This window comes from Bradyrhizobium sp. B039, assembly GCF_038965675.1.
Classification (GTDB): domain Bacteria; phylum Pseudomonadota; class Alphaproteobacteria; order Rhizobiales; family Xanthobacteraceae; genus Bradyrhizobium; species Bradyrhizobium diazoefficiens.
In genome coordinates this window covers 3,122,141-3,177,427 of record NZ_CP152416.1, presented here as the reverse complement: position 1 = coordinate 3,177,427, position 55,287 = coordinate 3,122,141, and the positions used below count along the sequence as shown (strand labels likewise).

Annotated in this window: 55 protein-coding genes (2 of these 55 only partly in view); 20 read left to right on the top strand and 35 right to left on the bottom strand. The window is 65.0% G+C overall.

The annotated features are described in order from the left end of the window. The 9 genes from yjfF to AAFG50_RS14810 form a co-directional block, all read right to left on the bottom strand. Positions 1-795, bottom strand: the 5' portion of a protein-coding gene (gene yjfF / locus AAFG50_RS14850) for a galactofuranose ABC transporter, permease protein YjfF (protein WP_028172173.1). The gene continues 186 nt to the left of window position 1, outside the view; only the first 795 of its 981 coding nucleotides appear in the window; it begins with the start codon at positions 793-795; its stop codon lies off the left edge, out of view. Then, positions 792-1,784, bottom strand: a complete 993-nt coding sequence (locus tag AAFG50_RS14845; RefSeq protein ID WP_028172174.1) for an ABC transporter permease — start codon at positions 1,782-1,784, stop codon at positions 792-794. Before AAFG50_RS14845 ends, yjfF begins: the two co-directional genes overlap by 4 nt. After that, entirely contained in the window at positions 1,781-3,325 is a 1,545-nt protein-coding gene (locus AAFG50_RS14840) for a sugar ABC transporter ATP-binding protein (protein ID WP_028172175.1), read from the bottom strand. Before AAFG50_RS14840 ends, AAFG50_RS14845 begins: the two co-directional genes overlap by 4 nt. Positions 3,326-3,442: 117 nt before the next feature. After that, the gene (gene ytfQ / locus AAFG50_RS14835; protein WP_028172176.1) at positions 3,443-4,408 is read right to left on the bottom strand and encodes a galactofuranose ABC transporter, galactofuranose-binding protein YtfQ; all 966 of its coding nucleotides are present in this window, start codon (positions 4,406-4,408) and stop codon (positions 3,443-3,445) included. Positions 4,409-4,814: 406 nt separating this feature from the next. Continuing rightward, the gene (locus AAFG50_RS14830) at positions 4,815-5,987 is read right to left on the bottom strand and encodes a fumarylacetoacetate hydrolase family protein (protein WP_028172177.1); all 1,173 of its coding nucleotides are present in this window, start codon (positions 5,985-5,987) and stop codon (positions 4,815-4,817) included. A 114-nt stretch (positions 5,988-6,101) separates the two neighbouring features. Beyond that, positions 6,102-7,079, bottom strand: coding sequence for a HEAT repeat domain-containing protein (locus AAFG50_RS14825; protein ID WP_028172178.1), 978 nt, complete (start codon positions 7,077-7,079; stop codon positions 6,102-6,104). A 2-nt stretch (positions 7,080-7,081) separates the two neighbouring features. Further along, a complete protein-coding gene (locus AAFG50_RS14820; RefSeq protein ID WP_011085981.1) occupies positions 7,082-7,315 on the bottom strand; it encodes a ferredoxin family protein in 234 nt (77 codons plus the stop codon). A gap of 31 nt (positions 7,316-7,346) precedes the next feature. Then, positions 7,347-9,089 carry a fumarate reductase/succinate dehydrogenase flavoprotein subunit gene (locus tag AAFG50_RS14815; protein ID WP_028172179.1) on the bottom strand — a complete coding sequence of 581 codons (1,743 nt, stop codon included), beginning with the start codon at positions 9,087-9,089 and terminating at the stop codon, positions 7,347-7,349. Positions 9,090-9,191: 102 nt separating this feature from the next. Continuing rightward, positions 9,192-9,965, bottom strand: a complete 774-nt coding sequence (locus AAFG50_RS14810; protein WP_342714189.1) for a ferredoxin--NADP reductase — start codon at positions 9,963-9,965, stop codon at positions 9,192-9,194. Positions 9,966-10,180: 215 nt separating this feature from the next. On the opposite strand from AAFG50_RS14810, the gene AAFG50_RS14805 reads away from it, so the two are divergent. The 5 genes from AAFG50_RS14805 (at position 10,181) to AAFG50_RS14785 (ending at position 14,989) form a co-directional block, all read left to right on the top strand. Further along, positions 10,181-10,477: a gamma-butyrobetaine hydroxylase-like domain-containing protein gene (locus tag AAFG50_RS14805; protein WP_028172181.1), complete on the top strand. Its 297-nt coding sequence runs from the start codon at positions 10,181-10,183 to the stop codon at positions 10,475-10,477. 358 nt (positions 10,478-10,835) lie between these two features. Next, positions 10,836-11,609 (top strand): Crp/Fnr family transcriptional regulator, encoded by a 774-nt coding sequence (locus tag AAFG50_RS14800; RefSeq protein ID WP_186363047.1) that lies wholly within the window; start codon positions 10,836-10,838, stop codon positions 11,607-11,609. A gap of 181 nt (positions 11,610-11,790) precedes the next feature. After that, positions 11,791-13,212 (top strand): ABC transporter substrate-binding protein, encoded by a 1,422-nt coding sequence (locus AAFG50_RS14795; protein WP_028172183.1) that lies wholly within the window; start codon positions 11,791-11,793, stop codon positions 13,210-13,212. After that, entirely contained in the window at positions 13,209-14,120 is a 912-nt protein-coding gene (locus AAFG50_RS14790; protein WP_028172184.1) for an ABC transporter permease, read from the top strand. The genes AAFG50_RS14795 and AAFG50_RS14790 overlap by 4 nt, the downstream gene beginning before the upstream one ends. After that, the gene (locus tag AAFG50_RS14785) at positions 14,117-14,989 is read left to right on the top strand and encodes an ABC transporter ATP-binding protein (protein WP_028172185.1); all 873 of its coding nucleotides are present in this window, start codon (positions 14,117-14,119) and stop codon (positions 14,987-14,989) included. Before AAFG50_RS14790 ends, AAFG50_RS14785 begins: the two co-directional genes overlap by 4 nt. A gap of 195 nt (positions 14,990-15,184) precedes the next feature. On the opposite strand, the gene AAFG50_RS14780 is transcribed toward AAFG50_RS14785, so the two are convergent. From AAFG50_RS14780 to AAFG50_RS14750, 7 genes are all read right to left on the bottom strand, one after another. Continuing rightward, positions 15,185-16,243 (bottom strand): putative sulfate exporter family transporter, encoded by a 1,059-nt coding sequence (locus AAFG50_RS14780; RefSeq protein WP_011085973.1) that lies wholly within the window; start codon positions 16,241-16,243, stop codon positions 15,185-15,187. 111 nt (positions 16,244-16,354) lie between these two features. Then, entirely contained in the window at positions 16,355-16,573 is a 219-nt protein-coding gene (locus tag AAFG50_RS14775) for a hypothetical protein (protein WP_028172186.1), read from the bottom strand. 166 nt (positions 16,574-16,739) lie between these two features. Then, positions 16,740-17,453 carry an ABC transporter ATP-binding protein gene (locus AAFG50_RS14770; protein ID WP_011085971.1) on the bottom strand — a complete coding sequence of 238 codons (714 nt, stop codon included), beginning with the start codon at positions 17,451-17,453 and terminating at the stop codon, positions 16,740-16,742. Further along, positions 17,450-18,205, bottom strand: a complete 756-nt coding sequence (locus AAFG50_RS14765; protein WP_028172187.1) for an ABC transporter ATP-binding protein — start codon at positions 18,203-18,205, stop codon at positions 17,450-17,452. The genes AAFG50_RS14770 and AAFG50_RS14765 overlap by 4 nt, the downstream gene beginning before the upstream one ends. Before the next feature lie 145 nt (positions 18,206-18,350). Continuing rightward, positions 18,351-19,370, bottom strand: coding sequence for a branched-chain amino acid ABC transporter permease (locus AAFG50_RS14760; RefSeq protein ID WP_028172188.1), 1,020 nt, complete (start codon positions 19,368-19,370; stop codon positions 18,351-18,353). Continuing rightward, positions 19,367-20,269, bottom strand: a complete 903-nt coding sequence (locus tag AAFG50_RS14755) for a branched-chain amino acid ABC transporter permease (RefSeq protein WP_011085968.1) — start codon at positions 20,267-20,269, stop codon at positions 19,367-19,369. Before AAFG50_RS14755 ends, AAFG50_RS14760 begins: the two co-directional genes overlap by 4 nt. A gap of 90 nt (positions 20,270-20,359) precedes the next feature. Beyond that, entirely contained in the window at positions 20,360-21,619 is a 1,260-nt protein-coding gene (locus tag AAFG50_RS14750) for an ABC transporter substrate-binding protein (protein ID WP_028172189.1), read from the bottom strand. Positions 21,620-21,790: 171 nt separating this feature from the next. Here AAFG50_RS14750 and AAFG50_RS14745 point away from each other — a divergent pair, with 171 nt between their 5' ends. The 3 genes from AAFG50_RS14745 to AAFG50_RS14735 are packed head-to-tail and all read left to right on the top strand — an operon-like array spanning position 21,791 to position 25,829. Further along, positions 21,791-23,284 carry an AMP-binding protein gene (locus AAFG50_RS14745; protein ID WP_028172190.1) on the top strand — a complete coding sequence of 498 codons (1,494 nt, stop codon included), beginning with the start codon at positions 21,791-21,793 and terminating at the stop codon, positions 23,282-23,284. Beyond that, entirely contained in the window at positions 23,281-23,922 is a 642-nt protein-coding gene (locus tag AAFG50_RS14740) for a TetR/AcrR family transcriptional regulator (RefSeq protein ID WP_028172191.1), read from the top strand. The genes AAFG50_RS14745 and AAFG50_RS14740 overlap by 4 nt, the downstream gene beginning before the upstream one ends. Further along, complete coding sequence (locus tag AAFG50_RS14735; RefSeq protein ID WP_028172192.1) at positions 23,919-25,829, top strand: NAD(P)/FAD-dependent oxidoreductase; 1,911 nt, start codon at positions 23,919-23,921, stop codon at positions 25,827-25,829. The genes AAFG50_RS14740 and AAFG50_RS14735 overlap by 4 nt, the downstream gene beginning before the upstream one ends. Positions 25,830-25,966: 137 nt before the next feature. Here the strand turns inward: AAFG50_RS14735 and ald are convergent, their stop codons facing one another. Continuing rightward, positions 25,967-27,082 carry an alanine dehydrogenase gene (gene ald / locus AAFG50_RS14730; RefSeq protein WP_028172193.1) on the bottom strand — a complete coding sequence of 372 codons (1,116 nt, stop codon included), beginning with the start codon at positions 27,080-27,082 and terminating at the stop codon, positions 25,967-25,969. A 141-nt stretch (positions 27,083-27,223) separates the two neighbouring features. On the opposite strand from ald, the gene AAFG50_RS14725 reads away from it, so the two are divergent. From AAFG50_RS14725 to AAFG50_RS14715, 3 genes are all read left to right on the top strand, one after another. Next, positions 27,224-27,703: an Lrp/AsnC family transcriptional regulator gene (locus AAFG50_RS14725; RefSeq protein ID WP_028172194.1), complete on the top strand. Its 480-nt coding sequence runs from the start codon at positions 27,224-27,226 to the stop codon at positions 27,701-27,703. 251 nt (positions 27,704-27,954) lie between these two features. After that, on the top strand, positions 27,955-30,312 hold the full coding sequence (locus tag AAFG50_RS14720) for an Orn/Lys/Arg decarboxylase N-terminal domain-containing protein (protein WP_028172195.1): 2,358 nt from the start codon (positions 27,955-27,957) through the stop codon (positions 30,310-30,312). A gap of 6 nt (positions 30,313-30,318) precedes the next feature. Continuing rightward, a complete protein-coding gene (locus AAFG50_RS14715; protein WP_028172196.1) occupies positions 30,319-30,897 on the top strand; it encodes a GNAT family N-acetyltransferase in 579 nt (192 codons plus the stop codon). A gap of 3 nt (positions 30,898-30,900) precedes the next feature. On the opposite strand, the gene AAFG50_RS14710 is transcribed toward AAFG50_RS14715, so the two are convergent. The 3 genes from AAFG50_RS14710 to AAFG50_RS14700 form a co-directional block, all read right to left on the bottom strand. Further along, on the bottom strand, positions 30,901-31,113 hold the full coding sequence (locus AAFG50_RS14710) for a hypothetical protein (protein ID WP_028172197.1): 213 nt from the start codon (positions 31,111-31,113) through the stop codon (positions 30,901-30,903). A gap of 195 nt (positions 31,114-31,308) precedes the next feature. Then, on the bottom strand, positions 31,309-31,749 hold the full coding sequence (locus tag AAFG50_RS14705) for a flagellar basal body protein (RefSeq protein ID WP_028172198.1): 441 nt from the start codon (positions 31,747-31,749) through the stop codon (positions 31,309-31,311). A gap of 119 nt (positions 31,750-31,868) precedes the next feature. Further along, a complete protein-coding gene (locus tag AAFG50_RS14700; RefSeq protein ID WP_028172199.1) occupies positions 31,869-32,918 on the bottom strand; it encodes a hydroxyacid dehydrogenase in 1,050 nt (349 codons plus the stop codon). A gap of 267 nt (positions 32,919-33,185) precedes the next feature. Between AAFG50_RS14700 and AAFG50_RS14695 the strand changes: the two genes are divergently transcribed. The 3 genes from AAFG50_RS14695 to AAFG50_RS14685 all read left to right on the top strand — a co-directional run bounded on the left by AAFG50_RS14695 (position 33,186) and on the right by AAFG50_RS14685 (position 34,815). Beyond that, the gene (locus tag AAFG50_RS14695) at positions 33,186-33,743 is read left to right on the top strand and encodes a thiamine pyrophosphate-binding protein (protein ID WP_028172200.1); all 558 of its coding nucleotides are present in this window, start codon (positions 33,186-33,188) and stop codon (positions 33,741-33,743) included. 10 nt (positions 33,744-33,753) lie between these two features. Beyond that, positions 33,754-34,362: a thiamine pyrophosphate-dependent enzyme gene (locus AAFG50_RS14690; RefSeq protein ID WP_028172201.1), complete on the top strand. Its 609-nt coding sequence runs from the start codon at positions 33,754-33,756 to the stop codon at positions 34,360-34,362. A 75-nt stretch (positions 34,363-34,437) separates the two neighbouring features. Then, a complete protein-coding gene (locus AAFG50_RS14685) occupies positions 34,438-34,815 on the top strand; it encodes a VanZ family protein (protein ID WP_028172202.1) in 378 nt (125 codons plus the stop codon). A 39-nt stretch (positions 34,816-34,854) separates the two neighbouring features. Here the strand turns inward: AAFG50_RS14685 and AAFG50_RS14680 are convergent, their stop codons facing one another. From AAFG50_RS14680 to AAFG50_RS14630, 11 genes are all read right to left on the bottom strand, one after another. After that, complete coding sequence (locus tag AAFG50_RS14680; RefSeq protein ID WP_028172203.1) at positions 34,855-35,238, bottom strand: DUF1236 domain-containing protein; 384 nt, start codon at positions 35,236-35,238, stop codon at positions 34,855-34,857. Between the two features lie 114 nt (positions 35,239-35,352). Continuing rightward, entirely contained in the window at positions 35,353-36,240 is an 888-nt protein-coding gene (locus AAFG50_RS14675) for a 2-hydroxy-3-oxopropionate reductase (protein WP_028172204.1), read from the bottom strand. 210 nt (positions 36,241-36,450) lie between these two features. After that, positions 36,451-37,236: a hydroxypyruvate isomerase gene (gene hyi, locus AAFG50_RS14670; RefSeq protein ID WP_028172205.1), complete on the bottom strand. Its 786-nt coding sequence runs from the start codon at positions 37,234-37,236 to the stop codon at positions 36,451-36,453. A gap of 11 nt (positions 37,237-37,247) precedes the next feature. Further along, complete coding sequence (gene gcl / locus AAFG50_RS14665) at positions 37,248-39,038, bottom strand: glyoxylate carboligase (RefSeq protein ID WP_028172206.1); 1,791 nt, start codon at positions 39,036-39,038, stop codon at positions 37,248-37,250. A gap of 152 nt (positions 39,039-39,190) precedes the next feature. Continuing rightward, entirely contained in the window at positions 39,191-40,993 is a 1,803-nt protein-coding gene (locus AAFG50_RS14660) for an adenine deaminase C-terminal domain-containing protein (RefSeq protein WP_028172207.1), read from the bottom strand. Positions 40,994-41,078: 85 nt separating this feature from the next. After that, positions 41,079-41,876 carry an NYN domain-containing protein gene (locus AAFG50_RS14655; RefSeq protein ID WP_028172208.1) on the bottom strand — a complete coding sequence of 266 codons (798 nt, stop codon included), beginning with the start codon at positions 41,874-41,876 and terminating at the stop codon, positions 41,079-41,081. Positions 41,877-41,930: 54 nt separating this feature from the next. Then, positions 41,931-43,430 (bottom strand): tripartite tricarboxylate transporter permease, encoded by a 1,500-nt coding sequence (locus AAFG50_RS14650; RefSeq protein WP_028172209.1) that lies wholly within the window; start codon positions 43,428-43,430, stop codon positions 41,931-41,933. Further along, entirely contained in the window at positions 43,430-43,915 is a 486-nt protein-coding gene (locus AAFG50_RS14645) for a tripartite tricarboxylate transporter TctB family protein (RefSeq protein ID WP_028172210.1), read from the bottom strand. The genes AAFG50_RS14650 and AAFG50_RS14645 overlap by 1 nt, the downstream gene beginning before the upstream one ends. Next, positions 43,912-44,880 carry a tripartite tricarboxylate transporter substrate binding protein gene (locus tag AAFG50_RS14640; protein ID WP_028172211.1) on the bottom strand — a complete coding sequence of 323 codons (969 nt, stop codon included), beginning with the start codon at positions 44,878-44,880 and terminating at the stop codon, positions 43,912-43,914. Before AAFG50_RS14640 ends, AAFG50_RS14645 begins: the two co-directional genes overlap by 4 nt. A gap of 113 nt (positions 44,881-44,993) precedes the next feature. Then, positions 44,994-45,836: an IclR family transcriptional regulator C-terminal domain-containing protein gene (locus tag AAFG50_RS14635; RefSeq protein WP_028172212.1), complete on the bottom strand. Its 843-nt coding sequence runs from the start codon at positions 45,834-45,836 to the stop codon at positions 44,994-44,996. Between the two features lie 164 nt (positions 45,837-46,000). Then, entirely contained in the window at positions 46,001-48,130 is a 2,130-nt protein-coding gene (locus AAFG50_RS14630; protein ID WP_028172213.1) for an acetate--CoA ligase family protein, read from the bottom strand. A 346-nt stretch (positions 48,131-48,476) separates the two neighbouring features. On the opposite strand from AAFG50_RS14630, the gene AAFG50_RS14625 reads away from it, so the two are divergent. From AAFG50_RS14625 to AAFG50_RS14610, 4 genes are all read left to right on the top strand, one after another. Further along, on the top strand, positions 48,477-49,172 hold the full coding sequence (locus tag AAFG50_RS14625) for a GntR family transcriptional regulator (RefSeq protein WP_161537124.1): 696 nt from the start codon (positions 48,477-48,479) through the stop codon (positions 49,170-49,172). Between the two features lie 60 nt (positions 49,173-49,232). Then, on the top strand, positions 49,233-50,966 hold the full coding sequence (gene oxc, locus AAFG50_RS14620) for an oxalyl-CoA decarboxylase (RefSeq protein WP_028172215.1): 1,734 nt from the start codon (positions 49,233-49,235) through the stop codon (positions 50,964-50,966). A gap of 65 nt (positions 50,967-51,031) precedes the next feature. Further along, positions 51,032-52,309 carry a formyl-CoA transferase gene (gene frc, locus AAFG50_RS14615; protein ID WP_011085940.1) on the top strand — a complete coding sequence of 426 codons (1,278 nt, stop codon included), beginning with the start codon at positions 51,032-51,034 and terminating at the stop codon, positions 52,307-52,309. Positions 52,310-52,670: 361 nt separating this feature from the next. Continuing rightward, a complete protein-coding gene (locus AAFG50_RS14610; RefSeq protein ID WP_028172216.1) occupies positions 52,671-52,853 on the top strand; it encodes a hypothetical protein in 183 nt (60 codons plus the stop codon). A gap of 42 nt (positions 52,854-52,895) precedes the next feature. Here AAFG50_RS14610 and AAFG50_RS14605 read toward each other — a convergent pair whose 3' ends face one another. The 3 genes from AAFG50_RS14605 to AAFG50_RS14595 form a co-directional block, all read right to left on the bottom strand. Further along, the gene (locus AAFG50_RS14605; RefSeq protein ID WP_011085939.1) at positions 52,896-53,120 is read right to left on the bottom strand and encodes a hypothetical protein; all 225 of its coding nucleotides are present in this window, start codon (positions 53,118-53,120) and stop codon (positions 52,896-52,898) included. Positions 53,121-53,277: 157 nt separating this feature from the next. Next, positions 53,278-53,520: a hypothetical protein gene (locus AAFG50_RS14600; protein ID WP_028172217.1), complete on the bottom strand. Its 243-nt coding sequence runs from the start codon at positions 53,518-53,520 to the stop codon at positions 53,278-53,280. A gap of 98 nt (positions 53,521-53,618) precedes the next feature. Next, complete coding sequence (locus AAFG50_RS14595; protein WP_011085938.1) at positions 53,619-53,828, bottom strand: cold-shock protein; 210 nt, start codon at positions 53,826-53,828, stop codon at positions 53,619-53,621. A gap of 366 nt (positions 53,829-54,194) precedes the next feature. Here AAFG50_RS14595 and AAFG50_RS14590 point away from each other — a divergent pair, with 366 nt between their 5' ends. Both AAFG50_RS14590 and AAFG50_RS14585 read left to right on the top strand, forming a co-directional pair. Next, positions 54,195-54,392: a hypothetical protein gene (locus AAFG50_RS14590; RefSeq protein ID WP_028172218.1), complete on the top strand. Its 198-nt coding sequence runs from the start codon at positions 54,195-54,197 to the stop codon at positions 54,390-54,392. Positions 54,393-54,661: 269 nt separating this feature from the next. Continuing rightward, entirely contained in the window at positions 54,662-55,105 is a 444-nt protein-coding gene (locus AAFG50_RS14585) for an SRPBCC family protein (RefSeq protein WP_028172219.1), read from the top strand. Between the two features lie 155 nt (positions 55,106-55,260). Here AAFG50_RS14585 and AAFG50_RS14580 read toward each other — a convergent pair whose 3' ends face one another. Next, positions 55,261-55,287 carry the 3' end of an Hsp70 family protein gene (locus AAFG50_RS14580; protein ID WP_028172220.1) on the bottom strand. The gene runs 1,305 nt beyond the window's last position, so the window shows 27 of its 1,332 coding nt (coding positions 1,306-1,332); its start codon lies beyond the right edge, outside the window — the gene reads right to left on this strand; it ends in the stop codon at positions 55,261-55,263.

Sequence of the window (55,287 nt, the reverse complement as noted above, 5' to 3'; positions counted from 1 at the left end):
GATCACCGAGCCCTGCCCGCCCGTGAGCAGCGTGCCGCCGATCACGACGGCGGCGATGGTGTCGAGCTCGACGCCGACGGCGGACAGCGAGTAGCCGGCGCTGGTGTAGAAGGAGAAGACGATGCCGGCGATGCCTGCAAGCAGGCTCGACAGCATGTAGATCTTCACCGTCATCTTGCCGACCGCAACGCCCATCAGGCTTGCAGTGGTCCGGCTGCCGCCGAGCGCATAGACATTGGCGCCGAACCTCGTGAGATGCAGCAGCAAGGCGCCCCCGATCACGATCACGAGCATGATGATCGCAATCGCGGTCAGCCGCCCGCCGCCGGGCATCCGCAGGGCGAAGTCCGACACGGTGGAATAGACCGGCGCGGTGATCGGGACCGACTCCGTCGAGAGCAGGAAGCTCGCGCCGCGGGCCAGGAACATCCCCGCCAGCGTCACGATGAAAGGCGGCAGATCGAAGACATGGATGACCGCGCCCATCGCCGCACCGAACGCCGCCGAGAGCGCGAGGATGGCGACGAAGGCGACCAGCGGCGGCACGCCCCAGCGCTCGATCGCCAGCGCGACGAAGACGGTGGTGAAGCCGATCACCGAGCCGACCGACAGATCGATGCCGCCGGAGATGATGACGAAGGTCATGCCGGTCGCGACGATGCCGAGAAAGGCATTGTCGGTGAGGAGATTGCCGACCACGCGGGTGGAGGCGATGTTGGGGAATTGCACGGCGCAGAGCGCGAAGCCCGCGACGAGCACGATGGCCGTGATCAGGACGGGCGGCAGGCCTTTCATGCTTTCGCCCTCCGCAGCCGCGCCGCGATACCGGCAAGCCCCGAGAATTTCGGCGATTGCAGCAGCAGAACCGCGAGCACGACCACCGCCTTGACCAGCAGATTGAACTCCGGCGGATAGCCGGACAGCAGGATCCCGGTGTTCATGGTCTGGATGATCAGCGCGCCGAGTACGGCCAGAACGAGGCTGAAGCGGCCGCCGAACAGCGAGGTGCCGCCGATCACCACGGCCAGGATCGCGTCGAGCTCGAGCCAGAGGCCGGCATTGTTGGCATCGGCGCCCATGATGTCGGCGGCCGCAATCACGCCGGCCAGCGCGGCGCAGACGCCGCACCAGACATAGACCGACAGGATCATCGCGCGGGTGCCGACGCCGGCAAGCTCGCTCGCCCGCGCATTGCCGCCGGTCGCCTCGATCAGAAGCCCGAGCGCCGAACCGCGCACCACCGCGCCGGTGAGGATCAGCATGCCCAAGGCGATCGCGACCGGAACCGGCAGGCCGAGGATGGCACCATTGCCGAGCCAGACCAGGTCGGGCGAGGAAAACGTCACGATACGTCCCTCGGTGATGAGCTGGGCGATGCCCCGCCCCGCCACCATCAGGATCAGCGTCGCCACGATCGGCTGCATGCCGAGCACCGCGACGAGAAAGCCGTTCCACAATCCGCAGACGAGGCCGGCGCCAAGCGCGGCCGCCAGCACGATCGGAAGCCCGTGGCTGTCGGCGAGGCTCGCCGCAATCGCGCCCGAGATCGCCATGATCGCGCCGACCGAGAGGTCGATGCCGCGCGTCGCGATCACCAGGACCATGCCGAGCGAGAGCAGCGCCACCGGCGTGCCGCGGTTGAGCACGTCGATCAGGCTGCCGAACAGACGGCCGTCCTGGAGGCGCAGGTCGAAGAATTGCGGCGACACCACGCGGTCGACCGCGAGGATGACGATCAGCGCCAGGATCTGGGCAAGGCCGCGGCGCGGCAACAGCGCTATCATGCCCGCCCCTCATGCGCTGTGGCGGCGCCGTCGGCCGCGATGGCCGCGAGAATGTTGCCGACGTCGATCGCCTCGCCCGCGAGCTGCTCGATATGGGCGCGGTCGCGCAGCACCACGACCCGATCCGAATAGGTCACGATCTCGTCCAGCTCCGAGGAGATCACGAGCAGAGAGAGCCCTTCGTCGCAGAGGTCGCGGATCAGGCGGATGATCTCGGCATGCGCGCCGACGTCGATGCCGCGGGTCGGCTCGTCCAGCACCAGCAGCCGCGGCGAGGTCGCGAGCCAGCGCGCCAGCAGCACTTTTTGCTGATTGCCGCCGGAGAGCAGGCCCACCGGGCGCTCCGGATCGGACGGACGGATGTCCAGCATCCTGACGTAGCGGCGCGCGATCTCGTCCTGCTCGCGGCGCGACAGCGGCCGATGCAGCCCGCGTTTGGCCTGGAGCGCCAGCACGATGTTCTCGCGCACGCTGAGCTCGGCGACGATGCCGTCGGTCTTGCGTTCCTCCGGGCAATAGCCAAAGCCGTGGCGCACGCCGTCGCGCGGCGAGTGCAGCCGCACGGGCGCGCCTTCAACCTTCGCCTGCCCGCGATCGGCGCGCTCGGCGCCGAACACCAGCCGCGCCGTCTCGGTGCGGCCCGAGCCGAGCAGGCCGGCGAGGCCGACGACCTCGCCATGGCGCAGCTCGAGATTGAACGGCGCGACATAGCCGGATTTGCCGTAATTCTCGAAGCTCGCGCAGATCTCGCGCGCCTGATGCTCGCGTGTCGCCGCCCGCGCGCCGGTGGTCTCGGCCAGTTCGCGGCCGAGCATCATGCGGATCAGCTCGATCCGCGGCAGCGAGGCGGTCTCGCGCTCACCGACCAGGCGGCCGTTGCGCAAGACGGTGATGCGGTCGGAGATCTCGTAGACCTGATCGAGAAAATGACTGACGAAGACGATGCCGATGCCGCGTTTCGCCAGTTGGCGCATGATGCCGAAGAGGATCTCGACCTCGTGACGGTCGAGACTCGCGGTCGGCTCGTCTAGGATCAGCACGCGCGCGGACAGATCCACGGCGCGCGCAATCGCGGTGACATGCTGCACGGCGACGGAATAGCTGCCGAGCGGCGCTGATACGTCGATGTCGAGGCCGAAGTCGGCGAGCAGCGCTTTGGCGCGGCGGCGCATCTCGCCGTCGCGCACGATGCCGAAGCGCATCGGCTGGCGGTCGAGAAACAGGTTCTGCGCCACCGAGAGATTCGGCAGCAGATTGACCTCCTGGTAGACCGTGGCGATGCCGGCCTGAAGCGCGGCCTTGGCCGAGCGCGGCGCGACCTCCTCGCCGCCGAGCCTGACGATGCCGGCGTCGCGCGGAAATACGCCCGTGACGACCTTGATCAGCGTGGACTTGCCGGCGCCGTTCTCGCCGAGCAGCGCATGGATCTCGCCGGCGCGAAGCGTGAAGTCGACCTCCTGCAACGCACGCACAGCGCCGAAGCTCTTGCTGATCCCGCGCACGTCCAGAAGGGGCGGAGCAGGATCGGGGCTGTTCTCCATAACGACGTCACTCCCACCGGCGTCCGCTGATGCTGCGGACACCCAGCCTATTCGTTCGCGCAGCGGTGCCGAAGGGTGTGCCGGACCACAAATGGGCGGTCCGGCACGGCGCCCGCCTCAGTAACCGAGGCCCTTCTTGCTGTCGTAGATCTTCTGCGGATCATCGGCCGCGGTATAGAGCTTGGACTCGGTCTGGATCCACTTGGGCGGAACGGTGCCCTTGTCCTTGAAGGACGCGATGGCATCGAGTGCGGGGCCCGCCATGTTCGGCGTCAGCTCGACCGTGGCATTGGCTTCGCCGGCGGCCATGGCCTTGAAGATATCGGGAACCGCGTCGATCGAGACGGTGAGGATCTCCTTGCCGGGCTTGAGGCCGGCTTCCTTCATCGCCTGGATCGCGCCGACCATCATGTCGTCGTTGTGCGCGTAGACCGCGCAGATCGACTTGCCGCCGCCTTCGGCCTTGATGAAGCTCTCCATCACCTCCTTGCCCTTGGCGCGGGTGAAGTCGCCGGTCTGGCTGCGCACCACCTTCAGGTTCGCGTGCTTGGCGATGGCGGTGTCAAAACCCTTCTTGCGGTTGGCAGCGACGCTGGCGCCGACTGTGCCCTGCAATTCGACGATGTTGCAGGCCTTGCCGCCGATGGTCTTGGCCAGCCAGTCGCCGGCGACTTCGCCTTCGTGCACGCTGTCCGACGTGACGGCGGTGAGATAGAGTTCCTTGCCGGAGGGATCGATGTCGCGGTCGAGCAGCACGACCGGGATCTTGGCCTCCTTGGCTTCCTTCAGCACCGAGTCCCAGCCGGTCGAGACGACGGGCGCGAGGAATATCGCATCGACGTTCTGCGCGATGAAGGAGCGGATCGCCTTGATCTGGTTCTCCTGCTTCTGCTGGGCGTCGGCGATCTTGAGATTGACCTTGCGCTTGGCGGCCTCCTGCTTGGAGACCGAGGTCTCGGCCGCGCGCCAGCCGGATTCCGATCCGATCTGCGAGAAGCCGATGGTGGGCTCGGCGGCATTCGCCGGCAGCGCGAGCAGCAACGCGGCCGTGGCGCTGGCTGCAAAGAGGGCTTTGAGGATCATCAGGCGTGTCTCCCAAGAAGTGATCTTGTGTTTATCTCAGGCGCCGATTGGTAGCATGGCACCTGCGGACCGTCCTTTGCGGGCGGCGGGAGGCACTATTTCACGGAAGATCGGTTCCGACTAGTCATATTATCTGACTATTTGGAGGAAACCGCGCGTTGGCGGACTGGGTGGCTCTATGACACGCCTAGCGCGATTTTGTTCCAGCGATGCAACGAGGAGATGAAGGTGCGCTCCCTCGCCCCGCTTGCGGGGAGAGGGTTGGGGTGAGGGCGCTCGCAATGACGATGTGTGGAGCTCGGCGTAGGTCGACCAAATCGACTCGCGGAGACTCCCCCTCACCCGGAATTCGCGCTTCGCGCAAATTCCGGCCTCTCCCCGCAAGCGGGGAGAGGCGAAAAAGAAGCTAGATCAGCTTCCGCTGCGCGAGGTTCTTCATCAGCGCACTGAAGCCGAAGGTCCATGGCTCGCACTCGTCGCTGGTGCGCATGCGGTTGACCAGCTTGCCGAGCTGGGGCGCGGCGATGGTGACGATGTCGTCGCGCTTGTGGGTGAAGCCCTGCCCCGGCGCATCGCGGTCCTTGACCGGCGCGAACATGGTGCCGAGGAACAGCACGAAGCCGTCAGGGTATTGATGGACCTTGCCGATGGTCTGCTCGACGAGGTCGGTCGGATCGCGGCTGATCTTGCTGATCGAGGAATGGCCGTCGAGGACGAAACCGTCGGTCCCCTTCACGTTCAGGCTGATGTCGAGCTTGCGCGCGTCGTCGAGCGAGAACGTCTCGTCGAACAGGCGCAGCAGCGGGCCGATCGCGCAGGAGGCGTTGTTGTCCTTGGCCTTCGACAGCAAGAGCGCCGAGCGCCCTTCGAAGTCGCGCAGATTGACGTCGTTGCCGAGCGAGCCGCCGACGATCTTGCCGCGGCTCGACACGAACAGCACGAGCTCTGGCTCGGGGTTGTTCCAGGTGGACTTCGGATGCAGGCCGGCGTCCATGCCGGTGCCGACCGAGGACAGGGTCGGTGCCTTGGTGAAGACCTCGGCATCGGGACCGATGCCGACCTCGAGATACTGGCTCCAGGCGTTCTGATCGATCAGCACCTGCTTCAGGTGCATCGCCTGGTCCGAGCCCGGCTTGAGCTTTGACAGATCGTCGCCGATCAGCCGCGTCACCTCTTTCCGGATCGCTTCGGCCGAGGCCGGATTGCCCTTGGCGCGCTCCTCGATGACGCGCTCCAGCATCGAGATCGCGAAGGTGACGCCGGCCGCCTTCAGGGTCTGGAGATCGACCGGCGCGAGCAGCCACGGCTTCTTGGGGTCACGTCCATCGGGGGCCGTATTGGCCACGATGGCGTCGAGATCGCCGATGCGCTCACCCCTGGTCGCGGCGAGCGCCTTGGCCGGATTGTCCTCTTCGCAAAGCGCGCTGACGGTCGGAAATTTGGCGGTGACGTCGAAGACACCGTCGCCGCGCACGGCGACCACGGCCGGACCATTGACCTGCGGCAGCCAGACGCGGCCGACCAGCGTCCCCTTCGTTCCATCTTCGGGGAGAAGGTCTTTAACGGACAGTGTCGTCATGGCCGGCGTCCTCGCTGTTTTTCGGACCGGCCGCGTTCGAACGGCAGGCCGATCCCATTGGCGAAGACCAATAAACGTCTGGCAGGGGAAGTCCAGACCGGCAGCGAAGAGCCGCTATGCCCCTGCGCGCGCCTTGCGGGCCGCGATCTGCTGGAGTGCCCAGCGCGCGTTCTTGCGGACATCAGGGTCGGCATCGTCGGCGATGACGGCGAGGAACGCCTCGCCGTCGGGATGGGCGATCTCGCCGAGCGCGGCGGCCGCCTCCTTCCGCAAATTGGCCTGGTCGTGATTGATGCAATTGCCGATCGGGCGCACCGCGCGCTCGATCTTCATCCTACCGAGGCTGCGGATCGCCTTCAGCCGCACCTGCCAGAATTCGTCGCCAAGCGAAGCCACGAGCTGGTCTGCGGCGAGCGAGCCGTTGACGTTGAGGCCCACCGTTTCGGCCGCCATCTCGCGCACCATCCAATCGCTGTCCTTCAGCGCGCGCGTGATCGTCTCGGCGGCCGGCTTCATCTGCGAGAACGCCAGCGCACTCACGGCGGCGCGGCGCACATGGGCATCAGGGTCGTTGATCAGCGCGGTCAGCGCCGGGATGGATTCTTCCAGCTTGAGGAAGCCGATCACGCCGATCGCCTGCACGCGCACGGCGGCGTCCGTGTCCTGGAGCGCTTCCAGCGCCGGCTTCAGCGTGTCCTTGCAGCGCAATTCCTTCAGCGCGCGCAGCGCGCCCATGCGGACGAAGGCGTGGGCGTGCTTGACCAGCGGCAGGATGATTCCGGCACAGGCCGGATCCTTGAACTCGGCCATGCTGTCGGCCGCAGCCGATGCCACGATCCTTTCAGGGTCGACAAGCAATTTCACCAACGCGCTCGCGGCTTCCGGCCCGTCGAACTCGCCGAGCGCCATGGCGACCTGCTGGCGCACGCCGGCATCAGGGTCGGCCACCATGTTGGCGAGATGCGCAACGGCCGCGGGATCGCCGGAATGGCCGAGCGCGATGATGGCGACGCGGCGCTCGGCGGGATCGGCGGCCTGAAGCCGCTCGTCGGCGTCTTCGAGATCGTCGTAGGATTCGAACGGGCTCGACATGATCACCTCAACAGATAGGGAATGTTGACGGTGACGGCGCCGGTCGGGCAATCGGCCTCGCAGGGCATGCAGTACCAGCACTCGTCATAGGCCATGTAGGCCTTGTTGGTCATCTCGCTGATGCGGAGCACGTCGAGCGGGCAGACGTCGACGCAAACGGTGCAGCCCTTGTCGGCGATGCATTTGGCATCGTCCACGACCACCGGAACCGATGTTTGATAGGACGCGAGAGGCATTTTATGTCTCCTGTTGCTATGGTCTGGTGGATCAGGCGGAGGCGCGGATGCGCTGCTTGTCGTAGAGGTCCTTCTCGTCGTCGGCGATCGGCACGACGTACGGCTCCACGGCACGTTTCTCGCTGGTCATCTTGCCGTTCTGCTTGGAGAGCAGCGTGTGGCAGAACCAGTTCTCGTTGTCCTTCTCCGGGAAATCGGTGCGCCAGTGATAGAGACCCCAGCGGCTCTCCTCGCGATACAGCGAGGCGTGCACCGCCATGTCGGCGCAGTCCATGATCGACTGCACCTCTAGGGCGCGGAGCAATTCGTGGGCGTTGCGCGCGATCATGTGCTCCTGCATGTCCTGCCGCGTCTCGGCGAGGCGGCGCATGCCGAGCTCGTACTTGCGCGTCACCTTTGGCGGCTGGAGATAGTCGTTGACGAGGCGGCGGGTCTTGTACTCGACCTGGTTCGGCGGAATGCCGTCCTCCCGCCTGGTCGGCGCCATCACGCGGTCGCGCTCCAGCGCGACATCGGCGGCGTCGAACTCCGCAAAGTCGTGGCTGTCGGCGAACTCCATCGCGTCGATGCCGGCGACCGAGCCGTTGGTGAAGGCGCCGAGCATGTAGTTGTGCGGCACGCTCGCCATGTCGCCGGCGGCGTAGAGGCCGGGCACGGTGGTGCGGGCATTGTCGTCGACGAACACGCCGGAGGCGCTGTGGCCGGAGCAGAAGCCGATCTCGGAGATGTGCATCTCGATCGATTCGCTGCGGTAGTCGACGCCGCGTCCCTGCTGGAACAGGCCGCGCGTCGGACGCTCGACCTTGTGCAGCGTGGATTCGATCTCCGAGATGGTGTCGGGGTGAAGATGCTTGAGCTGGAGGAACACCGGCCCCTTGCCGGACAAGAGCTCATTGTAGAACTCCAGCATCATCTGGCCGGACCAGTAGTCGCATTCGATGAAACGCGAGCCTTCGTTGTTGGCGGTGAAGGCGCCGAAGGGACCGGCGACATAGGCGCAGGCCGGGCCGTTATAGTCCTTGATCAGCGGATTGATCTGGTAGCATTCGAGGTTCGCGAGCGCTGCGCCGGCGTGATAGGCCATGGAGTAGCCGTCGCCGGAATTGGCGGCGTTCTCATAGGTGCCGAACATGTAGCCGGAGGTCGGCAGACCGAGGCGGCCGGCGGCGCCCATGCACAGGATCACCGCCTTGGCCTTGATCACCAGCATCTCGGCCGTTCGCGTGTTGACGGAGATCGCGCCGGCGATGCGGCCATCAGACGATTTCAGCAGCCGCGTCGCCATGTAGCGGTTGGAGATCAGGATGCGGGCGCGGCGGAGCTGACGGTACAGCGCCTTCTTCACGGTCTCGCCGTTCGGCATCGGCAGCACATAGGTGCCGATGTGATGCACCTTCTTGACGGCATAGTCGCCGTTCTCGTTCTTCAGGAAGCGGATGCCGAAGCTGTCGAGCTCCTCGATGATCTTGTAGCAGTTCTGCGCGTATTTATAGACCGCCTTCTGGTCGACGATGCCGTCATTGGCGATGGTGATTTCCTTGGTGTACTGCTCGGGCGTCGCGTAACCGGGGATGACCGCGTTGTTGAGCCCGTCCATGCCCATGGAGATCGCGCCGGAGCGCTTGACGTTCGCCTTCTCGAGCAGGACGACATTGGCCTTCGGATTCTTCAGCTTCGCCTTGAGCGCCGCCATCGGGCCGGCCGTGCCGCCGCCGATGACCAGTACATCGCAGGAAACCTCCGAAAGTCCGTCGACGATCTGATCTAGTGCCATCGCTTGCTCCTGGTTCGCCGATAGCCGGCGCCTTTGCATCAGATTTGTTCAGGTGACGTTCCGGCGATAGCAATTAGTTGTCGCCGGGCCGCGATTTGCGCCTCAGCGCTCGACAAAGGCCTTTTCGATCACGAAATGGCCGGGCTGGCTGTGATTGCCCTCGACAAAGCCGCGCGCGGAAAACATCGCAGGGAGCTCCTCCAGCATCGCCGGGCTGCCGCACAGCATGATGCGGTCGGTCTCGATATCGAGGCCCGGCAGCCCGATGTCGTCGAACAGCTGGTTCGAGGCGATCAGATCGGTGATGCGGCCGCGGTTCCTGAATGGCTCGCGGGTCACGGTCGGGTAGTAGACGAGCTTGTCGCGGATCAGGGGACCGAAGAATTCGTGGCTGCGCAGGCCTTCGACGAGGTGCTCGCCATAGGCGAGCTCGGAGACCTGGCGGCAGCCATGGGCGAGCACGATGGTCTCGTAATTCTCGTAGACGTCAGGATCCTTGATCAGGCTGGCGAACGGCGCGAGTCCCGTGCCGGTCGAGAGCAGCAGCAGGCGTTTCCCCGGAATGAGGTTGCCGGTGATCAGCGTGCCCGTCGCCTTGCGGCCGACCAGGATGATGTCGCCTTCCCTGATCTTCTGGAGGCGCGAGGTCAGCGGGCCGTCCTGAACCTTGATCGAGAAGAACTCGAGCGCCTCCTCCTGATTGGCGCTCGCCATGCTGTAGGCCCGCATCAACGGCTTGCCCTCGACCTCGAGGCCGATCATGGCGAACTGGCCGTTCTGGAAGCGGAAGCCCGGATCGCGTGTCGCGGTGAAGCTGAACAGGGACTCGGTCCAGTGCCTGACCGACAAAACCGTTTCCCTCTGAAATGCGCTCATGGTCTCTCCTTGGCCATCGACGACGCCCAAGGTTTCGGAGCGAGGAGAGTCCGGCAATTCGTAAGTGAAATTTCCGGTCGATTAGTTTCACATTTCGCGGGCGGTGACTGAAGAGCAGGCAGCGAAGGTCAGGCGAGCGCACGCGCGCTGGCAATTAGTTGCTATCGCAGTGGCGTCACAACGACGTAGAGAGGAGTCGGAGGTTCGTCATGACCATGACTTTGGTGGCACCGACCGTAGCCGACTACGAAGCCAGCGCCGATCTCGCCGCGCTCCTCGTCCGCACCACGCAGGACGATGCGTTGAGCCTGCCCGCCGAACAGCTTCGCCTCTCCTGCAAGTGCGCCCATTGCACCCGCGCCCGCTTCGACGGCCGCTTCCCCGACCGCTTTCCGGGCATCGCCATCACCGAGATCGGCGATCTCGGCTATGGGCTGAACATCTCATTTTCGGATGGGCACAACCGGGGGATTTACCCCAAGCCGTATCTGCTGAGCCTGGCGGGGCGCTAACCCATCGATGTCGTCCTGGCGAAAGCCAGGACCCATTACCCCAAGAGCAAGTTGCAAAAGCGGGCTGTGGCAACATGGCCGCGCAACAACGCACACGTGTGGTAATGGGTCCTGGATCAGCGCTCCGCTTCGCTCGCTTGTCCAAGACGACGATGTTGGTGAGGCACGCTAGCCAAGCCACAAATTCCGCTGTCATTCCCAGCGAAGGCGGGGAATCCAGTACGCCGCGGCCTCTCGATAACCCATTGACGCCTCTGGAATACTGGATCGCCCGGTCAAGCCGGGCGATGACAGCGGAGTGAATCTGGCACGGACATTGCTCCTCATTAGAACGACTTGAACGTTCCGGAGGCAGGTGATGTTGCAGGCGGCCAATGTGGTTCGCGGGGCTGTTCCCCCGGCAGTCCGGCCTGCCGGAAGCTCCTCGCTGCTGCTCACCGAGAACCAGCAATGGATCGGCGGACCGCCGGCGCTGATGGACAAGCTGACGCCGCGCGAGCGGGAGCTGGTGCTGAAGCAGGGTCGCCGCAAGGTGCTCAACCGCGGCCAGACGCTGTTCAGCCAGGGCGGCAAGCATGACGGCATCTGGCTGATCGAGAGCGGCCGCATCCGCGTGTTCTACACCTCCCCGCTCGGACGTGAGATCACGCTGGCCTATTGGCATGTCGGCAATTTCGTCGGCGGGCCGGAGGTGTTCGAAGGCACCGTGCATCAATGGTCCGGCGTCGCATCCAGCAATTGCAGCGTGGTGCACCTTCCCGGAAAGGAACTGCGGTCCCTTGCCGCAGAGATCCCGAACCTTGCGATCGGCCTGATCGAAGGCCTCACCTTCAAGGGCAAATGCTATTCCGCGCTGGCGCAGATGCTGGGAACGCGCTCGATCACCCAGCGCCTTGCGCATCTCCTGCTGCATCTCGTCGAGCTCTACGGCGTCGAGGATGCGGACGGCCGGGTGATCGCAGCCGCCTTCACCCATGCCGACATCGCCCACATGGTCGGCGCCACCCGGCAATGGGTCACGATCAGCCTGAAGCGCATGCAGGAGAAGGGAATCGTCGTGACCAAACGCTCGCAGATCGTGGTGTGCCGCACCGACGTGCTGGAAGAGATGCGCGGCCAAGCGTCCGATTAAGGAAGCCTGCGGCCAGGGCCGGTGCACAGGCAAGCGGCTTTATAGTGCAGGACTGCCCAAGGAGTATGCAATCAGCTTTTCCCGGCAACTAATCGACTGCGGCGCTCATTCCGGATTTGCCCTGTCCAGGCCCTCACCCAATCATGGCAACCACAGCACATCCAACCGAATGAGGATGAGAATGGTCCGCCATCTTCCCACGCTCTCGATCGCGATGTCGGTGACGTCGCTGGCGCTGATCCTCGCGCAGCCGGCCTCGGCGGAAACCGTGACGCTCGGCATCGGAACGCAGGACACCACGACCAACACGGTGACCGCCGGCGTCGTGATCCGCCAGCTTCATCTCCTCGAACAATATCTGCCGAAGGAAGGCAAATACGCCAACATCAAGTTCGAGCTGGAGTGGCAGAACTTCACCTCCGGCCCGCCCGTCACCAACGCGATGATGGCGAACAAGCTGCAGATCGGCATGATGGGCGACTATCCGCTGATCGTGAACGGCTTCACCTTCGAGAGCAATCCGGAGAGCAAGAGCCGCCTGATCGGCATCGCCGCCTACAGCCTGTCCGGCTCCGGCAACGGCCTCGTCGTCCACAAGGACTCGCCCTACTACGATCTCGCCGATCTCAAGGGCAAGCTGGTCAGCGTGCCGTTCGGCTCCGCCGCGCACGGCATGGTGCTCAAGGCGATGCAGGACCGCGGCTACACATCCGACTTCTTCCAGCTCGTCAGCCAGAGCCCGGAGGTCGGCTCGACCAATCTCCAGGAAAAGAAGATCGACGCGCATGCCGACTTCGTCCCCTTCGCCGAGCTGCTGCCGTTCCGCGGCTTCGCGCGAAAGATCTTTGACGGCGTCGAGACCAATCTGCCGACCTTCCACGGCATCGTGGTGCGTACGGACTTCGCGGAAAAATATCCCGAGGTCGTCGTCGCCTACTTCAAGGCGCTGATCGCCGCCAACCAGTGGCTGCGCGACGATCCCAAGCTTGCCGCCGAGAAGATCCAGGAATGGACCGGGATCAACAAGGAGGTCGTCTATATCTTCCTCGGCCCCAGCGGCAACATGACCACAGACCCGACGATCAAGCCGGCGCTGATCGATGCCGCCACGACCGACGTCAAGGTGCTGCAGAACCTCGGCCGCATGAAGGAGTTCGATCCGAAGAAATGGGTCGACGACAGCTACATCCGCAAGGCCTATGCCGAGATGAAGCTCGACTACAATGCGCAGCTTGCGAGCACCAAGAACTACGAAATCACGGGCGAAGACAGCTTCTGCAAGAAGCCGATCACCGATCCGCGCAAGGCCGGCGAGGTCTGGGTGGATGAAGCCGGCATCCTGCCGTTCGCGTCCGCGGCCTGCACGTTAGGCGCCTATGCCGACTTCAAGGCCAAGGGCAGGAAGATCAACGTCGCCTACGTCTTCGACACCACCCGCGGCATCAAGCTGTTCGCCGACCAGGCCTTCTTCGCGGTCGGAAATGGCGACGTCGCGCCGTTCCTGCTGAAGAAGGATGCCGAAGCCCATGCGGCCAAGATCGGCGGCAAGGTGCTCGGCTTCAACGATGCGGTGAAGGCGGCGGTCGGCGGAGGCAAGACGTGAGCAGTCCCGCCCTCGTCAGACAGTCCGAGGACAGCATGCCGGCAACAACTGCAATGGCTGAGGCGGGCCCCTTGCCCGCCGTCACGCCGCCCAAGACACCGCCCTCCTTCGGCACGCTCGCGCTGCGCTGGTATCGTCTCAACCAGGGCCGTCTGCGCGCCACCGCGATCGGCATCGCCTCGCTGATCGCGTTCCTGCTGGTCTGGCACCTGCTCACGACCTACCGCGTCGTGTTCTTCGTGCGCTTCACCAACGTGCCCTCGCCGCTCGCGGTCTATGCCAGCTTCACCAAGGCGATCCACGATCCCAAGTTCCTGATGCACATCGTGCTGAGCTGCCGGCGCATCTTCATCGGCTTCTCGCTCGCGGCCATCGTCGGCGTGCCGCTCGGCCTGATCATGGGCCGTTTCAAGCTGGTCCACGAGATCATCTTCCCGGTCGCCGAGGTGCTGCGGCCGATCCCGGCGATCGCCTGGGTGCCGATGGCGATCATGCTGTGGCCGACCAACGAGCAGAGCATCGTCTTCATCACCTTCCTCGGCTCGTTCTTTCCGATCCTGGTCAACACGCTGCACGGCATGTCGCTGGTCGATCCGGTGCTGGTGCGCGCCGCGCAGTGTCTCGGCGCGCGCGAACGCTCGATCTTCCGCGAGGTGTATTTCCCGGCCTCGCTGCCGCACATCTTCACCGGCCTCACAGTCGGCATGGGCGTCGCCTGGGTGTCGCTGATCGCCGCCGAGATGATCTCGGGCCAATACGGCATCGGCTACTTCACCTGGGAGGCCTATTCGCTGGTCCAGTATGCCGACATCGCGCTCGGCATGATCGCGATCGGCGTGCTCGGCCTCGGATCGAGCCTGCTCATCAGGGGCGCGGGACAATTGGTGATGCCGTGGAGGTCGACATGAGCGAGATGCTCGCGAACCCGTCGAAGGGCCATATCGAAGTCCGGAACTTCTCGCTCAGCTATGACAGTATCGAGGGACCGGTTCAGGCCGTCACCGACACGCAGATCCATGTGAAGCCCGGCGAGTTCGTCTCGATCGTCGGTCCCTCGGGCTGCGGAAAGTCCACGCTGCTCAACGCGGTCGCCGGATTCCTCAAGCCCACCACAGGCATCGTCACCGTCGACGGCGATCGCGTCAACGGCCCCAGCGCCGAGCGCGGCATGGTGTTCCAGCAATATTCGCTGTTTCCCTGGAAGACGGTGCGAGAGAACGTCGAGTTCGGCCTGAAGATGCGCGGCATGCCGCGCTCGCAGCGTGAGCGGGCCGCGCGCACGCTGCTCGGGCTTGCCGGGCTAGAGGCCTTCGAGAAGCATTATCCGGAAAAACTCTCCGGCGGCATGAAGCAGCGCGTCGGCATCGTGCGGGCGCTCGCGACGGGACCGAAGGTGCTGCTGCTTGACGAGCCGTTCGGCGCGCTCGACGCGCAGACCCGCGTCATCATGCAGCAGATCCTCACCAATATGTGGCAGCGGCTGAAAATCTCGGTGCTGTTCGTCACCCACGACATCGACGAGGCGATCTTCCTGTCCGACCGCGTCTACTGCATGACCGCCCGCCCCGGCTCGATCAAGGCGGAGATTCCGATCCCGCTGGAGCGGCCGCGGCAGCAAGCGATGATGATGTCGTCGGAGTTCTTGGGCCTGCGCCGCGGGCTGATGTCGCTGATCCGCGAGGAAAGCCTGAAGGCGATGGGCGGCGAGATCACCGACATGGGCATGCAGGGGCTGAACATCGAGCTGCACGGGCATTCGCTGGCAGATGTGATTTAGGCGCAGCTAGCGCTCTTACTTCCCTTCTCCCCTTGTGGGAGAAGGTGGCGCGAAGCGCCGGATGAGGGGTTCTATCCGCGAATGACACCGTGAGAGAAGTACTCGTGGAGACAACCCCTCACCCGTCTCGCCGCTTTCGCGGCGAGCCACCCTCTCCCACAAGGGGAGAGGGTCAGCACCGCCATCGCGGCAAGATCACTTAAACCAATGCACCAGCGCGATGCTGATGCCGAGCAGCAGCATCAGCGACAGCGTCACCGCAGCCGTCACCCGTCCGCCGACATTGGCGAGCACACGGACGTCGACGCCGAGGCCCAGCGCCGCCATCGACACCACCGTCAAAAAGCTGGTGATCTTGGTCACCGGTCCGACCACCGTGCTAGGGACGATCTCCAGCGAGCGCAGCGTCGCCAGCGCGAGGAAGCCGAGGATGAACCACGGGACCAGGCGGAAGAAGCCGACATTGGTCTTCTTGGCGTCGCTCTGCCAACGCGAGGCGACCAGGGACAGGCCGACGACGACCGGTCCGAGCATCAGCACACGCATCAATTTCACCAGCGTGCCGATCTGCGTCGAGACGAGGCCGGCCGGCACCGTCGCCGCGAGCACCTGCGGCACCGCGTAGACGGTGAGGCCCGCGAGAATGCCATATTGCGTGGCGGAGAGTTGCAGCAGCGGGATCAGCAACGGCAGGCCGAGCACCATCATCACGCCGAGGATCGCCGTGAAGGAGATCGAGGACGCGATCTCGTCGTTGTTGGCGCCGATGATCGGCGCCACGGCCGCGATCGCCGAATTGCCGCAGATCGAGTTGCCGCAGGCGATCAGGATCGACAGCCGCGTCGACAGGCCGAGCAGCCGGCTGAGACCGAAGGAGACGCAGAGCGCGATGACGACGACCGCGGCGATCGAGGCGAGCAGCGCGATGCCCGAGGCGGCGATGGCCGCGAAGCTGATCGAGGCTCCGAGCAGCATGACTGCGACTTCAAGCAGCTGTTTTGCGCTGAAGGCGATGCCGGCCTGCCAGCGCGGCGCGGGCTTCCAGAAGCTGCGCAGGGCCATGCCGAGCAGGATCGCCATCACCAGCGCCTCGACATAGGGATGCTCGAACACGCCCAGTTCCGCCCGCTCCAACAGGGCGGAGACGCCGGCGACGGCAATGCAGAGGAGGATGCCCGGAATCAGCGCCGCAATGCGGCTTATGGCGGTGGCCGGCTTGGCATCGGCCGGGCTGGATGCTTGATTCTGCGACACAAATCTCTCCCAGAGGAGAAAGATTTATACGCAGCACGATCCAATTGGGAAATAAGTTTTCGACATATCAGGGCCGAGCGAAGTTCTGTCCTCGACCCGGAATAAACCGGCTCAGAAGATCAGGTTCTTGGCCAGCGAGGCGACGCGGCTGAAGCCGTCATAGATGCCCGGCTCAAAGAAGGCCGCGCGCGCCAGCACGATGCCCGCGACCAGCGACCAGAACAGCGTGGTACCGGCCCGCAACAGGAGCTTCGAGGCGCGCGACTTGGGCTGGGTGTCCGTCGCGGACACCAGCTGCTCGCCGAAGGGTTCAAATCGAGTGCGTTCCATAGCTTGCGCCAATCCATCAAATTCTGAACGGAATGTCGTCGTTTCGGCCCCAAACGGCAATGGAAGCGATTGGCGTTTTTGCGCCTCGACGGGGAAACTCCTTCCGTCGGACACCCCCGGGACAACAGTTTTCTTCTTCCGGCCTATTTGGACACCGGCGCCCAGGCTATAGGGCCAGATAACGCCGCCGGATCGCCTCGTTGGCCTTCAGCTCGTCGATTCCGGCGGCATAGACGATCTGGCCCTTGTCGATCACCGTGGCATGGCTCGCCAGGCCAAGGCAGAAATGCATGTTCTGCTCGGCGATCAGCACGGTCGAGCCGAGCTGACGGAGCTGGCGCAAAAGCTCACCGATCCGCTGCACGATGATCGGCGCGAGGCCCTCGCTCGGCTCATCGAGCAGCAACAGCGCCGGGTTGCCCATCAGCGTGCGCGCAATCGCCAACATCTGCTGCTCACCGCCCGACAGGCGTCCGGCGATACGATGGCGCAGCGGCTCCAGCAGCGGGAAGACTTCATAGATGCGCTTGATCGGCCACTCGTCCTGGCCTTCCGGCCCCTTCTTGCGACCGATGACGAGATTGTCCTCGACCGTGTGCTCCGGGAAGATCTGGCGGTCCTCCGGCACGAAGCCGAGCCCGGCGCGGGCGATATGGTGCGGCTTCCGGCCGGATATCACCGCGCCGCGCAGGCTGACCCTGCCCCGCCGCGGCGGTGCCAGGCCCATGATCGCCTTCATCGTCGTCGACTTGCCGGCGCCATTGCGGCCGAGCAGCGCCATGGTCTCGCCCTGCCGCACGGAAAGGCCGACGCCGAACAGGATCTGGCTGGTGCCGTAATAGACGTCGAGATCGGCGACTTCGATGATGGCTGCGCTCATTCGGCCGCTCCCGCATGTTCGGTGCCGAGATAGGCTTCGATCACCGCGCTGTTGTTGCGGATCTCGTCCGGCGTGCCGGTGGCGAGGATGCGGCCATAGCAAAGCACGACGATCTTCGGCGCGATCTTGAACACGATGTCCATGTCGTGCTCGATGAAGACGACGGTGATCTTTTGCGTCTCCCAGAGCTCGCGCACCTTGTCGATCATGCGCCAGCGCTCCTCCGGGCCCATGCCAGCGGTCGGCTCGTCCAGCAGCAGCACCTTTGGTTCGAGCACGAGCGCCAGCGCGATGTCGAGCAGCTTCTGATCGCCATGCGACAGCGTCGCCGCGGTGCGGTTGCGCTTGCCGGACAGGCCTAACAGCTCCATCACATGCTCGGCGCGATCGCGCGTCTCGGGCAAGGGAAAGCGCTTGTGCAGCACTGCGGAAGTGCGCTGATCGGCGCTGACCGCGGCGAGCATGGTTTCCTGCACCGTCAGCGATTTGAAGATGCTGGCGACCTGGAAAGCGCGGCCGATGCCGTGGCGCACGATCTCCGGCGGCGAACGCCCGGCGAGATCGACGCCGTCGAGCAGGACCTCGCCGGAATCCGGCCTCAAGGCGCCGGTGATCAGGTTGAAGAAGGTGCTCTTGCCGGCGCCGTTCGGGCCGATCACGGCGGTGAGCGAGCCATCGGGGAAGTCGAGCGTCACGTCGTTGGTCGCCTTCACGCCGCCAAAGGACTTTGCAAGGTTGCGGATCTCGAGCATCGCTAGCGCCCCTCGCCTGTCTCGCGCCGTTGTCTGGCATTGTCATTCCGGGATGGTCCGTCAGGACCAGACCCGGAATCTCGAAGTTCCGGGTTCGCACTTCGTGCGCCCCGGAATGACTGCCCGATGGATACACCTGACATCGCTAGCGTCCCTCGCCGGCGTCGCGCCGGTGTGCGAACCATTCGGCGACGAAATCGAGCAGGCCTTTGCGCAGGCCCAGTGCGAAGAACAGGATGACCACGCCGAGCACGATGCCGTGGTACTCGGTGTACCGCGTCACGGTGTCATTGAGCAGCAGCAGCAGCACGGTGCCGACCATCGGCCCGAGGAAGGTCGAGACGCCGCCGAGCATGTTGATGAAGATGGCTTCGCCCGAGATGGTCCAATAGGCGAATTCCGGATAGGCGCCGGAGACGAACAGCGCCATCACCATGCCGCCCATCGCCGCGAACAGCGCCGCCAGCACGAACACGGTGAGCTTTGCGCGCCAGACGTCGATGCCGAGGAAGCTTGCGCGCGCGGCGTTGTCGCGGATCATGCGCAGCGTGTAGCCGAACGGCGATTGCGCGATCTGGCGCATCGCGAGCAGGCCAAGGACGAGGAGCGCGCAGCTCGTGACATAGAGATGGACGTGGTTCGACAGATCGATGCCGAGGAACGCGGGACGCGGGATGCCGCCGCGCAGGCCCTGGTCACCACCGGTGAAGGACGCCCAGGACAGGATGGTCGAGTGGATCAGCATCTGGAACGCCAGCGTGACGAAGGCAAAGTAGATCTCCTTCAGCCGCACGCAGATCGCGCCGATCACGGCGGCGATGAGCGCCGTGATCGCCAGCGTCGCGACGAAGGCGACCGGAATGGGCAGGCCAAGCTTCTGCATGATCAGGCCGAAACTGTAGGCGCCAAGGCCGAAGAACATGCCGTGGCCGAACGAGGTCAGCCCGGTGTAGCCGACCAGGAGGTTGAGCGAGGTCGCGAACAGGCCGTAAGCCGAGCAGCGGATGACGAAGTCGAGCAGCGCCTTGCTGCCGGTGAAAAGCGGCAGGCTCGCCAGCACGGCGAAGGCGATCAGCGCGATCAGGACGTCGCGGTAGCGATGAAGTGCCGCGCCGCTGCGCACCGGCGCCAGCGTCTGCGCGCGTCCGGCCTCCAGCTCGGTCATGCCGCCTCCTTGCCGAACAGGCCGGTGGGCTTGGAGACCAGCACGATCACCATGAACAGGTACATCAGACCTTCCGTGAACAGGGGAAAGCCGAGCGAGCCGAACGAGCGGATCAGGCCGATCAGCAGCGCGCCGATCAGGGCGCCCAGGATCGAGCCCATGCCGCCGATCACGGTGACGATGAAGGATTCGATCAGCACCGAAAATCCCATGCCGGGGGTCAGCGACCGCACGGGAGCAGCGAGCGCACCCGCAAGCCCCGCCAGCATGCCGCCGAGCGCGAACACGCCGCCATAGATCAGGCCGGTGTTGATGCCGAGCGCCGACACCATGCCGGGATTGTGCGCGGCGGCGCGGATCACCTTGCCAATGCGGCTGCGCGACAGCCCGATGCCGAGCACGATGGCCGCGACGAGCGCGACGCCGATCAGCAGCAGGTAATAAGGCGGCACCACGCCGCCGGCGATGAACAGCGGCATCACCTGGAACGCCGCGGGCATGCCCATCGACTTGAACTCGGGGCCCCAGATGATGCGCACGACATCATCGAAGATCAGCACGAAGGCGTAGCAGACGAGGAGCTGCATCAAGACGTCGGCGCCATAGACGCGACTCATGAAGACGCGCTCGAAGATCAGGCCGAGGATGGCGGTGCCGCCCGCACCGGCCAGCATCGCCAGCGCAAAGCTGTCGGTGAGATGATAGGCCGTCATCGCAAAATAGGCGCCGAACATATAGAAGGCGCCGTGGCTGAAATTGACGACCTTGAGCACGCCGAAGATCAGCGTCAGCCCGACTGCGACCAGAAACAGCAGCATGCCGATGATGAGGCCGCTGGTGGTTTGCGTCACCAGGCAGGCGGAGCTGGAGAGGCAGCCGGCAAGCGCGTCGAGATCCACGGGATCACTTTCATTGCAGCGCGCCGGACCTGGCGCGGAGAATCAAACGAAACAGGCGGAGACGGTCACCCGTCTCCGCCGCGCATCGGATCAGGTGTAGCCCTTGCTCTTCTTCCACTCGGCCTCGAGCTCGAAGATCGTCTTCCAGTCGCCGGCCTTGACCTCGGGCACATAAGGCTCCTGCGGGATCGTGGTGCCCCAGCCGATGGCGTAGCCGACGAGGGTGTGATCATCGCCGCGCATGGTCACGGTGCCGTCGGCGCCGAACGGGCACTTGATGGTGAGGCCGGCCAGCACCTCGGCGATCTTCTTGCCGTCGGTGGAGTTCGCCTTCTTGGCGGCTTCGGCCAGGAACATCACCGCGGTCGCGTTCTGCCACGACCAGTTGGTCGGGTATTCGTTGTACTTGGACTTGTAGGCGTCACCCCAGGCAGCGTTCTCCGGCGTGGTCGGGAAGGTCTTGATGTAGCGGTTGCCGGAGTGGATGCCCTTGGGCAGGTTCTTCACCACCGTGAGCGCGGTGTAGTCGGCCATGTTGACCGCGAACACCTCCATCTGGCTGAACATCGCGTAGATGTTGGCCTGGTCGATGTAGGAGGTGAGATCCCCGCCCCACAGGCAGGAGTACAGCGCCTGCGGCTTGGCCTGGAGGATCTTGGTCACCACTTCGGTGTAGTCGGGCTGGAACAGCTTTGGCCAGGACTCGCTGATGACCTCGACGTCCGGCGCGAAGCGCTTCAGGTACAGCGTGAACTCGCCGGTGGTGTCGCGGCCATAGGCATAGTCGGGCGAGCAGGTCGCCCACTTCTTCAGGCCCTTGGCTTTGGAGATTGCGGCGGCGTAGCTGCCGCCGACGATGGAATCGTGGATGCCCTGGCGCACGCAGCGGAACGCGTTCGGAATGTGCTGCTTCGGATCGGCGGTGAGCGAGGATGCCTCCGAGCAGGTGTGGACGCAGAGCACGCCGAGATCGCGCGCCACCTCGTGCACCGCGAACGATCCGGACGAGGCCTCGCCGTCGATCAGCCATTCGCAGCCATCGGTGTTGACGAGCTCTCGCGCGACGCGCGCGGCTTCCTGCGGCTGGCCCTTGGAATCGCGGATCACCATCTCGATGGGACGCCCGGCAAGGCCGCCGGCGGCATTGACCTTGTCGACCTCGAGCATCACCGCGTTGCGCGAGGACGTGCCGAGCTGCGCCACGCGCCCCGACAGAATCGTCGGCATGCCGACTTTGATGGTCTTGGCCTGGGCGCGCGCCACCCAGGGCGCGGCAACACTCATCGCACCGGCGCCCATCAGCGCCAGCGTTGAACGGCGGCTGATGCCCGGCGTGCGGGTTCTCGTCATTTTTCCCTCCCTCTGTCGGGTCGGCGTTTCCAAATCCCTGTCGGAGATCGTCTCGTCTCCGTGTTCCCAAGGATTTCAGAGGTAGGGGGGTGACGTCAAGCCAAAGATGAATTACGAGTCAGAATTCATCAAGGGAGGACATGAGGCCGCAACCGGCCCAAAACCCGCACAATGATCAACCTGTCGAGCTTCATCGCCTTTCATGCCCGGCGCACGCCGGAGCGGCCCGCGCTGAAATACCGCGGCGAGGAGATCTCCTACGCCGTCTTCGACGCGCGCATCCGGAAAGCGGCCGGCTGGCTGGCCGCGCAGGGCATTGGCGCCGGCGATGTCGTGGCCGTGCTGATGAAGAACAGCGCGGCGTTCCTGGAGCTGGTGTTCGCCACCAGCCATCTCGGCGCGGTTTTTCTGCCGATCAACTTCCGCCTCTCCCGTGACGAGGTCGGCTACATCGCCGGCAATGCCGGCGCGCGCCTTCTGATCGTCGATGAGGAATTGGCCGCGAACGCGGCGGGTGCGAGGATCGTCGTGCTGGACGAAGCCTCCCAGCAGAGCGTTACGCGTCTCGCGGGCGGCGCTGCGGCTGCGCCGATGCACGTCCGCGCGCCGTCCGACCTGATGCGGCTCATGTACACCTCGGGCACGACCGACCGCCCCAAGGGCGTGATGCTGTCTTACGATAATTTCTACTGGAAGTCCGCCGACCAGACCATCGCGCTGGGTCTCAGCGCCGAGACGCGCCTCCTCGTCGTCGGTCCGCTCTATCACGTCGGGGCACTCGACCTGCCTGGCATTGCCGTGCTCTGGCATGGCGGCTTCATCCGCATCGAGCGCTATTTCGAGCCTGAGGCCGCGCTTGCAGCGATTGCGGAGGACAAGCTCAACGCCGCATGGTTCGCGCCGGTCATGACCACGGCGATGCTCACCTGCCCCACCCGCGATCGCTACGACGTCTCCAGCCTGACATGGGCGATCGGCGGCGGCGAGAAGACGCCGGAGCTGCGCATCCGCGCCTTCTCGGAATATTTCCGCAATGCGCGCTACATCGACGCCTATGGCCTCACCGAGACCGTGGGCGGCGACACCTTCATGGAGGCCGGCCGCGAGATCGAGAAGATCGGCTCGACCGGGCGCGCCATCGCCCATGTCGAGATCGAGATCCGCGACGAGGACGGCAGGACGCTGCCGCCGAACGTCAACGGCGAGATCTGCCTGCGCGGGCCGAAGATCACCCGCGGCTACTGGAAGGACCCGGAGAAGACGGCTGCGGCTTTCTTCGACGACTGGTTCCGCAGCGGCGACGTCGGCTATCTCGACGACGAGGGCTTTCTGTATCTGACCGATCGCAAGAAGGACATGATCATCTCCGGCGGCGAGAACATCGCCTCCTCCGAGGTCGAACGCGTCATCTACGAGCTATCAGAGGTGCGCGAGGTCGCGGTGATCGGCCTGCGCGATGCGCGCTGGGGCGAGCGGCCGGTCGCCATCGTCGTGCTGGCGGAAGGTGCGAGCCTCGAGCTCCCTGCCCTTACCGAACATTGCCGCGCGCGGCTGGCGAGCTTCAAGGTGCCGAAGCAGCTCGTCGTCCGCGACAGCCTGCCGCGCAACCCGAGCGGAAAGATCCTCAAGCGCGTGCTGCGCGCCGAGCTGGAGACGTCTGAATGACGCAAGCGAATGCCAAGGTCACAAAGCTCAACCGCGTCGAGCGCAACGCCTGGACCAAGCAGAAGATCTTTGACGCCGCGACCAAGGTCGTCGGCAAGCATGGTTATGCCGAAGCCTCCGTCGCCCGCATCACCGAGCAGGCCGGCGTCGCGCAAGGCACCTTCTACAACCATTTCGAGAACCGCCAGGAGCTGCTCGACCAGCTGCTGCCCAAGATCGGCCTCGACATGGTCGGGTTCATCCGCGCCCGCACCGGCACGGCGGATGCGGCGCGGCAGGAGATCGAGCGCTTCTCCGCCTTCTTCGACTTCATCCGCGAGGTGCCGGAATTCCTGCGCATCCTCAACGAGGCCGAATTTTTTGCCCCGATCGGCTACCAAAAACATCTCGACAACATCTCGGTCGCCTATGTCCGCATCCTGCGCCGCGCCCGCCTTGCGGGTGCGATCGAGGATTACAGCGACGAGGAATTCGAGGCGATCGTCCACATGCTGATGGGCGCGCGCGGCTATCTCAGCCGCCGCTACTCCTATTCGGAAGGCGGCGTCACCGCCGTGCCCGACCACGTCATCTCCGCCTATCGCAAGCTGATGACGCGCGGCCTGTTCAGTTCATCGGGAGATCAGGAAACGCCATGAACATCGCATCTCCCCACCACCCGCTCGACATCGCCTCGGCGATCGCGGAAGGCGACATCCGCTGCCTCCTGATGGTGCTGGTGCACATGACCGGCGAGGCGCGCTGGCTCGAGCCGCCGTACTTGCCCAAGCGCGACATCCGCCTCATTCCCGATCCCGAAGCCGGCGTGCCGAAGGAGATCCAGGACGAAATCCGCGCCGCGGTGGTCAACCTCTTCGCCAATGGCTCACCGCAGCCGGTCATCACCGACCCCGGCGAAGAGCTGCTCTTGAAGATGATGCGCGCCTGCCTCGGCGAGAACGTCGCGCCGGAATATGCGCCCCTGATGCGCGAGGAGATGGGCTTTGTGCCGCGCGAGACACGATGGACGACGCGTCCTTCCGACGACAAGCTCGCGGAGCAGCACGTTCTGATCGTCGGCGCCGGCGTCTGCGCCATTGCGCTCGGCGTGGCGCTCGGTCATCTCGGCATCCCCTACACCATCGTCGAGAAGAACGACGAGCTCGGCGGCACCTGGTGGATCAACCGCTATCCCGGCTGCGGCGTCGATACACCGAACCATTCCTATTCGTATTCGTTCGGCTCGCGCAACGCATGGACGCGGTACTTCTGCCAGCGCGAGGAGCTGCTCGGCTATCTCCTGAAGGTCGCCGATGAATACGGCATCCGCAAGCATCTGCGCGTCAACACCGAGCTGACCTCGTCGCGCTGGGACGAAGGCAAGAGGCGCTGGATTTCCACGCTCAGGACCAAGGACGGAGAAGAGACCTTCGAATCCACCGCGCTGGTCAGCGCGATCGGCCAGCTCAACGATCCCTCCCGCGCCCGCTTCAAGGGCGAAGAAAGCTTCAAGGGCACGATCCTGCATTCGGCGTTATGGTCCGGCGATATCGATCTGGACGGCAAGCACGTCGCCGTGATCGGCACCGGCGCGACCGCGATGCAGCTGGTGCCGGCGATTGCCGGCCGTGTGGCCTCGGTCACCGTCTATCAGCGCAGCGCGCAATGGGCGCGGCCGGTGAAGGGCTATTCCGACCCGATCAGCGAGGGCGCGCGCTGGCTGCTGGCGCATCTGCCGTTCTATGTGCAGTGGTATCGCTTCAACATGTTCTGGCGCTATGGCGACGGCCTGCTGCCGTTCCTGCGCAAGGACCCGGCCTGGCCACATCCGGAGCGCGCCGTCAACAAGGGCAACGACCGCCACCGGCAGGAGCTGACCGACTTCATCCTCACCGAGCTGAAGGACCGCCCCGACCTGATCGAAAAATGCGTGCCGACCTATCCGCCTTACGGCAAGCGCATCCTGCTCGACAACAACTGGTTCAAGACGTTGACGCGACCGAACGTGGAGCTCGTCACCGACGCGATCGACCGTTTCGACCAGGGCGGCATCGTCACCGCGGACGGCAAGCACCGCCTCGCGGATATCATCGTGGTCGCGACCGGCTTCAAGGTCACGGAGATGGCGGCGCGCCTGAACATCAGCGGCCGCAACGGCAAGAATTTGCGCGAGGCCTGGGGCAACGACAATCCGACCGCGTTCCTCGGCCTTACCGTGCCTGATTTCCCCAACTTCTTCTGCATGCTCGGCCCGAACTCAGGTCCCGCGCATGGCGGCAGCGTCATCTTCCAGTCGGAGTGCCAGAGCCGCTACATCTCGGCGTGCCTGGCCGACATGATCGCGCGCGATGTCGCAGCGATCGACGTCCGTCCGGACGTGCTCGACGATTACGTCCGCAAGGTCGACGCCGAGCACGAGGGCATGATCTGGACCCATCCGGGCATGACGACTTACTATCGCAACTCAAGCGGCCGCGTGTTTTCCGCCATGCCCTGGCGCTTCGTGGATTACTGGCGCATGACGCATGATCCGGATCTTGGGCAGTACAGGCTGACGAAGGCGTAGAGTTGATGGCGCCCACAACGTCGGCGCACCCTCTCTCCACGTCGTCATTGCGAGCGCAGCGAAGCAATCCAGAATCTTTGCGTGGAGATACTCTGGATTGCTTCGCTACGCTCGCAATGACGGAACTGGCGGCCCGTCTACGCCGCGAGCCCGGTCTCCACCGGAGCGAACTCCAGCCCGAGGCTTTCCGCGACCGCCTTGTTGGTGATGCGGCCACGGTGGACATTCAGGCCGTTGCGCAAATGCGGGTTCTCCAGCACCGCCGCAAAACCCTTGTTCGCGAGCATCAGGCCGAACGGCAGCGTCGCGTTGTTCAGCGCCTGGCTCGACGTGACAGGCACCGCACCCGGCATGTTGGCGACGCAATAATGCACGATGCCGTCGACCTCGTAGGTCGGGTCCGTGTGCGTGGTCGCATGCGACGTCTCGAAGCAACCGCCCTGGTCGATAGCGACGTCGACCAGCACGGCGCCCGGCCGCATCGATTTCAGCATCGCGCGCGTGACGAGTTTGGGCGCGCTCGCGCCCGGCACCAGCACCGCACCGATCACGACGTCGGCGGCAAAGACCTCCTCCTCGACCGCCTCGATGGTTGAAAAGCGGGTGCGCACCCGTCCGAGAAAGACATCATCCAGCTCGCGCAGCCGGGGAATCGAGCGATCGATCACCGTGACCTCCGCGCCAAGGCCCGCGGCCATGCGCGCGGCCTGTGTTCCCACCACGCCGCCGCCGAGCACGACGAGCCGCGCCGGCTGCACGCCGGGCACGCCGCCCAGCAAAAGCCCGCGACCGCCGGCCGACCGCTTGAGCGCGGCGCCAGCGGCCTCGATGGCGAGGCGGCCGGCGACTTCGCTCATCGGCGCAAGCAGGGGGAGGTGACCGGCCGCGTCGGTGACGGTTTCATAGGCGATCGCCGTACAGCCGGAGGCGAGCAAGCCCTTGGCCTGTTCGGGATCCGGTGCAAGATGGAGGTAAGTAAACAGGATCTGGCTTTCGCGAAGCTGGGTCCATTCGCTCTTCTGCGGCTCCTTCACCTTCACGATCATGTCGGAGCTGGCGAAGACGTCGCGGGCGCTCCCGGCGATCTCCGCCCCTGCCCGCCGATAGACCTCGTCCGAAGCACCGATGCCGCTGCCAGCGCCTGTCTCGACCGTCACCTGATGCCCGGCCGCGACATATTCACGGACCGCGCCCGGGGTGAGCCCGACGCGATATTCCTGCACCTTGATCTCCTTGGGCACACCGACACGCATCCTAGGCTCCTTCCAACGTCTTGATTCACCTCGCCATGGTAGCGACGGGTCCAGTTTGGTTTCGTGCAAATATCAGCTAGTTTCGCGATCTCCGCGCCGGTTTCCGGCGCCGAAGTGCCCTTTCACGCTGGAAACGAAACATTGGCCCTCGACCGGAAAGATCTCGCCATCCTCGCGGAACTCACGACCAACGCGCGGGCCAGCCACACCGAGCTTGCCAACAAGGTCGGACTATCCAGCACGGCGCTGGCGCGGCGGCAGAAGGCGCTGGAGGACGACGGCTACATCCAGGCCTATCAGGCCGCGCTCGACCTGGCGCAGTTCGGCCTCACCACGACGGTGCTGGTGCGCATTGCGCTGGAGAGCCAGAGCGACGAAGCGCTGAAAGCGTTCGAGGCGGAGGTGGTGAAATGCCCCTCCGTCGTGCGTTGCTTCCTGATGTCGGGCACCGACGACTACATCCTGATCGTGCTCGCGCGCGACATCCAGGATTTCGAGCGCATCCACCGCACCGAGCTGTCACGCCTGCCGCGCGTCGCGCGGGTGCAATCGAGCTTTGCGCTGCGCGAAGTCGTCAACCGCGCGGTGCCGACGGTGGTGTTCAGCGAGGCCAAGCGGTAGCGGACTTCTCCCTCTCCCCGTTCTTACGGGGCCGCGCCGAGCTTCGCTCGCGCTGAGAGCGTTGGGGTGAGGGGCTGCACCCACAAAGGCGGTGATAGTCAGACTCGCGGAAGCTCCCCCTCACCCGGATTGCTGCGCAATCCGGCCTCTCCCCGCAAGCGGGGAGAGGCGAAACGCCAGCCGCAGCTCCTGTCATCCAACTGTCATCGAATGTGCCGAGAGCTGTGTCTCCAGTACATTCGGGACAGACAATGGACTATTTCAAGCGCTTCAACTTCCTGTTCGCCGCACCCGTGTTCGACGCCGACGACCTCGAAGGCGTCCGCTTCAACCAGATCATCGAGGAGATCCAGCGCTCCGGCTTCGAGGTCGTCCGGGCCCGCAAGCTGGAGGACGCGGAGATCGCGGTGCAGACCGACGCCGCGATCGGCTGCATGGTGGTGGACTGGGGCAAGAAGGGCCTGGAGGGCAAGACCTCGGCGCTGATCAATTTGATGCGGCGCCGCGGCCTCGATTTCCCGATCATCCTCCTGATCCGGCGCAAGCGGTTCGAGGATCTGCCGGTCGAGGTGCTCGACTTCATCGACGGCTATGTCTTCCTCTCCGAGGAGACGCCGACCTTCATCGCCAAGAACCTGATCAGCCGGCTCAAGCAATATGCCGAGACGCTGAAGACGCCGTTCTTCGGCGCGCTGGTCGACTATGCCGAGGAAGGCAATCAGCTCTGGACCTGTCCGGGCCACAATGGCGGCGTGTTCTACAATCGCAGCCCGATCGGCCGGGTGTTCGTCGAGCATCTTGGCGAATCCGTGTTTCGCGACGACCTCGACAATTCCGTGCTCGACCTCGGCGACCTCCTCACCCATGAGGGCCCGGCGCTGAAGGCGCAGAAGGAAGCCGCCCAGATCTTCGGCGCGGAGAAGACCTATTTCGTGCTCAACGGCACCTCGACCTCGAACAAGGTCGCGCTCGGCGCGCTCGTCACCGACGGCGACCTCGTGCTGTTCGACCGCAACAACCACAAGGCCGCCCATCACGGCGCGCTGATGATCAATGGCGGCATCCCGGTCTACGTCCCGACCATCCGCAACGCCTGGGGCCTGATCGGCCCGATGCGCTGGGACGTCCTCGACGAGAAGGCCCTGCGCGAGGCGATCCGCAACCATCCGCTGGTCAGGGATCGCGACGCCTGGCGCAAGGAACGGCCGTTCCGCGTCGCCGTGGTCGAGCAGTGCACCTATGACGGCTCGATCCACAGCGCCGAGATGATCCTGAAGCGCATCGGCCATCTCTGCGAATACATCCTGTTCGACGAGGCCTGGGCCGGCTTCATGAAATTCCACCCCCTCTATGCCGGCCGCTTCGCCATGGGGCTGGCGAACCTTCCCCCGGAAGCGCCCGGCATCATCGCGACGCAGTCGACCCACAAGCAACTCGCGAGCTTCTCGCAGGCCTCGCAAATCCACATCAAGGACCGTCACATCCGCGGCCAGAAGCGGCGGGTCGAGCACCGCCGCTTCAACGAAAGCTTCATGCAGCACGCTTCCACGTCACCGTTCTACCCGCTGTTCGCATCCCTCGACGTCGGCGCGCAGATGATGAAGGGGCGCTCCGGCGAAGTGCTGTGGGACGACACGATCCGGCTCGGCATCGAGCTGCGCAAGAAGATCCGCGCGATGCGGCGTGAGTTCGAGGAGAAGGAGCAGAACCCCGATCGGCGCTGGTTCTTCGAGCCCTTCGTCCCGGATCGCGTCGCCATTCCCGACGTCAGCCGCCCCGGCGCCGCCCACAACGTCGCCTGGGAGACGCTGTCCACCGACGAGCTCGCCACCAATCCCGCGCTGTGGCAACTCTCTCCGGATACCAACTGGCACGGCTTTCCCGATCTCGCGGAAGGCTTTGCCATGACCGATCCGAACAAGCTGACGCTGCTCACGCCTGGCTTCGATCGCACCACCGGCGCCTATGCCGAGCACGGCATCCCCGCCCCCGTCGTCGCGCAATATCTGCGCGAGAACCGCATCGTGCCCGAGAAGAACGACCTCAACTCCCTGCTCTTCCTGCTCACTCCCGGCGTCGAGGCGAGCAAGGCCGGCACGCTGATCTCCGGCCTCGTCGCCTTCAAGAGGCTGCACGACGACAATGCGTTGCTGGCGGACGCAATCCCGGAATTCTACCAGCGGCGGCAGGCGCGCTATGCCGGCGTGCGGCTGCGCGATCTCTGCGGCGACATGCACCGTTTCTTCCGCGCCGCCGATGTCAGCGCGCTCCAGGCGCGGCAATTCATGCCCGAGCACATGCCCGAGATCGCGATGTCGCCCCGCGATGCCGCCCGCTATTTGTTCCGCAACGACGTCGACTATCTGCCGATCGAGGCGATCGCGGGCCGCATCGCCACCACGCCCTTCGTGGTCTATCCGCCCGGTATCGCCACCATCGTGCCCGGCGAGCGGCTGACGGAACGCGCCAAGCCCATGGTCGACTATCTCAAGATGTTCGAGACCTGCTTCAACACGTTCCCGGGCTTCGACGTCGAAATCCAGGGCGTCTACAAGGAGATCGATGCCCAGGGCCGTATCGGGCTCTATACTTACGTCGTTGCCGAGTAGGTGCCGATGAACGAGACAGCCGCTATACGAGCGGATGACGAGCCGGTCCAGGTCCGCCCCTCGCGCGAGAGCGATGTCGAGGCGATGCTGGCGATCTACCGCCATCATGTCCGCAACGGCGTGCCGCGCGATGTCGAGGGAACCGGCGCGCCGGAGCCGGACGATCTGCGCGACCGGCGCAAGAACCTGAAGCAGACCCGCCTGCCGCATCTGGTTGCGACCTATCGCGGCGAGGTGGTCGGCTACGCCTATGCGGTGCTGTTCCGCAAGCGCCCGGCCTATCGCTACACCGCCAAGCACTCGATCTACGTCCACCACGCGCATCTCGGCCGCGGCGTCGGACGGCTATTGCTCCAGGAGCTGGTCGATGTTTGTGCGGCGGCCGGCTTCCGCCAGATGATCGGCTATATCGACGCCGACAACGCGCCCTCGCTGGCGCTGCACGAAAAGTTCGGTTTCGCGCGCGCCGGCCTGCTCTGCGGCGTCGCCTACCGGCACGGCCGCTGGTCCGACACCGTCATGGTGCAACGCTCGCTCGGCGCGGGCGCAACCGCGCCGCCGCCGGCAACGGCACCCGGCCGGTAAGCCTTACGAGGGGAAGTCGGCCGGTCTGACGTGGATGCGATCGGCATGCAGCGACCAGTCACACAACGCCTGGTCCTTGCAAAACCGCGCCTTCGCCCGTTCCCTGGCCTCGTCCTCGTCGGCGGCGTCGATCTCGAGCGTGCCCTGGCAGACCTCGATCTGCCGGCCGTACTCCCCGAGCACGTCCTTCATGAACCTGACGACATAAGTGGACATGGGACCTCCTGCTGCCTCGGCAGCACTCTAATCCCATTTACCCGGTTTCGGGGAGGCAGATTTTGACCGGGATCAAGGCCGGCAACGGTTCCCGCCGCCGGTCCAGGCGTCGGTTCGATCCGTCAGCCGCCCCGCCCTGCCCAAAGCCTCGCGGAAGGCGCGCGCGACACGAGGCGCACGGGCCGACATCAATCATTACGTCGTGATATCGAGCAGCGACTCTGTCGTCTCGGCATAAGCTTGAATGACCTTCGCATTGGCAATGAAGCTGTACTTCGCGGTCGCCAGTTCAACGAATTCGCCGGCGAGATCGACATTCGGCGCTGCGACCAGGCCGTCCTCGTTTGCGAAGGGAGCGCTCGGATCCGACTGTGCGATATAGCTCGGCGAAACCGCCGACACGGTCGCGACCGTACCGCCCGGCGTCGAGCCGCTCGATTGGGAGACCTGATCGACGCGCAGCGGCACATAAGCCGCGGGAAAGGTCGGAGCTATGCCCGCACCGGCCGATGTGCTCGATCCGCCTGGTGCTGGCAGCGGGCCGGTCGTGCTGATATTGGCGATGTTGCTCGCGGCCACGCTCACGCGCAAACTCGCTGCAGAAAGTCCGGATGTGGCAATCGAAAATATGCTCATGGCCTTTCATCTACAGGACAAGCAATACGCGTTCCCTCACGCAATCGATAAGATGCGCCACTTTGTATTTTCATCGCGGTAACCAATGATTGGAACGCAATCGACCTTCGTGCGCGTCCCTACCCCGGCATCACGCCGAACGCCCGCTTGAAGCGCTCGGCGTAGCGCGGCCAGACCTCGGGATTGATGATGCGCGGCGGGCGCTTGCCGTCGAGCGTCTCCAGGACCTGCTCGGCGGCGATGCGGCCCATGTTCTGGCGCGCCTCGGTCGTCACGCCCGCGGTATGCGGGCTCGCCAGCACGTTGTCGAACTGGAGCAGCGGATGCTCGGGCGGCGGCGGCTCCTTGGACCAGACGTCGAGACCGGCCCCCGCAATGCGCTTGTCGCGCAGCGCCTGGAGCAGCGCGTCCTCGTCGTGGATGAAGCCGCGCGCGGTTGTAATGAAATAGGCATGCGGCTGCATCAGCGCGAATTCACGCACGCTGATCATGTTGCGGCTGCCCTTGTTGAGCGGGCAGGAGATCGAGACGAAGTCGGCGCGGCGCAGCAGCTCGTCGAGCTCGACCTTCTCGCCGCCGCGCTCGGCCATCACTTCGGCGGTTAGATACGGGTCATAGGCCAGCACCTTCATGCCGAGCAGGCCCTTGCACAGCGCGGCGATGCGGCGGCCGACATTGCCGAGGCCGATGATGCCGACGGTCTTGTGCTCGACCTCGTTGCCGACGAGGTCGTTGCGGTTGACGTCGCGCTCGCGGCGCAAGCGACGGTCGGACTGGATGATGCGCTTGGACAGCGTCAGCATCATCGCCAGCGCGTGCTCGGCGACCGAATGGGCGTTGCCGCCGGACTGGTTGACGACCAGCACGCCCGCATCCGTACAGGCTTCGACGTCAACGGGATCGAAGCCCGCGCCGTTGCTGGAGACGAGCAGCAAATTCGGCGTCCGTTTCAGGAAGGCGGCATCGACATGGAAGTGCGGGGCGAGCTCGTCGCGGGCCGCGCCGATCTGGTAGACATGGGCGGCCGAGAGGATCGGCGCATAGAAGTCTTCGGGGCTCTCGTTCTCGATGCGGTCGAGCCGGACGTCGGGCCGCGCCTTGAGGATGTCGATATAGATCGGATTGGCCAGATATTTGACGTAGAAGACGCGCTTGTTGTTGACGGACATCAGGACCCTTCCGGCTCTCTCGAGGAGGTCCACAAGGTCAGCGCGGCGCGCGCCCGTCCATGCCTTCCTCCCAATTTCTCATTGTCGCCGCTTATGACATGGCGGTGCCGGCCACGGCAGGCCGCCTGGCGCAGATCACGGTGCCGGCCCGGACATGTTGACAATCCCGCGGCCTGCGTCAAGTTCGGCGGATCGCCGCGACGGCCAGGGCAATGGCAAAGACCAAGAAGCATGCGCGGCCCAAGGAATACGCCAAGGGAGAGCGCAATGGCGATTGCGGAACAGCAGACCTCGACGCAGGGGTCCGGCGACGGGAGCTGGCACGGCATCGTCCTGCAGACCTTGAAGCGGAACGAGATCAGCCTGATCCCTTACGTGCCCGACCGCGTGCTGACGCCGCTGATCAAGAACCTGCATGCCGATCCCTTCTTCACCACCTTCGCCACCGCCCGCGAGGAGGAAGCCGTCGGCATCGTCTCGGGCGCCTGGATGGGCGGACGGCGCGGCGCGGTGCTGATGCAGACCTCGGGCTTTGCCACGCTCGCCAACGTGCTGGCCTCGCTCGCGGTGCCCTACCAGATCCCGCTGATCATGTTCGTGTCCGAGCGCGGCACGCTCGGCGAGTTCAACTACGGCCAGTCGCTGGTCTGCCGCACCATGCGCCCGGTGCTGGATTCGCTGGCGCTGGAGCATCACACCATCACCCGGCTCGACGAGCTTGAATTCATCGCCGACCGCTCGATCAAGCAGGCGATCACCACGCAAGCGCCGGTGGCCCTGATCCTCAACCCGCTGCTCACCGGCGGCAAGGTCTTCGACAAGTGAGGCCGGCCAAATGAGTTCAAACATGAACACGCGCAACACCAAGGTGATGAACCGCTTCGACGTGACTTCGCGCCTGATCGCAAAGCTCAAGCACGAGGAGGCCGTGATCGGCGGCATCGGCAATACCAATTTCGACCTCTGGGCCGCCGGCCACCGCCCGCAGAATTTCTACATGCTCGGCAGCATGGGGCTCGCCTTCCCGATCGCGCTCGGCGTTGCGCTGGCGCAGCCGGAGCGCCGCGTCCTCGCGCTCGAAGGCGACGGCTCGCTGCTGATGCAGCTCGGCGCACTCTCGACGATTGCGGCGTTGAAGCCGAAGAACCTGATCATGATCGTGATGGACAACGGCATCTACCAGATCACCGGCGCGCAGCCGACGCCGGCCGCTGACGTCGCCGATATCGTCGCCATCGCCGCCGGCTCGGGGCTCGCCAACAGCGCCTGGGCCGCCGACGAGGAGGATTTCGAGCGCCTAGTCGAGAAGGCCATGTCGGCTAACGAGCCCAGCCTGATCGCGGTCCGCATCGACGACAAGCCGGGCGTCGGCACCACCCGGCGCGATCCCGTGCAGATCCGGGAGCGTTTCATGCAGGGCCTCGGCGTGCGCGAGCCACTTTAACGTTTCGTCATTAACTACACGGCGATCTGATCCGCAGCCCGCGCAGGCCCTGCAAAACCGTGCTAAGCGGTGCGGATGTCCATTTTGGTTCGTGCCTTTGCCTGGCTGCTCGCTGCGGCCGTTGCCTTTGCAACCCTCGGTCCGCCCGGCCTGCGCCCGCATTCCGACCTCGGCCAGGACGGCGAGCATGCGCTCGCCTTCATCCTGGTCGGGCTGGCCTTCGGCCTCGCCTATCGGAAGCGACGCCTGGCAGCGGCGGCCGTCTCGGTCATCCTGATCGGCCTGCTCGAGCTGATGCAGTTCTGGACGCCGGGACGCCATGCACGGCTGGAGGATTTTCTGGTCGATGCCGCCACCGCCTGCGCCGGCTTTGCGCTCGCAGCCGCAGCCGATTGGGTCATGACACGCCTACGCCCGAGCGTATCCGTCACAAGCGAAGGCCCCGCGGAGTGACGCTCCGCAGGGCCCGTTTTCACTCAACGCCGATGCCGGTCAGTCGATGATCTTGACGACGCGGCGCGTCCGCGGCTCGACGATGACGCGGCGGTCGTTCACGACCGCATAGCGATATTCGGTGTAGTTCGGCACGGGACGCAGCACCACGGTCGGGGGCAGCGGCTCGCCGACCACGACGCGCTCGTGGATCACGACAGAGTCATCGCGCGGGATTCCGCCCAGGATCGCATTCGGGATTTCGAGGCCGGCGCCGACGGCCGCACCGACGGTGCCGCCGACCATCGCTCCGACCGGGCCACCGATATCGCCGCCCGCGCGTGCGCCGTTCCTCGCGCCCTCTTCGGTCGTCGACTGAGCAAAGGCCGCACTCGACGCCAGCAGGGACGCGGCAGCCAACGAAATCGCAAGACGGGTTTTCATGCGCTTATCTCTCCAGTGATTGTCATGCACTCCCAACCCGCGGGAGCGGACCATTGTTCCGGTTCCCGCGCGACGAAAGACAGGTCAAATCTGGAGAGTGTTCCTGCGTAACACTTACGCAGCGGCGATCTCGTGCCCCGCCATCAGTTCCAGCGCGCGCACCATCGCCGAATGATCCCAGCCCTTGCCGCCATGCGCGGTGCAGGATGAGAACAATTGCTGCGCCACCGCTGTGCTCGGCAGCGACAGTCCGAGCGAGCGAGCGCCTTCGAGCGCGAGGTTGAGATCCTTCTGGTGCAGCTCGATGCGGAAGCCGGGGTCGAAATTGCGCTTCACCATGCGCTCGCCATGCACTTCGAGAATCCGCGACGAGGCAAAGCCGCCCATCAGCGCCTTGCGCACCAGCGCCGGATCGGCCCCTGCCTTCGATGCGAACAACAGCGCTTCGCTCACCGCCTCGATCGTCAGCGCGACGATGATTTGATTGGCGACCTTCGTGGTCTGTCCGTCGCCATTGGCGCCGACATGCGTGATGTTCTTGCCCATCCTGTCGAAGATCGGCTTCATGGTGCCAAAGGCCCGCTCCGGCCCGCCGACCATGATGGTGAGGCTCGCAGCTTTCGCCCCGACCTCCCCGCCCGATACTGGCGCATCGAGATAGTCCGCACCCAGCGCCTCGATCTTCTTGGCAAACTCCTTCGTCGCCAGCGGCGAGATCGAGCTCATGTCGACGACGATCTTACCCTTGGAGATGCCACTCGCGACGCCGTCCTTGCCGAACAGCACAGCCTCAACATGCGGCGTATCCGGCACCATGATGATGACGGCATCCGCCTCCTCCGCGACCTCCCTGCCCGACTTGCAGGCGATGCCGCCCGCCGCGATCAGCTCGGGCGACACCGGCGCAACGTCATGCAGGAGCACGCGATGGCCCGCGGCCAGAAGATGGCCGGCCATCGGCCGTCCCATGGTGCCAAGTCCGATAAAGCCGATGTCGATCATGTCAAATCATTCCTCTTTGTTCAGGCTAAGTCGATCCGCGGGCTCGGTGCACCTCTCCCGCTTGCGGGAGAGGACGGCGCGAAGCGCCGGGTGAGGGTTCTGTCCGCATTGGGATTGTCGACGCATCTCACGAGCCCCATTGCGGAGGCACCCTCACCCCAGCCCTCCCCCGCAAGCGGGAGAGGGAGCGCACCGTGACCGTGGCTATGACTACGTCTCGAAGGTCTGCGCGGCGTGCCAGGACAGGCCTTCCAGCGTCGTGGTGCGCGGCTTGTATTCGCAGCCGATCCAGCCGCGATAGCCGATCGCGTCGAGATGGCGGAACAGGAAGGGATAGTTGATCTCGCCGGTGCCCGGCTCGTGACGGCCGGGATTGTCGGCAAGCTGGACGTGGGCGATCTGGGGGAGATATTCCTGCATGGTGCGGGCGAGATCGCCCTCCATGATCTGCATGTGGTAGATGTCGTACTGGATGAACAAATTGTTCGACCGCACCTCGGAGATGAGCTGCACCGCCTGCTCGGTGCCGTTGAGGTGGAAGCCGGGAATGTCGAGCGTATTGATCGGCTCGACCAGCAGCTTGATGTTCTCCCGCGCCAGCGTCGAGGCGGCAAAGCGCAAATTGCCGACTAGGGTCTCGTTGAGTTCGCGCGGATCGGCATCGGCGGGCGCGATGCCGACGAGGCAGTTGAGCTGGTCGCAATCAAGCGCCTTGGCATAATCGATGGCGCGGAACACGCCGTCGCGGAATTCGGCGGTGCGGTCCGGCAGGATCGCGATGCCGCGCTCGCCCCCGGCCCAATTGCCGGCCGGTAGATTGTGCAGCACCTGCGTCAACCCGTGGGCCTCGAGCTGCTCTCGGAGCTGCGCCTTGTCGAAATCATAGGGGAAGAGATACTCGACCCCGGCAAAGCCCGCCGCTTTCGCCGCGGCGAAGCGGTCGAGGAACGGCATCTCGTTGAAGAGCATGGTGAGGTTGGCGGCAAACTTCGGCATGATGCTGTCCCCTATTCCGCCGGCTGAAGCACGCCGGGCCGCTTGGTCCCGACCTCGTCGAGAGCCAGGTCCAGCACCTCCTCGAACTCGACGATGTTGTCGATCTCCGTCCCCATCGCGATGTTGGTGACGCGTTCGAGGATGAACTCGACCACCACGGGCACGCGGTGCTTCGCCATCAGCTCGCGCGCCGTCGCAAACGCGGCCTGCGAGTCCTTGGGATCGGTGACGCGGATCGCCTTGCAGCCGAGGCCTTCGGCGACGGCGACATGGTCGACACCGTAGCCGCCGAGCTCGGGCGCGTTGATGTTCTCGAACGAGAGCTGGACGTGGTAGTCCATGTCGAAGCCGCGCTGGGCCTGGCGGATCAGGCCGAGATAGGAATTGTTCACGACGACGTGGATGTAGGGCAGGTTGAACTGCGCCCCGACCGCGAGCTCCTCGATCAGGAACTGGAAATCGTAATCGCCTGACAGCGCGACGATGTCGCGATCCGGGCAGGCCGCGCGCACGCCGAGCGCCGCGGGCAGCGTCCAGCCCAGCGGCCCCGCCTGCCCCGCATTGATCCAGTTGCGCGGCTTGTAGACGCCGAGGAACTGCGCACCCGCGATCTGCGACAGGCCGATCACGGTGACATAGGTGGTGTCGCGGCCGAACGCCTTGTTCATCTCCTCGTAGACGCGCTGCGGCTTGATCGGGACGTTGTCGAAATGGCACTTGCGCAGCATCGAGCGCTTGCGATCGCGGCAGGCCGCGGGCCACGCCTGGCGCTCGCGAAGCCTGCCTGACCGACGCCACTCCCTGGCGACGGTGACGAAAAGCTCGAGCGCGGCCTTGGCGTCCGAGACGATGCCGAGATCGGGATTGAACACCCGCCCGATCTGCGTCGGCTCGATGTCGACATGCACGAAGGTGCGGCCCTTGGTGTAGGTCTCGACCGAGCCGGTGTGGCGGTTGGCCCAGCGGTTGCCGATGCCGAGCACGAAATCGGATTCGAGCATCGTGGCGTTGCCGTAGCGGTGACTGGTCTGAAGGCCGACCATGCCGGCCATCAGCACGTGATCGTCGGGGATCGCTCCCCACCCCATCAGCGTCGGCACGACCGGCACGTTGGCAATCTCGGCGAATTCGACCAGGAGGTCCGAGGCGTCCGCGTTGATGATGCCGCCGCCCGCCACGATCAGCGGCCGCTCGGCCGCATTGAGCATCTCCAGCGCCTTCTCGACCTGCTTGCGGGTCGCGGCCGGCTTGTAAACCGGCAGCGGCTCATAGGTCTCGTCGTCGAACTCGATCTCGGCGAGCTGCACGTCGAGCGGCATGTCGATCAGCACCGGCCCCGGCCGCCCTGAGCGCATGACGTGAAACGCCTGGCTGAATACCCGCGGCACCAGCGCCGGCTCGCGCACGGTGACCGCCCATTTGGTCACGGGCTTTGCGATCGACTCGATATCGACCGCCTGAAAATCCTCCTTGTAGAGCCGCGCCCGCGGCGCCTGCCCGGTGATGCAGAGGATCGGAATCGAATCGGCGATCGCCGAATAGAGCCCGGTGATCATGTCGGTGCCGGCCGGCCCCGACGTGCCGATGCAGACCCCGATATTGCCGGCCTTCGCCCGCGTATAGCCCTCGGCCATGTGCGAGGCGCCCTCGACATGACGCGCCAGGATATGGCGGATCGAGCCGCGCTTCTTCAACGCCGAGTAAAGCGGATTGATCGCGGCTCCTGGAACGCCGAAGGCTGTCGAGATGCCTTCCTTCTCCAGAATTCGCACGGCCGCATCGATAGCTCGCATCTTCGCCATATCGGACCTCGCTCGAGTTGCGTCAGCGAGCGAGATCATCGGGCGCGCAAGGTGCGATCTCAACGAGATCGATTTTATTTTCCACGATGCGGCAGCCGTGGAAAAATCGTGGGCGTGTCAATCAGTTAGATCGAGATATCCGTGAAAGCGCTTCACTCGAACAGCGGCGCCAGCTCCATCTGCGGCACCAGCACGAGGCCCTTGTCGGTGATGCGAATTTCCGGAATGACCGATAGCGGAATCAGATTGAAGCCCATGTAGGGGATGGTGCAACCGGCTTCCGCCCATTCCTTCTTCAGCACCTTGACCTCCTCGGCCACCTCCGTGACACGCTTGTCGGACAACAGCCCCGCGATCGGCAGCGGCACCAGCGCTCTCACCTTGCCGTCGGCGACGACGCAGACAGCGCCCTGGTGCTCCTTGATCGCCGCGATCGCGACCTGCATGTCGGGTTCGTTGGTTCCGGCAACGATGATGTTGTGGCTGTCGTGCCCGACGCTGGAGGCGACCGCACCACGCTTCAGGCCAAAATCCTTCAGCAGGCCATAGGCGACATTGCCGGCCGATTTGCCGTGGCGCTCGACGACGGTGACGAAGCACAGGCCGTAGCGTGCGAACAGCGTCGGCCAGTCCTTGGCCGGCTCGATTGCGACTTTCTCATGGACCAGCGTGATGCCGGGCAGCGCGGTCTTGATGGCGTTGACGGTGCAGGCCTTGGCCGGCAGCTCCGGCGTCAGCTTCATCTTCTCCGGCAGCTTCACCGTCGCATAGGCCGCCTTCGGGTATTGATAGCGCTGCGACAGCGCCTGATCTAGCCGCGGCGTGATCTTGCCATGCTCGACCACAAGCTCACCGCCATACCAAGTGCATTGCGGCTTGAGCTGATCGTCCATCAGCACGAGATCGGCGCGGCGGCCGCCGCCGAGCCCGCCGATATCGCCCTCCATGCCGAAGCGGGTGGCGCCGTGCAGCGAGCCCATCGACCAGGCCTGTTCGGGCGACATGCCCGCCTTCACCGTCTCGCGCACCACCCAGTCGAGGCCGAACAGCAGGAGATCGTCGGCGTCGCGGTCGTCGGTGCACACGGCGGTGCGCTTGTGCGAGGCCCCGAGCTCGGTGATCGTCCGGATCGCCTGCGGCAGCGAGTGCCAGGGCGTGGTCGGCGGGCCGCCGCGCAGGAACACCCAGACGCCGGCGTCGAGCAGATCGTCGGCGATATCGCGGTCGATCGCCTCATGGGTGTCGGTGACGCCGCTCGCCGCATAGGCCGCGACGAATTCACGGCCGTAGACGTGGCCGGACACCGGGCGTCCGCGCTTCAAGGCGGCGGCGAGGATGGCGTGGCTCCGCTCGTCGCCCATGGTCACCGGCACGAAATCCATCTTCTCGCCGAGCGCCACCGCCTCGGGCCAACGGTCGAACAGGCCAGCGATCTTGTCCGGCGTGAGGTCGCCACCCGCGGTCTCAAGCTCCGCCGACGTGGCCGGGACGGTCGACGGCACCGTCAAGAAGATCGAGAGCGGCGCCTCGCGCGCGTCCTCCAGCATCGCCTCGACGCCGGCGACGTCCATGACGTTGCCGATCTCGTGGCTGTCGCAGAAGATGGTGGTGGTACCGTTCAGCAGTGCGGCCTCGGCGTAGGCGCAGGCCGTCACCATCGAGGATTCGATGTGGATATGCGGATCGACCAGCCCCGGCGCGATGATGCCGCCGGCCGCGTCGTAGAGGGCAACGCCGCTCCACGCCTTCTTGGCCGTTCCAGCCGGCTTGACCGCGGCGACACGGCCGCCGGTGATCCAGACCTCGCGGTTCGCGTGGATGCGCTCCGAATAGGTCGAAAGCACCCGGCCCCCGGTGACCACGAGATCCGGCGCGACGCGCGCGGAGGCGACATCGGCCAGCCGCCGGGTCATCGAATGCAGCGGTGCGACGGCGAAGCGGGTAAGTCTGGTCATCGGGACCCTCGCGTGGCGTTACGGCCCACCGATGGTTACGCCCCGCGCCATAGCGGGCAAGCGCAAATATAACGGCAGGCCCTGCTTACGCCTTAGGCGCCGAGCCGCCCGTCGCCGCCCTTGCAGGCCTGCGCGGGTTCCGCCTTCTCGGCGGCGCTGCGGCAGCGGGCTTGACTCGAATCCGCATCGAGCGGCCCTTTGACTCGTCGATCTCGAACGAGTTCGTCTTGCGCACGAGGTCGCTCAGCTTGCGGAACCCGAACGTCCTCGGATCGAAATCGGACGCCAGATTGGCGAGCTGCCGCCCGACTTCCCCGAGCGCGACCCAGCCGTCCTCGCTCTCCATCTGGGTGATGACCTTCTTGATGATGGGGGTCGCTGCATCAAGCGGCTGAAGCGACGTCGATCTTGCGGCGGCGTCCTGGGTGGTCGCCGGGGCGGCAAGCAGGTTCTCGGTGTAGACGAACCTTCGGCAGGCCTGCCTGAAGCTTTCCGGCGTCTTCTGCTCGCCGAACCCGAAGACATCGACGCCCTGTTCCCGGATGCGGGCGGCCAGACGGGTAAAGTCGCTGTCGGACGACACCAGGCAGAAACCGTCGAACCGGCCGCTGTGCAGCAGATCCATGGCGTCGATGACCAGGGTGATGTCGGACGCGTTCTTTCCCGTCGTATAGGCGAATTGCTGCTGCGGGATGATGGCGTGCTTCGACAGAATATCAGCCCACCCCTTGGACCGCGAGCTGGAGAAGTCGCCATAGATGCGGCGAACGCTGGCCTCGCCGATCTTGGCAATCTCCTCGAACAGGCCATCCGCGATCTTTGCGGAGGCGTTGTCGGCATCGATCAGGACGGCGAGACGGGGCGAGCGAAGTTCCGACGGCATGGCGTTTCCTCAACGAGCTGGACGCAGCATTCAAGGACGCGCGCGCCGGGACGGCTAGTCCTCATTTGCCTTGAAGCGCCCCATCCCCTTCAGCACGAATGGGGCCAGCAGCGCAACCAGCGCGATGACGAGCAGCGTCGCCGAGATCGGACTCTGGAGCAGCGTCATGGGATCGCCGAGGCTGATCGCAAGCGCTCTGCGCAACTGGCTCTCGGCGATCGGGCCGAGGATCAGGCCGACAACGACCGGCGCGATCGGAAAATCGAACCGGCGCATCAGGAAGCCGAGCACGCCGAAGCCGGCCAGCATCGACAATTCGACCACCGACGGCTTGGCCGCGATGGTGCCCATGGTCGCGAAGACGAGGATGCCGGCATAGAGCCACGGCTGCGGGATCGCGAGCAGCCGCACCCACAGCCCGACCAGCGGCAGATTGAGCACCAGCAGCATGCAATTGGCGATGAAGAGGCTCGCGATCAGGCCCCAGACGAGATCCGGCCGCTCGGCGAACAGCAGCGGCCCCGGATTGAGGCCGTATTGCTGGAAGCCCGCCAGCATCATCGCGGCCGTCGCCGAGGTCGGCAATCCCAGCGTCAAGAGCGGCACCAGCGTTCCGGCGGCGGAGGCATTGTTGGCGGCCTCCGGTCCCGCGACGCCCTCGATCGCGCCCTTGCCGAATTCTTCCGGGTGCTTGGTCAGCCGTTTCTCGGTCGAATAGGACAGGAAGGTCGGGATCTCCGCGCCGCCCGCCGGCAGCGCACCGATCGGGAAGCCGAACATGGTGCCGCGCAGCCACGGCTTCCATGACCGCTTCCAGTCTTCCTTCGTCATCCACAGCGAGCCGCGCACCGGCTCGAGCTTCTCCTCGGTGTGGTGGCGGCGCGATGCGACGTAGAGCGCCTCGCCCAGCGCGAACAGGCCGACCGCGAGCGTCGTCACCTCGACGCCGTCGAGCAGTTCGGGGACGCCGAACGCGAGCCGCGCCTGACCGGTCAGCTTGTCGATGCCGACGAGGCCGAGCGTCAGGCCGATGAACAGGCTGGTGAGGCCGCGGACCGGGGAATCGCCGAAGGTCGCCGACACCGTGACGAAGGCGACGCACATCAGCGCGAAATAGTCCTCGGGGCCGAAGCGCACGGCGAAATCGACCAGCCAGGGCGCGAGAAAGGCAAGCCCGATGGTGGCGATGGTGCCGGCGACGAAGGAGCCGATCGCGGAGGTCGCGAGCGCCGGCCCGCCGCGGCCGGCCTTGGCCATCTTGTTGCCTTCGAGCGCGGTCGCCATCGAGGCGCTCTCGCCCGGCGTGTTGATCAGGATCGCGGTGGTCGAACCGCCATACATGCCGCCATAATAGATGCCGGCAAACATGATCAGCGAGCCGCCGGGATCGAGCTTGTAGGTCACCGGCAACAGCAGCGCGACCGTCAATGCCGGGCCGATGCCGGGCAGCACGCCGACGGCGGTGCCCAGGAATACGCCGATCAGCGCATAGAGCAGATTCATCGGCTGGACGGCGACCGCCATGCCGTGCGCCAGCGCGGCGAAGGTGTCCATCACAGCAGTCGCTCCAGGGGGCCGGCGGGAAGGCTCAGCGTCAACAGCCGGTCGAACGCGAGATAGATGAGGGTCGACATCACGAGCGCGATGACGGAATCGACAAGGACGGCACGGCGTCCGAACGCCGCCGACGTCGTGACGAACAGCGCCGACGTCGCCAGGATGAAGCCGCCGCCGAAGCCGATGATGGCGATCAGCAGCGCAAGGCCGACGAGGATCAAGACCACAGGCACGGGATCGGCGCTCTCGCGCGCCGGCAGGTTCCCGCGCAGCGCGTCGACGAGATTGCCGATCGCGAGCAGCGCGAGGCCAGTGGCGATCACGACCGGCATCGCCTCCGGCCCCATCCCGTACATCGCGGTGGATTGCAGGCCGCGCGCGTCCCAGACCAGCACCCCGGCAAGACCTGCGAGCAATGCTGCGATGACGATGCCGGCGCGATCGACGCGCCGCGGCGGCTGGGCGGGATCGCCTGAGGTCATGACTTGACCAGGCCGACCGACCTCAGCACGTCGGTGACGCGCACCGTTTCCTTCTTCAGGAAGTCGGCGAAAGCGTCGCCGCCGAGATAGGCGTCCTCCCAGCCCTTCTGCTTGAGGATGTCCTTCCAGGCGTCCGACTTCACCATCTTCTCGACCGCATCGCTCAAGGTCTTGCGCTGCTCCGCGGTGATGCCGGGAGGCGCGACCACCGAGCGCCAGTTGGCGATCACGAGGTCGATGCCCTGCTCCTTGAAGGTCGGGATGTCGCTGCCCGCGATGCGCTTCTCCGAGGTCACACCGATTGCGCGCAGCTTGCCGGATTTGATCTGCCCTTCATATTCGCTCATCCCCGAAATGCCCGCGGTGACCTTGCCGCCGAGGATCGCCGCCAGAGACTCGCCGCCGCCGGAGAACGGGATGTAGTTGATCTTCTTTGCATCGGCGCCGACGGCGCCGGCGAACAGTGCCGCCATGACATGGTCGACGCCGCCGGCCGAGCCGCCGGCGAAGGTCACCTTGGCAATATCGGCCTTCACCGCGGCGGCCAGATCCTGCGCCGTCTTGATCGGCGAATTCGCGGGCACCACGATCACCTGGATTTCCTCGGTGAGGCGCGCGATCGGCGTCACCTGCTCGAGCGTCACCGGCGACTTGTTCATGGCGAGCGCGCCGACCATGACGAAGCCGTTGACCATCAGCTGGTTGCCGTCGCCCTTGGCGCCGTTGACGAACTGCGCGATGCCGACGCTGCCGCCGGCGCCGGGAACGTTGGTGACCTGCACGCTGCGCGCGACGCCCGCGGCGACAAGCGCCTGCTGCATCGAGCGCGCGGTCTGGTCCCAGCCCCCGCCCGGTGCCGCCGGCGCCATCAGCTTGAGCTCGAGCTGCTGGGCAAGGCTCGGCGTGGCTGCCGCCAGGGTCAGCGCAACGGCTGCGCCGACAAGGCGCGCGGGAAATCGAAACATGAGGGCATTCTCCAGGCTCGTGCGGACGTTGCTGATCAGCTGCCGCATTGTGTCGTTTGGTCGCATATCAGCCAAAACGGCCGATGCTGTCCAGCGACGGAGCCCGTGTTCCTTCAGCGGGAGTTCGGCATCACCCCGCCGAGCGCGACCGTCAGCTCACCGGCGACATCGCGCACAATTCGCCCGATTTCCGGCAGCCTGTCGTCGGTCAGACGGCTGGTCATGCCGGAGACGGAGATCGCCGCCAGCGGCTCGGCGCAGTCGTTGTAGACGACTGCGGCAATACAGCGCAGGCCCATGCAGGCCTCTTCGTCGTCGATCGCAAAGCCCTGCTTGCGGATCGTCGCGAGCTCCTTGAACAGGTCGCTCGGCCGCACGATCGATTTCTCGGTCAGGCGCGGCATGCCGTGATGGCGGATGACGGCGCCGACGTCCTCGTCGGAATAGGTTGCGAGCACCGCCTTGCCGACGCCCGACGTCACCATGGCGACGCGGCCGCCGACCTGGGTCAGCGAGCGCATGATCTCGCGGCTCTCCATGCGAGTCAGCACGATGATGAACTCGTCGTCGACGACGGCGAGATTGGCGGTCTCGCGGGTGAGATCGCGCAGCTTGCGCAAATAGGGAATCGCCTGCGTGGAGAAATTACGCCGCCGGGCAAAGCTCGCGCCCACCGTGAAGCCGCGCACGCCGACATGCCATTTGGATTCGGCGCGGTCGAACTGCACGAAGCGACGGCTTTCGAGCGTTGCCAGCAGGCGGTGGACGGTGGAGGCCGACAGGCCGGTGCGCACGGCGAGATCGCTGAGGCGATAGCCCTCGTCGTCTTCGGCCAGCGTCTCGAGGATCGACAGCGCGCGGTCGACGGACTGCACGCCGCCGTCGCGTGCGTCATGGTCGGCCTCCGAAGGCGACCTGGGCTCGAGCGATTTGCGCCGGATCACGTTCTTGCTCATCGCGACCTGCCGCTTGTGCATCCGTCATTCCGGGATGGTGCGCCGGGACTGCGCGCAGCGCGGGCCTGGCGTACCAGACCCGGAATCTCAAGATCCTCAGGTGCGCAAGTGCGCACCATAGTTCGACGCTTCGCGTCGCCCCGGGATGACGTCAGAGATGACGCTCAGAGCAGCCCTGCCCCGCGCGCCCACTTGTACTTGGCACCCAGGACCTCGACCGGCAGTTCGGTCGAATAGGCGTAGGCCGGGATGCCGTTCTGGTAGAGATATTCGGCGGCTTCCTCGACCTCGACGTCGCCGGCGAGCGAGGCCACAATCGGCTTCACGAAGCCCTTGGCCTCCATCTCCTTCTTCACCTCGACCATGTTGCGGGCGAACACCATCGGCGGGGTGACGATGGTGTGCCAGTATCCGAGGATCAGCGAATGAATGCGCTCGTCCGACAGGCCGAGCTTCACCGTGTTGACGTAGGTGATCGGCGGCTCGCCACCGGTGATATCCACAGGATTTCCGGCGGCTCCAAACGGCGGGATGAACTTGCGGAAGGCCGCATCCAGATCCGGCGGCATCGACATCAGCGACAGGCCGTTGTCGACGCAGGAGTCCGACAGCAGCACGCCCGAGCCGCCCGCACCGGTGATGACCAGCACGTTCTCGCCCTTCGGCGTCGGCAGCACCGGCACGCCGCGGGCGAATTCGAGCAGCTGGCGCAAGCTGCGGGCGCGGATCACGCCGGACTGCGCCAGGACGTCCTCGTAGATCTTGTCGTTACCGGCGAGCGCGCCGGTGTGCGAGGACGCCGCCTTGGCACCGGCCGAGGTGCGGCCGGCCTTGAGCACGACGACCGGCTTCTTCTTGGAGACGCGCTTGGCGGCTTCCGCGAAGGCGCGGCCGTCCTTGAGGTCCTCGCAGTGCTGCGCGATCAGGTTGGTGTTGGGATCCTGCTCGAAGAAGGCGAGCAGATCGTCCTCGTCGATGTCGGACTTGTTGCCGAGGCCCACGATCGCCGAAACGCCCATCTTGGCCGAGCGCGAGAAGCCGATGATGGCCATGCCGATGCCGCCCGACTGCGACGACAGCGCCGCGTGGCCCTTGACGTCGTAGGCGGTGCAGAAGGTCGCGCAGAGATTGGCGGGCGTATAGTAGAAGCCGTAGATGTTCGGCCCCATCAGGCGGATGTCGTACTTCTTGCCGACCTCGACGATCTCGGCCTGCAGCTCGGGCGCGCCGGCCTCGGCAAAACCCGACGGGATCAGCACCGCACCCGGGATCTTCTTCTCGCCGCATTCGGTCAGCGCCGCGGCCACGAACTTCGCGGGAATCGCGAACACCGCCGTGTCGATCACACCCGGCACGTCCTTGACACTCTTGTAGGCCTTGTAGCCGAGGATCTCGGTGGCCTTGGGATGGATCGGATAGATGTCGCCCTTGTAGCCGCCGTTGATGAGGTTCTTCATCACGGAGTTGCCGATCTTGCCGTCCTCGGCGGAGGCGCCGACCACGGCGACCGCCTTCGGCTGCATGATGCGGCTCATGGCAGCTACGATCTCTTCGGTCGGGCGCGGCTTCGGCTTGGGCACATAGGCGAAGTCGACGACGATACGCACGTCGGCGGCGATCGCGCTCTTCGCCGTCGCGAACACCGGATTGAGGTCGAGCTCGACGATTTCAGGGAAATCGGTGACGAGCTGCGAGACCTTGACGATGACGTCGGCGAGCGCCGTGCGGTTCACCGCCTCGCCGCCGCGCACGCCCTTCAGGATCTCATGGGCCTGGATGCCGTCGAGCATCGAGAGCGCGTCTTCCTTGGTCGCGGGCGCGAGGCGGAAGGTGATGTCCTTCAGCACTTCGACCAGCACGCCGCCGAGGCCGAAGGCGACCAGCTTGCCGAACGAGCCGTCGGTGATCGAGCCGACGATGACCTCGGTGCCGCCGGCCAGCATCTGCTGCACCTGGACGCCCTCGATCTTGGCATCGGCTTTGTACTTCTTGGCGTTGCCGAGAATGGTCTCGTAGGCCTTCTCGGCATCCTCCGCCGTCTTGAGGCCGACGATGACGCCGCCGGCTTCGGTCTTGTGGAGAATGTCCGGCGAGACGATCTTCATCACCACTGGGAAGCCCATCGAGGCGGCCATCTTGCCGGCCTCGCCTGCCGACCTTGCCACGCCCTCCTTCGGCACCGGAATGCCGTAGGCGTCGCAGACCAGCTTGCCTTCCGGCGCCGTCAGGCTGGTGCGGTTGTCCGCCTTGACCTGGTCGAGCACCTTGCGGACGGCATCTTTGGAATTGGACATGTGGCTTCTCCCTTGACCTAGTTCGTTCTTTGCAAAGCGCGCGTATTGCGGCTGCCCGTGATGCTTGCCATTCGCCGCGCTCTGTTCCATGCGGCGGAACGGAGTGGCATAAAGCCCGAGATTACTCCGCCCGCTTGGATCAAAAATGGCTGGCGATGGCATTTGGTATGCCAGAAGCCAATTTGTCAAGCTGCGGCGCCTCCTGGAACGCCGCAAAAAATAGGCAGCTTGACATTCTGGCATGTGGTATGCCAAAAACTTTCCCGTTAATAATCCTGTAAAAGACGACTCCCACTGGAGGAGATTCGTCGTGTCACTGCGGAAACCAACCAAGGCGTTGCCGAACATGGCCGAGGCAGATATCGCAATCGTTCGTATTGCCCCGGAGAGCAGCTTCAAGAACAAGGCGTATGACGCCTTGAAGGAAGCCATCCTCAAGATGGACATCTACTCGACGCCCGAGCCGGTGATGCTCGACGAGCGCGCGCTGTCCGAGCGCCTGGGTGTCAGCCGCACACCGATCCGCGAAGCGATCGCGATGCTCGAGCAGGACGGATTCGTGAAGACGGTTCCGCGCCGCGGCATCATGGTGGTGCGCCGGACCAAGAGCGAGATCGTCGACATGATCCGCGCCTGGGCGGCGCTGGAGAGCATGGCGGCCCGCCTCATCACCACCACCGCGCGCAAGAAAGACATCACGGCGCTGCGCGACTTCTTCAAGGACTTCGGCAAAGACCGCCTGCCCGAGGACCACGTCGAGGAATATTCGCGCGCCAACATCGCCTTCCACCAGGCGCTGATCTCGCTGTCGGAATCCCCCGTGCTGGTCGATCTCACCAACGACCTGCTGCTGCACGTGCGCGGCTACCGGCAGCTGACCATCGGACGCAAGGACCGCACCGCGACCTCGCTGCCCGAGCATCTCGGCATGATCGAAGCACTGGAAGCGCGCGACACCGAGCTCGCCGAGAAGCGCGCCCGCGACCACACCCTTGGCCTTGCCGCTTACGTCGAAGCGCACGGTCAGGAACTCTTTACCTAGCAACGTTCACCAGAAGGGCGAAACATTCGCCCCAGTATTGAGACCAGGGAGACAAGGCCCATGCTGAACACCGCGACCAAGTCCGAGGCACCGGGCACCGAGCAGGAATTGACGGATGGCTTCCATCTCGTCATCGACGCGCTCAAGCTGAACGGCATCAACACCATCTATAATGTGCCGGGCATCCCGATCACGGACTTGGGCCGCATGGCGCAGGCCGCCGGCATTCGCGTGATCTCCTTCCGCCACGAGCAGAACGCCGGCTATGCCGCGGGCATTGCCGGCTACCTCACCAAGAAGCCCGGCGTCTGCCTCACGGTCTCCGCGCCCGGCTTCCTCAACGGTCTCACCGCGCTCGCGCACGCGACCACCAACTGCTACCCGATGATCCTGGTCTCGGGCTCCTCGGAGCGCGAGATCGTCGACCTCCAGCAGGGCGACTACGAGGAAATGGACCAGCTCGCGATTGCGAAGCCGCTGTGCAAGGCGGCCTATCGCGTGCTGCACGCCCAGGACATCGGCATCGGCTTCGCCCGCGCCATCCGCGCCGCGGTCTCGGGCCGTCCGGGCGGCGTCTATCTCGACCTGCCGGCCAAGCTGTTCGGCCAGGTGATGAACGCCGAGGCCGGCCAGAAGTCGCTGGTCAAGGTGATCGACGCAGCACCCGCGCAGATCCCCTCGCCCGCGTCGGTCAAGCGCGCGCTCGACGTGCTCAAGAGCGCAAAGCGTCCGCTCATCATCCTCGGCAAGGGCGCGGCCTACGCGCAGGCCGATGAGGAGATCAAGAGCTTCGTCGAGAAGAGCGGCGTACCGTTCCTGCCGATGAGCATGGCCAAGGGCCTCCTTCCCGACACGCATCCGCAGTGCGCCGGCGCGGCTCGCTCGACGGTGCTGAAGGAATCCGACGTCGTCATGCTGATCGGCGCGCGGTTGAACTGGCTGCTCTCGCACGGCAAGGGCAAGAGCTGGGGCGAAGCGCCCAAGAAGTTCATCCAGGTCGATATCGAGCCCAGGGAAATGGACTCCAACGTCGAGATCGTCGCGCCCGTCGTCGGCGACATCGGCTCGGTCGTCTCCGCCTTCAACCAGGCGATGGCTTCGGGCTGGACCGCCCCGCCCGCCGACTGGACCAAGGCGATTTCATCCAAGCGCGAAGAGAACGTCGCCAAGATGGCGCCGAAGCTCATGAACAACAAGTCGCCGATGGACTATCACGGCGCGCTCGGCGTGCTGAAGAACGTCATCAAGGATCACCCCGAGGCGATCCTCGTCAACGAGGGCGCCAACACGCTCGACCTCGCCCGCGGCGTCATCGACATGTACAAGCCGCGCAAGCGTCTCGACGTCGGCACCTGGGGCGTGATGGGCATCGGCATGGGCCAGGCGATTGCGGCCGCGCTGGAGACCGGCCACCCCGTGCTCGCGGTGGAAGGCGACAGCGCATTCGGCTTCTCCGGCATGGAGGTCGAGACCATCTGCCGCTACAACCTTCCGATCTGCGTCGTCATCTTCAACAATGACGGCATCTATCGCGGCACCGACGTCAACAGCGTCAACGCGGATCCCGCGACGACCGTGTTCGTCAAGGGCGCGCGCTACGACAAGATGATGGAAGCCTTCGGCGGCGTCGGCGTGAATGCCACCTCGCCCGACGAGCTCAAGCGCGCCGTCAACGAGGCGATGGCTTCACGCAAGCCGACGCTCATCAACGCGGTGATCGATCCGGCCGCAGGCTCGGAGAGCGGCCGCATCGGCAACCTCAATCCGCAGAGCGTCCTGCAGAAGAAGAAGTAAGTCCTCCCCTTCAACCCATTACTCCCTGCGGGTGCAGGGGCAGACAGAGTATACGGAGCAATACGATGACCAAAGCGCTCACGGGCGTTCGCATTCTCGACTTCACCCACGTCCAGTCCGGACCGACCTGCACGCAGCTGCTCGCCTGGTTCGGCGCCGACGTGATCAAGGTTGAACGCCCGGGCGTGGGTGACATCACCCGCGGCCAGTTGCAGGACATCCCGAACGTGGACAGCCTGTATTTCACCATGCTGAACCACAACAAGCGTTCGATCACGCTCGACACCAAGAACCCCAAGGGCAAGGAAGTCCTCACCGAGTTGATCAAGAAGTGCGACGTGCTGGTCGAAAACTTCGGCCCCGGCGTGCTCGACCGCATGGGCTTCCCCTGGGAGAAGATCCAGCAGATCAATCCGAAGATGATCGTCGCCTCGATCAAGGGCTTCGGTCCCGGACCGTACGAGGACTGCAAGGTCTATGAGAACGTCGCGCAGTGCACCGGCGGCGCCGCCTCCACCACCGGCTTCCGCGACGGCCTGCCGCTCGTGACCGGCGCGCAGATCGGCGATTCCGGCACCGGCCTGCATCTGGCGCTCGGCATCGTCACCGCGCTCTATCAGCGCACGCATTCGGGCAAGGGCCAGCGCGTCACGGCGGCGATGCAGGATGGTGTCCTGAATCTCGCCCGCGTAAAACTGCGCGACCAGCAGCGCCTCGCCCACGGCCCGCTTAGGGAATACAGCCAGTTCGGCGAAGGCATTCCGTTCGGCGATGCCGTGCCGCGCGCCGGCAACGACTCGGGCGGCGGCCAGCCCGGCCGCATCCTGAAGTGCAAGGGCTGGGAGACCGATCCCAACGCCTACATCTACTTCATCACCCAGGCGCCGGTCTGGGAGAAGATCTGCGACGTGATCGGCGAGCCGACCTGGAAAACCGACCCGAACTACGCCAAGCCGGCGGCCCGCCTGCCGCGGCTGAACGAGATCTTCGCCCGCATCGAGCAGTGGACGATGACCAAGACCAAGTTCGAGGCGATGGAAATCCTCAACAAGGACGACATCCCCTGCGGCCCGATCCTGTCGATGAAGGAGATCGCCGAGGACCAGTCGCTGCGCGCGACCGGCACCGTGGTCGAGGTCGACCACCCGACCCGCGGCAAGTACATCTCGGTCGGCAACCCGATCAAGCTGTCGGATAGCCCGAGCGACGTGCAGCGCTCCCCGCTGCTCGGCGAGCACACCGACGAGATCCTGCGCAGCGTGCTCGGCTTCTCGGATCACCAGGTCGCCGACATCCACAAGTCCGGCGCGCTCGCCCCGCCGCAGAAGCAGGCCGCCGAGTAAGCGGTTCGACCAGAGACACGAAAGGCCGCCGATTTCGGCGGCCTTTTTTGTTGGTGGCGAGAGGGACTGCATCCCGCAATCGGCACGCTTGCTGCGATGAACCAGCCGACACCGAATTGAGGATGGGTCCGGGGGAACAAATGCGGCCGCCGGCCGTTATTCTTTTGCCGGCGCGCTCCCGAAAATGCGAGCGAGCCGCCTCCACAGCGAGTGACCAGGCGCCTCGCAGAATACCTGCCCAACGCTGAAGAATTGTCCTCCTCGTCCCGAGGGTGACAAGTCGACCCATCTCAGCTTGCGAGCGGGAGGCGTCGCGTCCAGCACTTGCCGGGACCACGCCCGTTGATCAAACGAGGTCGATATGTTGAGACATCAATCCTCTGATCGCGCCAAGCGTGAAGCCAACAAGGCGTTCAAGCCCGCCAACACGCACAAGCCGATGAGCGACTATGCGAAGGACCAGCACGCCCTCAACGAGAACCGTGAGCGTCTGAAGGCGGAGCGATTGGCCCGCGAGACCAAGCCGAGTGACCGCTCCGAATAGGGAGCGGCTGAAGGGGCGCGTCACGTTCGGCGCGCGCTTGGCCTATAGCATCGAGAGCACGACGATCCCGTCTTCAAGTTCGCCGGACGCCAGCCGTATCCGCGCGATACGCTCGAACTCGGTTCGGTACTTCTGAAGATAGCTGAAGGCCTGTTTCTGCGTCTGAAACGTGGTGGCAAGCCGGCACATCTGACGACCCGCGCCAAGCGCGAGGAAAAAGGTGATTGTGCCGCCGCCATCCGGCTTGATCCTAGGCACGATCCGCACTCTTTGGCATGTGACCGGCCCCCTCGGAAATGATCGTCGGCGCTATCGAGCCCGACTAGAGCCTTTCCCGTTCCGATGGAATCGGAACGGGGCTCTAGATTCTTGTCTTGACGCGTTTTCCTGCCGCGAACCGGTATCCACTTCGCTCGAAAACGCTCTAGCGCGGCGATTTCCGCGCGCGCTTCTTCGGCACAGGCGCCGGCAACGACGCGCGAATGTCCGCGTCGGCCGCTTCCTTGGCCTCCCGCAACTCGCGTAGCCGCGCCATGTTCTTGCGGAGTTCGGCGGACTGCCGTTCGGCTTCCGCCATCGCGCGCGCGCCCTCTTCAGCCGCCAGGCGTTGGCGGTTGGAACGCGCGATGCCTGCGGGCGAAGGTTCTGCCGATTTCCTGGCGCTCATCTTCCACCCTGTTTGGCAACGGACAAAACCCGCTCAATCCAGGGATCGAGCGGGTCGCATGGCCGTTTCAGTACATCCGTGAAACGGCACTGGAGAGCTTAGGCCAGCGAGAGATTCTCAGCGCTGACCTTGCCCCGCATCTTGTCGGTCTTGGCCTCGAAGTTGACCTTCTGGCCCTCGGCGAGACCCGAAAGACCAGCCCGCTCGACCGCGCTGACGTGAACGAACACGTCGTTGCCGCCGTCGTCGGGCTGAATGAATCCAAAGCCCTTCTGGCCGTTAAACCACTTCACTGTACCTGTCGGCATTGTTCTTCTCCAAAGCGCGCATGCGCGTAACCCGCGTGACGCTCACGCAGAATCGATTCAATTCGTCGATGTCTCTGGAAAAAGGAGCCCGCGGGCGCATTCAACAAGGCACAGCGGCTGAACGAATGGCGATAGGCTATACCCCATCACGGTCAGTTACAAGGCTTGGGCCGGATTTAATTGCGCGCCCGCGCCGGCGGAACGGTTGAAGCTCGCGACACTTCCCGGCGAACAACGTGTCTTAGTAGACATACACGCCACGGATTTGTGGGTATGCTTCCTCATCACCGCCCGGCCCGTGGCTTCTACCGGTGATGAGAACGCCAGTTGCGCTCCCGCCCCCATCCGAACAAGGGGAGCATTGTCATGGAACGGCGTCGCTTCAAACAAAGTCAAACTCTGAAACAGCGGCTCGTCAATGAGGTCGGCCGTCTGCGCGACGAGGCCCGCTTACTCCCTCCCGGCCGGCGCCGCGAGATGCTGCTGCGAAGGGTGCGGCAGGACGAGACGGCCATCCAGATCGACGCGTGGCTCAGCTCTCCGGGCCTGAGGGCGCCGACGTAACGCAGCGATATCGGGGTTTCGCGGGATAGAGCAGGTCAATTCGCCGCGATGAAAAGCCGCCCGGTCGAATCCCGCCGGAACGTCAGTGGAGATGCGTGGGCAGAATTGCGGCAACGCCGCAGGATATCGCCGCAGTGTGGAACATACGGCCAGCCCCCCTAAAAAAATCGGGATGTCCTGTCGGGTCGACGACGTCTTGCTCGTCCTCGTATCATGAACGGGCAACAGACGTTGATGTCGCGCCCGCCAATGCAAGAGGATGAATGAACATGCCCAGCACTGTCCGCCTGCACCGCGTTCTCACGACCAGCCCCGAGAAAGTCTATCGCGCCTTCCTCGATGCCGATGCGCTGGCAAAATGGCTTCCGCCGAACGGCTTCACCTGCACCGTGCATCATTTCGAGCCGAAGGTCGGGGGCACGTTCAAGATGTCGTTCCGGAACTTCACAACGGGCAACAGCCACGCCTTCGGCGGCGAATATCTCGAGCTCGTCCCCGGCGAACGTCTGCGCTACACAGACAAGTTCGACGACCCCAATCTGCCCGGCGAAATTCAGGTGACCGTGCTGCTGAAGAAAGTCTCGGTCGGCACCGAGGTGGACATCACGCAGGCCGGCATCCCGGACCTCATCCCGCCGGAAGCCTGCTATCTCGGCTGGCAGGAATCGCTACGGAATCTCGCGAAGCTCGTCGAGCCCGACATCAAGCAATAGCAATGACTGGGTGGGGAGCTTCCTTGCGGCCGATCCTTCGAGACGCCCGCTTTGGCGGGCTCCTCAGGATGAGGTCGTGCTTCGCGGCGAAGTCCCTCATGGTGAGGAGCGCCGCCTCACGGAGCGTCTCGAACCATGAAGGCCGAGAGGGTGCCCTACCCGCCCGCCTTCGGCGCCAGCCC

Bases quoted from the DNA above. Each gene is read 5' to 3' on its own strand.
- AAFG50_RS14845 (WP_028172174.1), bottom strand. From the start codon at position 1,784: ATGATAGCGCTGTTGCCGCGCCGCGGCCTTGCCCAGATCCTGGCGCTG.
- AAFG50_RS14840 (WP_028172175.1), bottom strand. From the start codon at position 3,325: ATGGAGAACAGCCCCGATCCTGCTCCGCCCCTTCTGGACGTGCGCGGG.
- ytfQ (WP_028172176.1), bottom strand. From the start codon at position 4,408: ATGATCCTCAAAGCCCTCTTTGCAGCCAGCGCCACGGCCGCGTTGCTG.
- AAFG50_RS14830 (WP_028172177.1), bottom strand. From the start codon at position 5,987: ATGACGACACTGTCCGTTAAAGACCTTCTCCCCGAAGATGGAACGAAG.
- AAFG50_RS14825 (WP_028172178.1), bottom strand. From the start codon at position 7,079: ATGTCGAGCCCGTTCGAATCCTACGACGATCTCGAAGACGCCGACGAG.
- AAFG50_RS14820 (WP_011085981.1), bottom strand. From the start codon at position 7,315: ATGCCTCTCGCGTCCTATCAAACATCGGTTCCGGTGGTCGTGGACGAT.
- AAFG50_RS14815 (WP_028172179.1), bottom strand. From the start codon at position 9,089: ATGGCACTAGATCAGATCGTCGACGGACTTTCGGAGGTTTCCTGCGAT.
- AAFG50_RS14810 (WP_342714189.1), bottom strand. From the start codon at position 9,965: ATGAGCGCATTTCAGAGGGAAACGGTTTTGTCGGTCAGGCACTGGACC.
- AAFG50_RS14805 (WP_028172181.1), top strand. From the start codon at position 10,181: ATGACTTTGGTGGCACCGACCGTAGCCGACTACGAAGCCAGCGCCGAT.
- AAFG50_RS14800 (WP_186363047.1), top strand. From the start codon at position 10,836: ATGTTGCAGGCGGCCAATGTGGTTCGCGGGGCTGTTCCCCCGGCAGTC.
- AAFG50_RS14795 (WP_028172183.1), top strand. From the start codon at position 11,791: ATGGTCCGCCATCTTCCCACGCTCTCGATCGCGATGTCGGTGACGTCG.
- AAFG50_RS14785 (WP_028172185.1), top strand. From the start codon at position 14,117: ATGAGCGAGATGCTCGCGAACCCGTCGAAGGGCCATATCGAAGTCCGG.
- AAFG50_RS14775 (WP_028172186.1), bottom strand. From the start codon at position 16,573: ATGGAACGCACTCGATTTGAACCCTTCGGCGAGCAGCTGGTGTCCGCG.
- AAFG50_RS14770 (WP_011085971.1), bottom strand. From the start codon at position 17,453: ATGAGCGCAGCCATCATCGAAGTCGCCGATCTCGACGTCTATTACGGC.
- AAFG50_RS14765 (WP_028172187.1), bottom strand. From the start codon at position 18,205: ATGCTCGAGATCCGCAACCTTGCAAAGTCCTTTGGCGGCGTGAAGGCG.
- AAFG50_RS14760 (WP_028172188.1), bottom strand. From the start codon at position 19,370: ATGACCGAGCTGGAGGCCGGACGCGCGCAGACGCTGGCGCCGGTGCGC.
- AAFG50_RS14750 (WP_028172189.1), bottom strand. From the start codon at position 21,619: ATGACGAGAACCCGCACGCCGGGCATCAGCCGCCGTTCAACGCTGGCG.
- AAFG50_RS14745 (WP_028172190.1), top strand. From the start codon at position 21,791: ATGATCAACCTGTCGAGCTTCATCGCCTTTCATGCCCGGCGCACGCCG.
- AAFG50_RS14740 (WP_028172191.1), top strand. From the start codon at position 23,281: ATGACGCAAGCGAATGCCAAGGTCACAAAGCTCAACCGCGTCGAGCGC.
- AAFG50_RS14735 (WP_028172192.1), top strand. From the start codon at position 23,919: ATGAACATCGCATCTCCCCACCACCCGCTCGACATCGCCTCGGCGATC.
- ald (WP_028172193.1), bottom strand. From the start codon at position 27,082: ATGCGTGTCGGTGTGCCCAAGGAGATCAAGGTGCAGGAATATCGCGTC.
- AAFG50_RS14720 (WP_028172195.1), top strand. From the start codon at position 27,955: ATGGACTATTTCAAGCGCTTCAACTTCCTGTTCGCCGCACCCGTGTTC.
- AAFG50_RS14715 (WP_028172196.1), top strand. From the start codon at position 30,319: ATGAACGAGACAGCCGCTATACGAGCGGATGACGAGCCGGTCCAGGTC.
- AAFG50_RS14710 (WP_028172197.1), bottom strand. From the start codon at position 31,113: ATGTCCACTTATGTCGTCAGGTTCATGAAGGACGTGCTCGGGGAGTAC.
- AAFG50_RS14705 (WP_028172198.1), bottom strand. From the start codon at position 31,749: ATGAGCATATTTTCGATTGCCACATCCGGACTTTCTGCAGCGAGTTTG.
- AAFG50_RS14700 (WP_028172199.1), bottom strand. From the start codon at position 32,918: ATGTCCGTCAACAACAAGCGCGTCTTCTACGTCAAATATCTGGCCAAT.
- AAFG50_RS14695 (WP_028172200.1), top strand. From the start codon at position 33,186: ATGGCGATTGCGGAACAGCAGACCTCGACGCAGGGGTCCGGCGACGGG.
- AAFG50_RS14690 (WP_028172201.1), top strand. From the start codon at position 33,754: ATGAGTTCAAACATGAACACGCGCAACACCAAGGTGATGAACCGCTTC.
- AAFG50_RS14685 (WP_028172202.1), top strand. From the start codon at position 34,438: ATGTCCATTTTGGTTCGTGCCTTTGCCTGGCTGCTCGCTGCGGCCGTT.
- AAFG50_RS14680 (WP_028172203.1), bottom strand. From the start codon at position 35,238: ATGAAAACCCGTCTTGCGATTTCGTTGGCTGCCGCGTCCCTGCTGGCG.
- AAFG50_RS14675 (WP_028172204.1), bottom strand. From the start codon at position 36,240: ATGATCGACATCGGCTTTATCGGACTTGGCACCATGGGACGGCCGATG.
- hyi (WP_028172205.1), bottom strand. From the start codon at position 37,236: ATGCCGAAGTTTGCCGCCAACCTCACCATGCTCTTCAACGAGATGCCG.
- gcl (WP_028172206.1), bottom strand. From the start codon at position 39,038: ATGGCGAAGATGCGAGCTATCGATGCGGCCGTGCGAATTCTGGAGAAG.
- AAFG50_RS14660 (WP_028172207.1), bottom strand. From the start codon at position 40,993: ATGACCAGACTTACCCGCTTCGCCGTCGCACCGCTGCATTCGATGACC.
- AAFG50_RS14655 (WP_028172208.1), bottom strand. From the start codon at position 41,876: ATGCCGTCGGAACTTCGCTCGCCCCGTCTCGCCGTCCTGATCGATGCC.
- AAFG50_RS14650 (WP_028172209.1), bottom strand. From the start codon at position 43,430: ATGGACACCTTCGCCGCGCTGGCGCACGGCATGGCGGTCGCCGTCCAG.
- AAFG50_RS14645 (WP_028172210.1), bottom strand. From the start codon at position 43,915: ATGACCTCAGGCGATCCCGCCCAGCCGCCGCGGCGCGTCGATCGCGCC.
- AAFG50_RS14640 (WP_028172211.1), bottom strand. From the start codon at position 44,880: ATGTTTCGATTTCCCGCGCGCCTTGTCGGCGCAGCCGTTGCGCTGACC.
- AAFG50_RS14635 (WP_028172212.1), bottom strand. From the start codon at position 45,836: ATGAGCAAGAACGTGATCCGGCGCAAATCGCTCGAGCCCAGGTCGCCT.
- AAFG50_RS14630 (WP_028172213.1), bottom strand. From the start codon at position 48,130: ATGTCCAATTCCAAAGATGCCGTCCGCAAGGTGCTCGACCAGGTCAAG.
- AAFG50_RS14625 (WP_161537124.1), top strand. From the start codon at position 48,477: ATGGCCGAGGCAGATATCGCAATCGTTCGTATTGCCCCGGAGAGCAGC.
- oxc (WP_028172215.1), top strand. From the start codon at position 49,233: ATGCTGAACACCGCGACCAAGTCCGAGGCACCGGGCACCGAGCAGGAA.
- frc (WP_011085940.1), top strand. From the start codon at position 51,032: ATGACCAAAGCGCTCACGGGCGTTCGCATTCTCGACTTCACCCACGTC.
- AAFG50_RS14610 (WP_028172216.1), top strand. From the start codon at position 52,671: ATGTTGAGACATCAATCCTCTGATCGCGCCAAGCGTGAAGCCAACAAG.
- AAFG50_RS14600 (WP_028172217.1), bottom strand. From the start codon at position 53,520: ATGAGCGCCAGGAAATCGGCAGAACCTTCGCCCGCAGGCATCGCGCGT.
- AAFG50_RS14595 (WP_011085938.1), bottom strand. From the start codon at position 53,828: ATGCCGACAGGTACAGTGAAGTGGTTTAACGGCCAGAAGGGCTTTGGA.
- AAFG50_RS14590 (WP_028172218.1), top strand. From the start codon at position 54,195: ATGGAACGGCGTCGCTTCAAACAAAGTCAAACTCTGAAACAGCGGCTC.
- AAFG50_RS14585 (WP_028172219.1), top strand. From the start codon at position 54,662: ATGCCCAGCACTGTCCGCCTGCACCGCGTTCTCACGACCAGCCCCGAG.